Source organism: Streptomyces sp. AM6-12, assembly GCF_044327085.1.
Lineage (GTDB): Bacteria > Actinomycetota > Actinomycetes > Streptomycetales > Streptomycetaceae > Streptomyces.
Map to the genome: position 1 here is coordinate 2,884,812 of NZ_JBIQWN010000001.1, position 55,986 is coordinate 2,940,797.

At 73.1% G+C, this 55,986-nt stretch carries 50 protein-coding genes and 1 riboswitch (1 of these 51 cut by a window edge); of the genes, 22 read left to right on the plus strand and 28 right to left on the minus strand.

Annotated features, from left to right (window positions below):
• The 6 genes from sdhA to ACE4Q9_RS12905 all read left to right on the plus strand — a co-directional run.
• Positions 1–93 carry the 3' portion of a succinate dehydrogenase flavoprotein subunit gene (gene sdhA / locus ACE4Q9_RS12880; protein WP_397984386.1) on the plus strand. Its footprint begins 1,662 nt before the window's first position, so 93 of the gene's 1,755 nt are visible here — the last part of the coding sequence; its start codon lies beyond the left edge, outside the window; its stop codon occupies positions 91–93.
• Positions 93–872, plus strand: coding sequence for a succinate dehydrogenase iron-sulfur subunit (locus tag ACE4Q9_RS12885; RefSeq protein ID WP_397984387.1), 780 nt, complete (start codon positions 93–95; stop codon positions 870–872). The genes sdhA and ACE4Q9_RS12885 overlap by 1 nt, the downstream gene beginning before the upstream one ends.
• Positions 873–968: 96 nt before the next feature.
• On the plus strand, positions 969–1,487 hold the full coding sequence (locus tag ACE4Q9_RS12890) for a hypothetical protein (RefSeq protein WP_397984388.1): 519 nt from the start codon (positions 969–971) through the stop codon (positions 1,485–1,487).
• A 53-nt stretch (positions 1,488–1,540) separates the two neighbouring features.
• The gene (locus ACE4Q9_RS12895) at positions 1,541–1,951 is read left to right on the plus strand and encodes a VOC family protein (protein WP_397984389.1); all 411 of its coding nucleotides are present in this window, start codon (positions 1,541–1,543) and stop codon (positions 1,949–1,951) included.
• A gap of 37 nt (positions 1,952–1,988) precedes the next feature.
• Positions 1,989–2,729: a TetR family transcriptional regulator gene (locus ACE4Q9_RS12900; RefSeq protein ID WP_397984390.1), complete on the plus strand. Its 741-nt coding sequence runs from the start codon at positions 1,989–1,991 to the stop codon at positions 2,727–2,729.
• Between the two features lie 90 nt (positions 2,730–2,819).
• Positions 2,820–3,416 carry a Uma2 family endonuclease gene (locus ACE4Q9_RS12905; RefSeq protein WP_397984391.1) on the plus strand — a complete coding sequence of 199 codons (597 nt, stop codon included), beginning with the start codon at positions 2,820–2,822 and terminating at the stop codon, positions 3,414–3,416.
• A 9-nt stretch (positions 3,417–3,425) separates the two neighbouring features.
• On the opposite strand, the gene ACE4Q9_RS12910 is transcribed toward ACE4Q9_RS12905, so the two are convergent.
• Entirely contained in the window at positions 3,426–4,970 is a 1,545-nt protein-coding gene (locus tag ACE4Q9_RS12910; RefSeq protein WP_397984392.1) for an ABC transporter substrate-binding protein, read from the minus strand.
• Positions 4,971–5,197: 227 nt separating this feature from the next.
• Positions 5,198–5,446: an SCO4848 family membrane protein gene (locus tag ACE4Q9_RS12915; protein ID WP_159704337.1), complete on the minus strand. Its 249-nt coding sequence runs from the start codon at positions 5,444–5,446 to the stop codon at positions 5,198–5,200.
• Between the two features lie 79 nt (positions 5,447–5,525).
• On the opposite strand from ACE4Q9_RS12915, the gene ACE4Q9_RS12920 reads away from it, so the two are divergent.
• A complete protein-coding gene (locus tag ACE4Q9_RS12920) occupies positions 5,526–6,749 on the plus strand; it encodes a D-alanyl-D-alanine carboxypeptidase family protein (protein WP_397984393.1) in 1,224 nt (407 codons plus the stop codon).
• Here the strand turns inward: ACE4Q9_RS12920 and ACE4Q9_RS12925 are convergent.
• On the minus strand, positions 6,697–7,608 hold the full coding sequence (locus tag ACE4Q9_RS12925) for a YihY/virulence factor BrkB family protein (protein WP_397984394.1): 912 nt from the start codon (positions 7,606–7,608) through the stop codon (positions 6,697–6,699). The two genes, ACE4Q9_RS12920 and ACE4Q9_RS12925, sit on opposite strands and share 53 nt — an antisense overlap.
• Positions 7,609–7,770: 162 nt before the next feature.
• Between ACE4Q9_RS12925 and ACE4Q9_RS12930 the strand changes: the two genes are divergently transcribed.
• Positions 7,771–8,526, plus strand: coding sequence for an SDR family NAD(P)-dependent oxidoreductase (locus tag ACE4Q9_RS12930; RefSeq protein ID WP_397987199.1), 756 nt, complete (start codon positions 7,771–7,773; stop codon positions 8,524–8,526).
• Positions 8,527–8,533: 7 nt separating this feature from the next.
• On the opposite strand, the gene ACE4Q9_RS12935 is transcribed toward ACE4Q9_RS12930, so the two are convergent.
• From ACE4Q9_RS12935 to ACE4Q9_RS12955, 5 genes are all read right to left on the minus strand, one after another.
• Complete coding sequence (locus tag ACE4Q9_RS12935) at positions 8,534–9,118, minus strand: 2'-5' RNA ligase family protein (protein ID WP_397984395.1); 585 nt, start codon at positions 9,116–9,118, stop codon at positions 8,534–8,536.
• Positions 9,119–9,344: 226 nt separating this feature from the next.
• Positions 9,345–10,361, minus strand: coding sequence for a tryptophan--tRNA ligase (trpS, locus tag ACE4Q9_RS12940; protein ID WP_397984396.1), 1,017 nt, complete (start codon positions 10,359–10,361; stop codon positions 9,345–9,347).
• A 104-nt stretch (positions 10,362–10,465) separates the two neighbouring features.
• A complete protein-coding gene (locus ACE4Q9_RS12945) occupies positions 10,466–11,914 on the minus strand; it encodes a glycine hydroxymethyltransferase (RefSeq protein WP_397984397.1) in 1,449 nt (482 codons plus the stop codon).
• Between the two features lie 33 nt (positions 11,915–11,947).
• Positions 11,948–12,035, minus strand: a riboswitch (ZMP/ZTP riboswitch).
• A 73-nt stretch (positions 12,036–12,108) separates the two neighbouring features.
• On the minus strand, positions 12,109–13,293 hold the full coding sequence (locus tag ACE4Q9_RS12950; RefSeq protein ID WP_397984398.1) for a glutathionylspermidine synthase family protein: 1,185 nt from the start codon (positions 13,291–13,293) through the stop codon (positions 12,109–12,111).
• 13 nt (positions 13,294–13,306) lie between these two features.
• Positions 13,307–13,687, minus strand: coding sequence for a hypothetical protein (locus ACE4Q9_RS12955; protein WP_397984399.1), 381 nt, complete (start codon positions 13,685–13,687; stop codon positions 13,307–13,309).
• Between the two features lie 128 nt (positions 13,688–13,815).
• On the opposite strand from ACE4Q9_RS12955, the gene ACE4Q9_RS12960 reads away from it, so the two are divergent.
• Together ACE4Q9_RS12960 and ACE4Q9_RS12965 are read left to right on the plus strand one after the other, a co-directional pair.
• Complete coding sequence (locus ACE4Q9_RS12960; RefSeq protein ID WP_397987200.1) at positions 13,816–14,658, plus strand: DMT family transporter; 843 nt, start codon at positions 13,816–13,818, stop codon at positions 14,656–14,658.
• 582 nt (positions 14,659–15,240) lie between these two features.
• Positions 15,241–16,098: a helix-turn-helix domain-containing protein gene (locus ACE4Q9_RS12965; RefSeq protein ID WP_397984400.1), complete on the plus strand. Its 858-nt coding sequence runs from the start codon at positions 15,241–15,243 to the stop codon at positions 16,096–16,098.
• Positions 16,099–16,109: 11 nt separating this feature from the next.
• On the opposite strand, the gene ACE4Q9_RS12970 is transcribed toward ACE4Q9_RS12965, so the two are convergent.
• Positions 16,110–17,498 carry a PLP-dependent aminotransferase family protein gene (locus tag ACE4Q9_RS12970; protein ID WP_397984401.1) on the minus strand — a complete coding sequence of 463 codons (1,389 nt, stop codon included), beginning with the start codon at positions 17,496–17,498 and terminating at the stop codon, positions 16,110–16,112.
• 46 nt (positions 17,499–17,544) lie between these two features.
• Between ACE4Q9_RS12970 and ACE4Q9_RS12975 the strand changes: the two genes are divergently transcribed.
• Entirely contained in the window at positions 17,545–18,042 is a 498-nt protein-coding gene (locus ACE4Q9_RS12975) for a carboxymuconolactone decarboxylase family protein (protein WP_397984402.1), read from the plus strand.
• On the plus strand, positions 18,039–18,773 hold the full coding sequence (locus ACE4Q9_RS12980; RefSeq protein ID WP_397984403.1) for an isocitrate lyase/phosphoenolpyruvate mutase family protein: 735 nt from the start codon (positions 18,039–18,041) through the stop codon (positions 18,771–18,773). Before ACE4Q9_RS12975 ends, ACE4Q9_RS12980 begins: the two co-directional genes overlap by 4 nt.
• A gap of 7 nt (positions 18,774–18,780) precedes the next feature.
• Here the strand turns inward: ACE4Q9_RS12980 and ACE4Q9_RS12985 are convergent, their stop codons facing one another.
• From ACE4Q9_RS12985 to ACE4Q9_RS13010, 6 genes are all read right to left on the minus strand, one after another.
• A complete protein-coding gene (locus tag ACE4Q9_RS12985) occupies positions 18,781–19,740 on the minus strand; it encodes an ABC transporter substrate-binding protein (protein WP_397984404.1) in 960 nt (319 codons plus the stop codon).
• A 1-nt stretch (position 19,741) separates the two neighbouring features.
• Positions 19,742–21,667, minus strand: a complete 1,926-nt coding sequence (locus tag ACE4Q9_RS12990) for an ABC transporter permease (RefSeq protein WP_397984405.1) — start codon at positions 21,665–21,667, stop codon at positions 19,742–19,744.
• Positions 21,667–22,845, minus strand: coding sequence for a glycine betaine/L-proline ABC transporter ATP-binding protein (locus tag ACE4Q9_RS12995; RefSeq protein ID WP_397984406.1), 1,179 nt, complete (start codon positions 22,843–22,845; stop codon positions 21,667–21,669). The genes ACE4Q9_RS12990 and ACE4Q9_RS12995 overlap by 1 nt, the downstream gene beginning before the upstream one ends.
• Positions 22,842–24,380, minus strand: coding sequence for a GMC family oxidoreductase (locus ACE4Q9_RS13000; RefSeq protein WP_397984407.1), 1,539 nt, complete (start codon positions 24,378–24,380; stop codon positions 22,842–22,844). The genes ACE4Q9_RS12995 and ACE4Q9_RS13000 overlap by 4 nt, the downstream gene beginning before the upstream one ends.
• A 40-nt stretch (positions 24,381–24,420) precedes the next feature.
• Positions 24,421–25,941: an aldehyde dehydrogenase family protein gene (locus ACE4Q9_RS13005; RefSeq protein WP_397984408.1), complete on the minus strand. Its 1,521-nt coding sequence runs from the start codon at positions 25,939–25,941 to the stop codon at positions 24,421–24,423.
• 161 nt (positions 25,942–26,102) lie between these two features.
• Positions 26,103–27,071: a LysR family transcriptional regulator gene (locus ACE4Q9_RS13010; protein ID WP_397984409.1), complete on the minus strand. Its 969-nt coding sequence runs from the start codon at positions 27,069–27,071 to the stop codon at positions 26,103–26,105.
• Positions 27,072–27,167: 96 nt separating this feature from the next.
• Here ACE4Q9_RS13010 and ACE4Q9_RS13015 point away from each other — a divergent pair, with 96 nt between their 5' ends.
• Positions 27,168–28,550 carry an MFS transporter gene (locus ACE4Q9_RS13015; RefSeq protein WP_397984410.1) on the plus strand — a complete coding sequence of 461 codons (1,383 nt, stop codon included), beginning with the start codon at positions 27,168–27,170 and terminating at the stop codon, positions 28,548–28,550.
• 74 nt (positions 28,551–28,624) lie between these two features.
• On the opposite strand, the gene ACE4Q9_RS13020 is transcribed toward ACE4Q9_RS13015, so the two are convergent.
• The 4 genes from ACE4Q9_RS13020 to ACE4Q9_RS13035 form a co-directional block, all read right to left on the minus strand.
• Entirely contained in the window at positions 28,625–29,614 is a 990-nt protein-coding gene (locus ACE4Q9_RS13020) for a malate dehydrogenase (RefSeq protein ID WP_397984411.1), read from the minus strand.
• Between the two features lie 306 nt (positions 29,615–29,920).
• Positions 29,921–31,234 carry a DUF2690 domain-containing protein gene (locus ACE4Q9_RS13025; RefSeq protein ID WP_397984412.1) on the minus strand — a complete coding sequence of 438 codons (1,314 nt, stop codon included), beginning with the start codon at positions 31,232–31,234 and terminating at the stop codon, positions 29,921–29,923.
• A 175-nt stretch (positions 31,235–31,409) separates the two neighbouring features.
• On the minus strand, positions 31,410–31,880 hold the full coding sequence (locus ACE4Q9_RS13030) for a DUF3017 domain-containing protein (protein WP_397984413.1): 471 nt from the start codon (positions 31,878–31,880) through the stop codon (positions 31,410–31,412).
• Positions 31,870–32,724: a bifunctional methylenetetrahydrofolate dehydrogenase/methenyltetrahydrofolate cyclohydrolase gene (locus tag ACE4Q9_RS13035; RefSeq protein ID WP_397984414.1), complete on the minus strand. Its 855-nt coding sequence runs from the start codon at positions 32,722–32,724 to the stop codon at positions 31,870–31,872. Before ACE4Q9_RS13035 ends, ACE4Q9_RS13030 begins: the two co-directional genes overlap by 11 nt.
• 289 nt (positions 32,725–33,013) lie before the next feature.
• Between ACE4Q9_RS13035 and ACE4Q9_RS13040 the strand changes: the two genes are divergently transcribed.
• From ACE4Q9_RS13040 to ACE4Q9_RS13055, 4 genes are all read left to right on the plus strand, one after another.
• Positions 33,014–33,538, plus strand: coding sequence for a hypothetical protein (locus ACE4Q9_RS13040; protein WP_397984415.1), 525 nt, complete (start codon positions 33,014–33,016; stop codon positions 33,536–33,538).
• A gap of 166 nt (positions 33,539–33,704) precedes the next feature.
• Positions 33,705–34,502, plus strand: coding sequence for an FHA domain-containing protein (locus ACE4Q9_RS13045; protein ID WP_397984416.1), 798 nt, complete (start codon positions 33,705–33,707; stop codon positions 34,500–34,502).
• Positions 34,499–36,010, plus strand: a complete 1,512-nt coding sequence (locus ACE4Q9_RS13050) for a protein kinase (RefSeq protein WP_397984417.1) — start codon at positions 34,499–34,501, stop codon at positions 36,008–36,010. The genes ACE4Q9_RS13045 and ACE4Q9_RS13050 overlap by 4 nt, the downstream gene beginning before the upstream one ends.
• Before the next feature lie 118 nt (positions 36,011–36,128).
• On the plus strand, positions 36,129–36,602 hold the full coding sequence (locus ACE4Q9_RS13055; RefSeq protein WP_397984418.1) for a hypothetical protein: 474 nt from the start codon (positions 36,129–36,131) through the stop codon (positions 36,600–36,602).
• A gap of 72 nt (positions 36,603–36,674) precedes the next feature.
• On the opposite strand, the gene purH is transcribed toward ACE4Q9_RS13055, so the two are convergent.
• Both purH and purN read right to left on the minus strand, forming a co-directional pair.
• The gene (gene purH / locus ACE4Q9_RS13060) at positions 36,675–38,237 is read right to left on the minus strand and encodes a bifunctional phosphoribosylaminoimidazolecarboxamide formyltransferase/IMP cyclohydrolase (RefSeq protein WP_397984419.1); all 1,563 of its coding nucleotides are present in this window, start codon (positions 38,235–38,237) and stop codon (positions 36,675–36,677) included.
• Positions 38,234–38,863, minus strand: a complete 630-nt coding sequence (gene purN, locus ACE4Q9_RS13065; protein ID WP_397987201.1) for a phosphoribosylglycinamide formyltransferase — start codon at positions 38,861–38,863, stop codon at positions 38,234–38,236. Before purN ends, purH begins: the two co-directional genes overlap by 4 nt.
• 281 nt (positions 38,864–39,144) lie before the next feature.
• Here purN and ACE4Q9_RS13070 point away from each other — a divergent pair, with 281 nt between their 5' ends.
• Positions 39,145–39,996, plus strand: a complete 852-nt coding sequence (locus ACE4Q9_RS13070) for a hypothetical protein (RefSeq protein ID WP_397984420.1) — start codon at positions 39,145–39,147, stop codon at positions 39,994–39,996.
• A gap of 12 nt (positions 39,997–40,008) precedes the next feature.
• Here ACE4Q9_RS13070 and ACE4Q9_RS13075 read toward each other — a convergent pair whose 3' ends face one another.
• Positions 40,009–41,763: a DUF6350 family protein gene (locus tag ACE4Q9_RS13075; protein ID WP_397987202.1), complete on the minus strand. Its 1,755-nt coding sequence runs from the start codon at positions 41,761–41,763 to the stop codon at positions 40,009–40,011.
• 110 nt (positions 41,764–41,873) lie between these two features.
• Between ACE4Q9_RS13075 and ACE4Q9_RS13080 the strand changes: the two genes are divergently transcribed.
• Positions 41,874–42,935, plus strand: coding sequence for a sigma factor-like helix-turn-helix DNA-binding protein (locus ACE4Q9_RS13080; protein WP_397984421.1), 1,062 nt, complete (start codon positions 41,874–41,876; stop codon positions 42,933–42,935).
• A 149-nt stretch (positions 42,936–43,084) separates the two neighbouring features.
• On the opposite strand, the gene sucD is transcribed toward ACE4Q9_RS13080, so the two are convergent.
• The 5 genes from sucD to ACE4Q9_RS13105 form a co-directional block, all read right to left on the minus strand.
• Positions 43,085–43,969: a succinate--CoA ligase subunit alpha gene (sucD, locus tag ACE4Q9_RS13085; protein WP_037655968.1), complete on the minus strand. Its 885-nt coding sequence runs from the start codon at positions 43,967–43,969 to the stop codon at positions 43,085–43,087.
• A gap of 27 nt (positions 43,970–43,996) precedes the next feature.
• Positions 43,997–45,175: an ADP-forming succinate--CoA ligase subunit beta gene (gene sucC, locus ACE4Q9_RS13090; RefSeq protein ID WP_285561749.1), complete on the minus strand. Its 1,179-nt coding sequence runs from the start codon at positions 45,173–45,175 to the stop codon at positions 43,997–43,999.
• Between the two features lie 514 nt (positions 45,176–45,689).
• Positions 45,690–46,868, minus strand: coding sequence for a VWA domain-containing protein (locus ACE4Q9_RS13095; protein WP_397984422.1), 1,179 nt, complete (start codon positions 46,866–46,868; stop codon positions 45,690–45,692).
• Positions 46,865–49,330 carry a DUF5682 family protein gene (locus ACE4Q9_RS13100; RefSeq protein ID WP_397984423.1) on the minus strand — a complete coding sequence of 822 codons (2,466 nt, stop codon included), beginning with the start codon at positions 49,328–49,330 and terminating at the stop codon, positions 46,865–46,867. The genes ACE4Q9_RS13095 and ACE4Q9_RS13100 overlap by 4 nt, the downstream gene beginning before the upstream one ends.
• Positions 49,327–50,466: an AAA family ATPase gene (locus ACE4Q9_RS13105; protein ID WP_397984424.1), complete on the minus strand. Its 1,140-nt coding sequence runs from the start codon at positions 50,464–50,466 to the stop codon at positions 49,327–49,329. The genes ACE4Q9_RS13100 and ACE4Q9_RS13105 overlap by 4 nt, the downstream gene beginning before the upstream one ends.
• Before the next feature lie 132 nt (positions 50,467–50,598).
• Between ACE4Q9_RS13105 and ACE4Q9_RS13110 the strand changes: the two genes are divergently transcribed.
• Entirely contained in the window at positions 50,599–51,948 is a 1,350-nt protein-coding gene (locus tag ACE4Q9_RS13110; protein WP_397984425.1) for an SWIM zinc finger family protein, read from the plus strand.
• Between the two features lie 38 nt (positions 51,949–51,986).
• Positions 51,987–53,621, plus strand: a complete 1,635-nt coding sequence (locus tag ACE4Q9_RS13115; RefSeq protein ID WP_397984426.1) for a DUF5691 domain-containing protein — start codon at positions 51,987–51,989, stop codon at positions 53,619–53,621.
• A 639-nt stretch (positions 53,622–54,260) separates the two neighbouring features.
• Here the strand turns inward: ACE4Q9_RS13115 and ACE4Q9_RS13120 are convergent.
• Entirely contained in the window at positions 54,261–54,683 is a 423-nt protein-coding gene (locus ACE4Q9_RS13120; RefSeq protein ID WP_397984427.1) for a cobalamin B12-binding domain-containing protein, read from the minus strand.
• 249 nt (positions 54,684–54,932) lie between these two features.
• Between ACE4Q9_RS13120 and ACE4Q9_RS13125 the strand changes: the two genes are divergently transcribed.
• Entirely contained in the window at positions 54,933–55,787 is an 855-nt protein-coding gene (locus tag ACE4Q9_RS13125) for an esterase/lipase family protein (protein ID WP_397984428.1), read from the plus strand.
• Positions 55,788–55,986: the final 199 nt, after the last annotated feature.

Sequence of the window (55,986 nt, forward strand, 5' to 3'; positions counted from 1 at the left end):
CGCGAGGTGGGCGACGACGGCACCGAGTCCATCCGTCTCGACTACAAGCCGGTCGTCCAGACCCGCTACCAGCCGATGGAGCGTAAGTACTGATGGCTACCCCTGTTCTGGACAAGGCGGACGCGGCCGGCCGGCCCGAGCCCGGTTTCGCCGACTCCCCCTACATCACGGTCACCTTCCGGATCCGCCGGTTCAACCCGGAGGTCTCGGCGGAGGCCGTCTGGGAAGACTTCCAGCTGGAGATCGACCCGAAGGAGCGTGTCCTCGACGGTCTCCACAAGATCAAGTGGGACATCGACGGCACCCTCACGTTCCGCCGTTCCTGCGCGCACGGCATCTGCGGCTCGGACGCGATGCGGATCAACGGCAAGAACCGCCTCGCCTGCAAGACGCTGATCAAGGACATCAACCCCGAGAAGCCGATCACGGTCGAGCCCATAAAGGGCCTGACGGTCCTCAAGGACCTGGTCGTGGACATGGAGCCGTTCTTCCAGGCGTACCGGGACGTGATGCCGTTCCTGATCACCAAGGACACGAACGAGCCGACGCGCGAGCGTCTGCAGTCCGCGGAGGACCGGGCGCGCTTCGACGACACCACCAAGTGCATCCTGTGCGCCGCGTGCACGTCGTCCTGCCCGGTGTTCTGGAACGACGGCCAGTACTTCGGCCCGGCCGCGATCGTCAACGCCCACCGCTTCATCTTCGACTCGCGTGACGAGGCCGGGGAGCAGCGTCTCGAGGTGCTGAACGACCGGGACGGCGTGTGGCGCTGCCGTACGACCTTCAACTGCACCGACGCGTGCCCGCGTGGCATCGAGGTCACGAAGGCGATCCAGGAAGTCAAGCGGGCCCTGATCACTCGCCGCTACTGACGCGACACCTGGCACAATACGAGGGCCGTTCACCCGTTCGGGGGGACGGCCCTCGTATCTTGTCCACGCCTTTCACGACCTACCGGGGGCACCAGCGTGACCGAGCAGAACCCGTACCAGAGCGGCGTCGGCGACTGGGGCCCCGGCCATCCGCCCGCGCCCTCCGACACGCCGCCGCCGGGGTACGGCTACCCCGCCGCGGAGGCGCCCGCGCCGGGGTACGGCTTTCCGCAGCAGCCGGCCGCGGCGGGTGCCCTGCCGCCGGGCGGCGCTCCGCTGCTCGCCCTGGGCGACATCACGGTGATAGGCGATCAGATCATCACGCCGGCCGGGCAGATGCCGCTGCGCGGTGCGGTCTGGAACGCGACGGACATGTCGCGCACCGAGGAGAAGATACCGACGCACGCGATCGTCCTCGCGGTCGTGTTCGCCCTGCTCTGCCTGCTCGGGCTGCTCTTCCTGCTGATGAAGGAGAAGCGGACCACGGGCTACATCCAGGTCACCGTGACCAGCGCGGGGCGGCACCACCAGACGATGATCCCGGCGTACGGCCCGGACGCGTTCGCGGCGATCATGGGCCAGGTCAACTACGCCCGCTCGCTGAGCAGCATGTGAGCCGACGGCCCGGTCATCACGGGATCCGGGGAGCGGCGTCCTAACCTGACGACATGTCAGACGTAGAGTCGTACGAACTGCTCGGGTTCGACAACGTACTGCTCCCCGTCGGGGATCTCGCGGAGGCCGTCGGGTTCTACGAGCGGGCCGGGTTCGGGGTGGGGTTCCGGTTCGACGAGGCCGGGATCGCGCTGCTCACGGCGGGGAAGGAGACGCCCGGCGTCCTGCTGCGGGTGGAGGAGGCACTGGGCCACCGCAGTCCGCCGTGGCCCTCGCCGCGCCTGTGGCTGGAGGTGCCGGACGCGCGGGCGGCGGCGCGGCGGCTCGTCGCGGCGGGCATCGAGCCGATGGACGAGGTGTTCCAGACGGCGACCGGCTGGACGGTGGAGATCGCGGACCCCTGGGGCAACGTGCTCGGCCTGACGGACTACACCCGGCGCCCGGAGCTGGGCCGCCGAGGCTGAGCCGGGCGCCCGGACGGCACTGGTTAGGCTCTGTGGCGTGCCCGTGAAGAACGACGGTCCAGCGGCGGCCGGTACCCCCAGCAGCAAGTCCGAGCAGACCCGTGCGCTGATCCTGGAGACGGCCATGCGGCTGTTCCGGGAGCGGGGGTACGACAAGACCACCATGCGGGCGATCGCCCAGGAGGCGGGGGTCTCCGTCGGCAACGCGTACTACTACTTCGAGGGCAAGGAACACCTGATCCAGGGCTTCTACGACCGGATCGCGGCCGAGCACCGGCAGGCGGTCCGGGGGATCCTGGAGCAGGAGACGGACCTGGAGACGCGACTCGCGGGCGTGCTCACCACCTGGCTGGACATCGCGCGGCCGTATCACGAGTTCGCGGTGCAGTTCTTCAAGAACGCCGCCGACCCGGACAGCCCGCTGAGCCCCTTCTCGCAGGAGAGCGAGCACGCGCGCGAGCAGGCGATCCAGGTGCACCGGGAGGTGCTGGCCGGTTCGAAGGCCAAGGTGCCGGCCGAACTCCGGGACGTGCTGCCGGAGTTGCTGTGGCTCTCCCAGATGGGCCTCGTCATGTACTGGATCTTCGACCGCACTGAGAACCGCGAGCGCAGCTACCGCCTCGCCCGCCGCGGCGCCCGCCTCACCACCCGCGGCGTCACCCTCTCCCGCTTCCGCGTCCTGCGCCCCCTGGTCCTGGAGGTCCACGAACTGTTCACGGACTTCCTGCCGGGGATGACGCGGCTGCTGCCGGCTCCGGGGCGAAACCCGGCCGAGTGATCACTTTCGGGTGAAGGTGCGGGAAAGGGACGTCCGGCCGTCGGTCTGCCTACCATGATGTTCTCGATGCCGGTCCTTGGGAGGCACCTGATGTCCGCAGCAGCAGTCGAGCGATCTCATGACCGTCCGCTGACCGCGGAGGCCGCGCGGATCATGAAGCGCCTTCCGGGCTATCGCGTCGAGATCATCGGAGACCAGATCATCGTGTCCCCGCCCGCTGACGGCCCGCACGCCGACGTCCTGACCGACTTGATGGCTCCCTTCATGGCAGCCGGGTTGCACGGGACGGAATCCAGACTGGTCCAAGGGGTCGGTCTCTGGCTGCCGACTGGAGCCGAGGATTACGCCATCCCCGACCTCTCCCTGGTCGACGCCGACTACCGGGACCATTACATCGAGAACAACTGCTACGACCCCGTCTGCTTCCGCATGGTCCTGGAGGTCACCTCCGGCAACTTCCGGACCGACCTGCGCACCAAGGTGGCCGCCTACGCGGAGGCCAAGATTCCGGTCTACGTCATCGTCGACCGCAAGCACCAGCGTCTGCACGTGCTCACGGAGCCGGCCGGGAGCGAGTACGCGAATCATCGCGTGCACGCCCCCGGCGAGACCGTCGCGCTCCCCGACTCGCTGGGCGCCAAGGTCACCGTCGACGTCGAGCAGATCATCCAGACCGGGCAGAGCTGAGGCCGCCGGTCAGATCCAGTCCAGGCGCCACAGGCGGTACACGCCCGTGGCGTCCATCAGGTACTGGCCGCCGCCGACGTCCTCCGAGGTGACCGTGTACTCCTTGCGCTGCCACAGGGGGATCAGCGGGACGTCGTCGGCGATGGTGGACTGAATCTGCTGGAAGTCGGTGGCGGCGCGGCTGCGGTCGGCGAACTGCTGGCTGTTGCGGATGAGCTGGTCGACCGTCTTGTTGCTGTAGCCGGTGGCCATGGTGGAGCCGGTGCCGACGAGGGGCTGGCCGAAGGTGTCGGCGTCGGGGTAGTCCGCGACCCAGCCGACGGTCCACGCATCGAGCTTGCCCGCGGCCATCCGCTTCTGGAAGTCGGTCCACTCGTAACCCTTGACGTCGACCTGGAACAGGCCGCCCGCCTCCAGCTGCTTCTTCAGCGCCGCGGCCTCCTGCTCGCCGGGGCCCTGGCCCTTGCCGTAGGCGAAGGTGAAGCGGACCGGCAGGCTCACCCCGGCCTCGGTGAGCAGGGCGCGCGCCTTCTTCGAGCTCTGCGTCGGGTAGGTGTCGAAGAAGGACGTGGTGTGGCCGGTGATGCCGGTCGGGATCAGGGAGTACAGCGGGTCGACCGTGCCCTGGTAGACCGTGGCCGCCAGCTGCTCCCGGTCGACCAGCCAGGCGACCGCCCGCCGCACCCGTACGTCGTGCAGCGGGGAGCTGGCGCGGGTGTTGAGGTACAGGTTGCGGGTCTCGGAGGAGTCGGACTCGGACACCCGCTCCTTCGGGTCGCTCGTGTTCAGCCCGGCGAGCACGTCGGGCGGCAGCGTGCGCGAGGCCACGTCGATGTCCTTCGCCTTCCACGCCGCGTTCAGCTGCGCGGAGTCGCTGTAGTACCGCAGGTCGATCGGGCGGCCGGTGGAGGAGAGGTAGCCCTTGTAGGTCGGGTTCGGCGCGAGCCGGGCCTGTCGGCCCTTGGTGTACGAGGTGAGCCGGTAGGGGCCGGTGCCGTCGACCGAGGAGTCCTTGCGCAGCGAGTCCGCCGGGTAGGTCTCCCGGTCCACGATCGCGCCCGCGCCGGTGGCGACCTTCAGCGGGAAGGTGGCGTCCGGCGCCGACAGGTGGAAGGTGACGGTGCGCGCGTCGTCGGCGGTCACCGCGGACAGGGCGGCGAACAGGGAGGACGGGCCCACGTCGGAGTTGATCCGCTTGACCCGGTCGAAGGAGAACTTCACGTCCTGGGCCGTCATCGCCCGGCCGCTGGGGAACTTGATGCCGTCGCGCAGCGTGCACCGGTACGTCTTCAGATCGCTGCCGACGAAGGCACAGCTCCTGGCCGCGTCCGGCACCGGCTGCACCCCGTCCGGCTCGAAGCTCAGCAGCGTCTGGAACACATTGCTGAACAGGGCCCAGGAGCCCGCGTCGTACGCCCCGGCCGGGTCGAGCGAGGTGACCGCGTCCGTCGTCCCGACCGTGATGGTCCTGTTCTTGTTCTCCTGTGACGGCAGCAGCTTCCAGCCGCCGATGCCCACGACAGCCAGTACGAGCAACGTCACGACAATCCGCATGCGAACAGATCGCACGGTGGTGCCCTCCCCAGACCCTTGTGAGGCCCTACCCCTGGTCAGCACAAATTGCGCCACTCCCCTGAGTGACGCGGCTCACCCAATCACACGTGTTTCGGCGTGGGAAGGGCTTTCTGACCAGTTGTGGAAGAACTTGCCCAAGACGTTGTCTCCGCCGGGCGTCCGCCACACCTTCACAGCGTCTCCACAGGCGGGGGAGGAGATTCCGGTCACATGGGCGACGGCTCCCGGCGCAGGGCTCGCAGACCGCGCAACCCGATGCCCCCGATGACCGTCCCCAATACGAAGGAGACGATCGCCAGCACCAGGTGCACCCAGAAGTAGGCGGTCGGCCGGCCGTCATGGAAGGCGAGCCCACTGCCGTCCTTGACCAGGTTCTTTACGAAAGTGATCCAGATGAACCAGCTCCACACCCCGAAGGCGAGCAGGAACCAGGAGACCGGGCGGCTGAGTTTCATACCTCCAGTATCCGGGGTGCGCTCCGGGAGCAGGGGCTGGGTCCGGTCCACCCGGTGGGCCACGGGTACGTCCGGGGCCGTGCCCGCACTCCGTACGACCGCCCGGCGCTCGCTGCTGGCCGGCGCCGCGACCCTGCTGACCCTGACCGCCACCGCGCCCGCCGCACTCGCCGCCCCCGCCGCCGGCACCGCCCCGGCGGCCACGCCCCCGGCCCACATGTCGGCGCTCGGCGGTGCCCGGCTCGGACGGCCCGGCACCCAGGTGAACCTCGCGCCCGGCGTCCCGGTACTGCCCGAGGGCCTGACCGCGCGCTCCTGGATCGTCTCCGACGCCCAGACGGGCCAGGTACTGGCCGCCCACGACGCGCACTGGGCGCTGCCCCCGGCGTCCACCCTGAAGATGCTGTTCGCGGACACCCTGCTGCCCCGCTTCCCGCGCACGGCGGAGCACAAGGTGGCCGCGAAGGACCTCGCGGGCATGGGCGAGGGCTCCAGCGTGGTCGGTGTCAAGGCAGGCCGCAGCTACAGCGTCCGGGACCTGTGGCTGGGGGTGTTCCTGCGCTCGGGCAACGACGCCGTGCACGTGCTGTCCGCGATGAACGGCGGCGTCGCCCAGACCGTCCAGGACATGCAGCGCCACGCGGACGAACTCCAGGCCCTGGACACCCGTGTGGTCTCCCCCGACGGTTACGACGCGCCGGGCCAGGTGTCCTCGGCGTACGACCTCACCCTGATCGCCCGCTCCGGACTCCAGAAGAAGGACTTCCGGGACTACTGCTCCACCGTGAGCGCCGACTTCGACGGCAAGCAGATCCGCAACACCGACCGGCTGCTCAGCGGGGACACGGATGTGCCGGTCTACCAGGGCATCGCCGGGGTGAAGAACGGCAACACCACCCACGCGGGCGCCACCTTCACCGGAGTCGCCCAGCGCGGCAAGCGGGTGCTGCTGGTCACCGTGATGAATCCGCAGAAGCAGGAGCACAACGAGGTCTACAAGGAGACGGCGAAGCTGTTCGACTGGGGCTTCCAGGCGGCCGGCAAGGTCAAGCCGGTGGGCGAGCTGGTGCCGCCGCGGAGCGCCGCGCCGGCGAGTACAGCGCCGGGCGGCTCGCCGGAGGCGTCGGCGCCCGCCGGGCAGGCCGGTCCGAAGGCGGTGGCGGCCGCCGCGACCGGCTCGCGCGGGATCGGCACCGCGCTCGCCGTCGCGGGCGGGCTGCTCGTCCTGCTGGCGGGCGGCGTCTTCCTGGTCAACCGCCGGTGGCCGCTGCCGGACCTGATGCGCCGTCGGCCACGGCCGTGAGCTTCGGCGTCCCGCCCGGTGTGGCCGTCCAGGCGGCGCAGTACAGGACCAGTTTCGCGGTGAAGTTGATCCACAGCAGCAGCGCCACGGGGACCCCGAACGCGCCGTACATGCTCTTGGCGGCGACCCCCTGGATGTAGCCGCTGAGCAGCAGCTTCAGCAGTTCGAAGCCGACCGCGCCGAGCAGTGCCGCGAGCACCAGGCGGCGGCGCGGCGGCTCCACGCCGGGCAGCAGGGTCAGCACGTAGAGCAGGACGAGGAAGTCGGCGAGCACGGCGACGGCGAAGGCGGCGACCCACAGCAGCGCGGAGCCCCAGCCGTGCTGGGCGAGGCCCAGTCCGTCGGAGACCCGGCCGACGGCCGCCGTGGCGAGCGTGGACGCGGCGAGGGTGACGAGCAGGGCACCGCCGAAGCCGATCAGGATGCCGGCGTCCTTGGCCTTGGCGACCAGCGGGTTCTGGTCCTGGTCCGGCAGCTCCCAGACCGCGCGCAGGCAGTCCCGCACCTGGCCGACCCAGTTGACGCCGGTGAGCAGCAGCACGGCACCCGCGATGACGCCGACGGTGCCCGCGTTCTGGACCAGCGTGGTGATGTCCAGCTGCTGGGAGACGACCCCCGGAAACTGCTCGGCGACCTTGTGCTCGACGGTCTGCTGCCGGGCCGGGCTGAGCGTGGCCGCGGTGATCGCCGCGGCCACGGTGAGCAGCGGGAACAGCGCCACGAAGCTGACGAACGTCATCGCCGCCGCCAGCCGGGACCACTTCACCCGGTCGAGCCGCTCGTACGCCCGCCACGCGTGCGTGGCCGTCAGCCAGGTCACCAGCGGCCCGACGACGGGCAGTCTCTTCAGCCAGTCCATGATCCTTCCCTGCCCGGTGTGCGGTCTCCCATGTCCGGGTAGTCGCGACCGTTTCACGCAGCGGAAGCCCCGCCATCCCACTTTCGGGTGGTCTTCACCCCGACTAGGTGACGTTCGTGGATGAAGGGCACACATGCGGACGATACGGTCACGGGCATGCCTGTGAAGGACGCCCTCGCCCTGCCCCAGTCCCTGCTCGTCCTCGGCGGCACCTCCGAGATCGCGCTCGCCACCACCCGCCGGCTGATCGCCCGCGGGGCGCGCACCGTCTGGCTGGCCGGCCGCCCCTCCCCCGCGCTGGAGCAGGCCGCCGAGAGCCTGCGCGCGCTCGGCGCGGACACCCGTACGGTCGGCTTCGACGCCCTCGACCCCGCCTCCCACGAGACCGTGCTCGGCAAGGTGTTCGCCGAGGACGCCGTCGACCTGGTGCTGCTCGCCTTTGGCATCCTCGGCGACCAGGCCCACGACGAGCGGGTGCCGCTGCGGGCCGTGCGGGTCGCGCAGACCAACTACACCGGGGCGGTCTCCGCGGGTCTCGTCGCCGCGAGCGCCCTCCAGGCCCAGGGCCACGGCTCGCTCGTCGTCCTGTCCGCCACCGCCGCCGAACGCGCCCGCCGCGCCGACTTCATCTACGGTTCCAGCAAGGCGGGCCTCGACACCTTCGCCCAGGGCCTCGGCGACGCGCTGTACGGCACGGGGGTGCATGTGATGGTCGTACGACCCGGATTCGTGCGGACGAGGGCGACGGCGGGCCGGCCCCGCGAGCCGTTCGCCACGAGCCCTCAGGCGGTCGCCACCGCGATCGAACTGGGCCTGCGTCGGGGCGCGGAGACGGTGTGGGTGCCGGGTGTGCTGCGGCTGGTGACGGCCGCGCTGCGGCACACGCCACGGGCGCTGTTCCGCAGACTGCCGCTGTGACGGCCCGTCAGCGGCCGGCGATGGTCCCGCTGCCGATGCCGGCGGGGCCCGCCTGGGACGGTACGACCCGGCCGCCGAAGGCGTACTCGCGCAGCTTGCGCCAGGCTCCGTCGGCGCCCTGCGCGTACAGCGCGAACCCGGTGCACGGCCACTCGGCCTCGAAACCGGCCAGCTCCGCGAAGGCGCGGTCCATCGCCGCGTCCTCGATGCCGTGCGCCACGGTGACATGCGGGTGGTACGGGAACTGAAGTTCGCGGGCGCAGGGCCCGGTGGACTCGCGGACCCGCTGCTGGAGCAGGGCGCACTCCTCGGCGCCCCGCACGACGCGGACGTAGACCACCGGGGAGACGGGCCGGAAGGTGCCGGTGCCGTGCAGCCGCATCGGGAACGGGCGGCCGGCGGCGGCCACCTTGCCGAGATGGGCCTCGACGGCGGGCAGCGCGGCGCGGTCCACCTCGGTCGGCGGCAGCAGGGTGACGTGGGTGGGGATGCCGTAGGCCGCGGCGTCGCCGAAGCCCGCGCGCCGCTCCTGGAGCAGGCTGCCGTGAGGCTCCGGAACCGCGATCGACACGCCGATCGTTACGGTCCCCACGTCGTCTCCTGTCGTCGCGTCCGTCGTCTGCTCGGCCGACTCGTACGGGCCTTCGGCTCCGACTGTACGGCTATGGATGTCCTGTGGGCAGGCGCAACGGAAGTGATGTGCAGCGCTCTGCCCACGTGGACGTGCGAACGGCCGTGCGCCGTCGCGCCGGTTCCGTGCCCCCCGGCGCGAACCGTGCCGTCCGGTGCTCCGGTCAGCGCCTCGGCCGGTGCTCCGGTCAGCGCTTCGCCGGGAGGAAGCCGACCCGGTCGTACGCCTGCGCGAGGGTCTCGGCGGCGACGGCGCGGGCCTTCTCGGCGCCCTTGGCGAGGATCGAGTCGAGCGTCTCGGCGTCGTCCAGGTACTGCTGGGTGCGCTCCCGGAACGGCGTCACGAACTCGACCATGACCTCGGCGAGGTCGGTCTTGAGTGCGCCGTACATCTTGCCCTCGTACTCCCGCTCCAGCTCGGGGACCGGCTTTCCGGTGAGGACGGAGTAGATGGTGAGCAGGTTGGAGACGCCCGGCTTGGCCTCCGCGTCGTAGCGGATGACGGTGTCGGTGTCGGTGACCGCGCTCTTGACCTTCTTGGCGGTGGTCTTCGGCTCGTCCAGGAGGTTGATCAGGCCCTTCGGCGTGGACGCCGACTTGCTCATCTTGACCGCCGGGTCCTGGAGGTCGTAGATCTTCGCCGTCTCCTTGAGGATGTACGGCGACGGGATCGTGAACGTCTGCCCGAAGCGGCCGTTGAAGCGCTCGGCCAGGTCGCGGGTCAGCTCGATGTGCTGGCGCTGGTCCTCGCCGACCGGCACCTGGTGGGCCTGGTACAGCAGGATGTCCGCGACCTGGAGGACCGGGTACGTGAACAGGCCGACCGAGGCGCGCTCGGCGCCCTGCTTGGCGGACTTGTCCTTGAACTGGGTCATCCGGCTGGCCTCGCCGAAGCCGGTCAGGCAGTTCATCACCCAGGCCAGCTCGGCGTGCTCGGGCACGTGGCTCTGCACGAACAGGGTGCAGCGCTCCGGGTCCAGACCGGCGGCGAGGAGCTGGGCGGCGGCGAGGCGGGTGTTGGCCCGCAGCTCCTTGGGGTCCTGGGGGACGGTGATCGCGTGCAGGTCGACGACCATGTAGAAGGCGTCGTGGGTCTCCTGGAGGGATACCCACTGGCGGACGGCGCCGAGGTAGTTCCCGAGGTGGAACGAGCCGGCGGTGGGCTGGATACCGGAGAGCACGCGGGGCTTTTCAGCGGGGGCCATGTGGCCCATTCTCTCATCGGCTGGGGGTGGGCTCGGCCCTGGGCGGCGGGGCCGCGTATCCGATACGGCCCCGCGCCTTCAGTGCATTGCCCTGACGGCGTTGATCAGCCCAGGTCGACTTCCGGGTACAGCGGGAAGCCCGCGACCAGGTCCGTCGCGCGCTGGGCGATCTCGGCGGAGACCTTTTCGTCCAGGACGTGGGCGGCCTTGCTCGGCGCGCCGGACTTGGTGGTGCCCGGCTCGGTCGTGGTCAGGACGCGGTCGATCAGGCCGGCCACCTCGTCCATCTCCGCCGTGCCGAGGCCGCGGGTGGTCAGGGCCGGGGTGCCGATGCGGATGCCGGAGGTGTACCAGGCGCCGTTCGGGTCGGCCGGGATGGCGTTGCGGTTGGTGACGATGCCGGAGTCCAGCAGGGCGGCCTCGGCCTGGCGGCCGGTGAGGCCGTAGGAGGTCGCCACGTCGATCAGGTTGAGGTGGTTGTCCGTGCCGCCGGTCACCAGGGTCGCGCCCCGGCGCATCAGGCCCTCGGCAAGGGCGCGGGAGTTGTCCACGATGCGCTGCGCGTAGTCCTGGAACGCGGGCTGCCGGGCCTCGGCCAGGGCGACCGCCTTCGCCGCCATGACGTGCGGCAGCGGACCGCCGAGGACCATCGGGCAGCCCCGGTCCACCTGGTCCTTGAGGGAGTCGTCGCACAGCACCATGCCGCCGCGCGGGCCGCGCAGCGACTTGTGGGTGGTGGTGGTGACGATCTGGGCGTGCGGCACCGGGTCGAAGTCGCCGGTGAGGACCTTGCCCGCGACGAGGCCGGCGAAGTGGGCCATGTCGACCATGAGGGTCGCGCCGACCTCGTCCGCGATCTCGCGCATGATCCGGAAGTTCACCAGGCGGGGGTACGCCGAGTAACCGGCCACGATGATCAGCGGCTTGAACTCGCGGGCCTGGGCGCGCAGCGCGTCGTAGTCGATGAGGCCGGTCGCGGGGTCGGTGCCGTAGGAGCGCTGGTCGAACATCTTTCCTGAGATGTTCGGGCGGAAGCCGTGGGTGAGGTGGCCGCCGGCGTCCAGGGACATGCCGAGCATCCGCTGGTTGCCGAAGGCCTGGCGCAGCTCGGCCCAGTCGGCGTCGGTGAGGTCGTTGACCTGGCGGGCGCCGGTCTTCGCCAGGAAGGGGGCCTCGACGCGGTCGGCGAGTACGGCCCAGAAGGCGACGAGGTTGGCGTCGATGCCGGAGTGCGGCTGGACGTAGGCGTGCCGGGCGCCGAAGAGTTCGCGCGCGTGCTCGGCGGCCAGGGACTCCACGGTGTCCACGTTGCGGCAGCCGGCGTAGAAGCGGCGGCCGACGGTGCCCTCGGCGTACTTGTCGCTGAACCAGTTGCCCATCGCGAGGAGGGTCGCCGGGGAGGCGTAGTTCTCGGAGGCGATCAGCTTGAGCATCGCGCGCTGGTCGGTGACCTCCTGGCCGATCGCGTCGGCGACGCGCGGCTCCACCGCGCGGATCACGTCGAGGGCGGCGCGGAAGGCGGTGGACTCGGTGGACAGGTGCTGCTCTGGCATGGGGACCTCCGGACGGGGTGCGTTTCGGCGTTCACGTTCGGCCCAGGCGCACGGCACTGTTTCCCGCGGGCCGCTCCCCGATGGTCCGTCCCATCCCTGCGCGCCAGTCACGGCCCGTGGCTCAGCGTACCGGCCGGGTGGAGGCGGGGAGATCCGGCGTCCACCATGCGGGCGAGGGGCGCCGGCCGCGGTGCTCAGAGGATCACATGGGGCAGGAAGCGGGCGTACTCGTCGGTGACGGGGCTCGCCGACTCGCGGATGCCGAGGCCCGCGGGCTCGTCGTCGATGACCCAGGCGCCGAGGACGACGTGGTTGCCGTCGAAGGCGGGCAAAGTCGCGAGCTGCTGGTAGCAGCAGGGGTCGGGGCGGACGGCGGGCGGGCCGCCCGGCGGGTGCAGGGTGATGCCCGCCCCCTCGCGGCCCAGCAGCGGCTTGGCGGCGTAGCCGGTGGTGGCGGCGAGGTCGCGGGGGCCGTCGAGGTGGGCGGGCAGCAGGTTCGGGTGGCCGGGGTACAGCTCCCACAGGATCGCCAGCAGGGCCTTGTTGCTCAGGAGCATCTTCCAGGCCGGCTCGATCCACAGGGTGCTGCCGGTGCTGCCGCCGTTGTCCAGGGTGTCCAGGACATGGCCGCCGAAGGCGTCGGTGGTGAGCCATTCCCAGGGGTAGAGCTTGAACAGGGCGCGGATGAACCGGAGCCGCTTGTCCACGAAGCGGCCGGAGAGGGTGTCCCAGCCGATCTCCTCCATGGTGAGCCAGTCGGTCGCGAGGCCCGCCTGCTCCGCGGTCTCCTTCAGGTAGGCGACCGTCATCAGGTCCTCGCCCAGCTCGTCGGCGGCGGAGTGCGCGAAGTGCAGGAGACTTCCGGGCGGGAGCAGCGCGGACTGTCTGCGCCAGGAGTCCACCAGGCGTTCGTGCAGCGAGTTCCACTGGTCGGCGCCGGGGAAGCGATCCTCCATCCAGAACCACTGCGGGGAGGCGGCCTCCACCAGGGAGGTGGGGGTGTCGGCGTTGTACTCCAGCAGCTTGGGCGGGCCCGTGCCGTCGTAGCGCAGGTCGAACCGGCCGTAGAAGGAGGGGAGTTCGGCCCGGCGGTGCCAGGACTCGGTGACGGCGGCGGCGACGGCGGGGTCGGTGATGCCGAGGTCGGCGAGGCGGCCCCGCGCCACGATGTGCTCCGCCGCCGCCAGGCACATGGCGTGCAGTTCGGCGACCGTCTCCTCCAGCGCCTCGATCTCGGGCAGCGAGAAGACGTAGTAGGCGCTCTCGTCCCAGTAGGGGCGCAGGCTTCCGTCGGGGTGGCGGGTGAGCGGGTAGACGAGGCCCTGCTCCTCGACGGTGCGCTGCCAGCCGGGGCGGGGGGTGGTGGTACGGCGTTCCATGCGGCGGTCCCGGTCAGCCGCCGGAGCTGTGCGAGCCGCCGCCGAAGCCGCCGCGGTGCACGCCGCCGGAGCCGGAGCCGTAGTGCGTCGAGGAGTGGTTCGTGGAGTGGCCCGTCGAGTGCCCGGAGCCGGTGCGGGGCTTGGTGAAGGAACCGCCGTCCACCCAGGAGCCCTTCGTCTTGCCGCCGTAGTACCAGGCGCCGTCGACCGCCGACTTGACCGCCTTGCAGTTCTTGCCGGAGACGACCTTGTAGCCCTTGGTGTAGCTGTAGCTGTTCCGGTCCACGCAGCGCTTGTCCGGCTCCGAGGAGCAGGCGGTGAGCGCGGCGGCCAGCAGGCCGACGCTGCCGAGGACCACCGTGCCGGAGCGCAGCCGTCGCCTGGTTTCGGCCATGTTCGTGTCTCCCCCGTGTGCGATGTGCGGTGCGGCAAGCCTAGAGAGGGGTGAGAGAACCGGCCAAGGGGGGTGAGCATGACAGGGTGGTGGCGGGGCTCCCTTAGAGTCCCTTTGTGCTCTTTGGAATGGTGTGCGCCCTTGGCGCGGCGGTCTGTTTCGGTACCGCGACGGTGTTGCAGGCGGTGGCGGCGCGACAGGCCGGTCCCGGTGGCGGCGGTGAGGCGGCGCTGCTGCTGCGGGCGTTGCGGCAGTGGCGGTACATCGCCGGGCTCGGGCTGGACGGGCTGGGCTTCCTGTTCCAGATCGCGGCACTGCGCTCGCTGCCGATCTACGCGGTCGGCGCCGCCCTCGCGGCCAGCCTCGCGGTGACGGCGGTGGTCGCGGCGCGGCTGCTGGGGGTGCGGCTGCGCGGCATGGAGTGGGGCGCGGTGGGGGTGGTGTGCGCCGGGCTCGCGATGCTGGGCCTCGCCTCCGGGCCGGAGGGCGGCAAGGCCGGTGCGGACACGCTGCGGTGGGTGATGCTCGGGGTGGGGGTCGGGCTGCTGCTGCTCGGGCTCGCGGGCGGGCGGCTGTCCGGGCGGGCGCGGGGGCTGGTGCTCGGGCTCGGCGCCGGGTTCGGGTTCGGGGTGGTCGAGGTGTCGGTCCGGCTGATCGACAGCCTCGCGCCCGCCACGCTGTTCACCAACCCGGCGGCGTACGCCCTGGTGTTCGGGGGCGGTGCCGCCTTCATGCTGCTGACCTCGGCCCTCCAGCGCGGCTCGGTCACCACGGCGACCGCCGGGATGGTGATCGGCGAGACGCTCGGCCCCGCGGCCATCGGCGTGGTCTGGCTCGGCGACCGCACCCGCGAGGGCATGGCCTGGCTGGCCGTGCTGGGCTTCGCGGTGGCCGTGGCCGGCGCCCTGGCCCTGGCCCGCTTCGGCGAGGCCCCGGCGACGGAGCCGGCGGAACAGGCCACCGAAGGCTGACGACCGCGGCGGACCTTGCCGAGCGGGCCGGTGACGGGGACCGGCGAGCGGGGCGCGGAAGGGTGACGGGCCGGTGCCGGGGACCGGCGAACGGGTCGGCGAAAGGCGGCGGGCCGGTGACGCGGGCCAGCGAGCGGGCCGATGGCGGGGACCCGCGAGTGGGCCGGTAACAGGGCCGGCGAGCGGGCCGCGGAAGGGTGACGGACCGGTACCGGGGACCGGCAAACCGGTCGGCGAAAGACGGCAGACCGGCGACGGGACCGCCGAGTGAGCCGGTGGCAGGGCCGGCGAGCGGGCCGGTGGCGGGGTCGGCGAGCGGGCCGGTGGCAGGGCCGGCGAGTGGGGCGCGGAAGGGGGCGGGCCGGTGGCGGGGACCGGCGAACGGGTCGGCGAAAGGCAACGCGGGCCGGTGGTGCGAGGGTTCTGGAAGACGAGGGACCGGCTGCGCCCCCCGCAGCGCAACCGGTCCGGGCACCATCCTGCGGTCTGCGGCCGTCGGTGACCAGGAAGCGGATTTTCAGGAACGTAGACTTCCGGTATTTGGCGGGCCGGTGAGGCGGCCCGCGCCGAGAGGGAGTGGGGATGGACCGGGATGCCCTGCGGTCGCTGCTGCGGCACAAGCGTTCGCTGATCGATCCCGTCGAGCTGGGCTGGCCCCGCCGTACCGGCCGAGGCCGGCGGTCCGCCGGGCTCTCGCAGGCCCAGGTGGCGCACGCGCTGTACGTCTCCGAGCGCACCTACGCCCAGTTGGAGCGGGGCGACATGCCCTCCCCCGCGTCCGAGTTCCTCGACGCGGTCGCCGGGGTGCTGCGCATGGCGGAGCCGGAGCGGTCCGCGCTGTACGTCTACGCGCTGGGCCACGAGCCGCCGGTCCCCATGAACCCGGAGGCCGGCACGCGGGTGGACCCGGCCTGGTTCACGGCGGTCCAGAGCATGTCCGGCGTGCCCTGCTACGTCAACGACGTGGCGTGGAACCTGCTCGCCTGGAACGACGACTTCCTGCGCATGTTCCCCCGACGGGAGGGCGCGCCACCGGAGTTGCCCGAGCGGAACGTGATGCGCTGGCTGCTGCTGCGCGAGGAGGCGCGCGAGCACCATCTGGTGGACTGGGAGCAGCGGTGGGCGGCACCGGTGGCGGCCCAGCTGCGGGCGGCGGTGGCGGCCCACCCGGACAACCCCGATCTGCGGCAGCTGGACGCGGAGGTGAACGACGACCCGGTGGTGGGGCCCGTCTACCGCCGGCACGACATCACGTACGTGCAGCAGGACGGGGACACCCGCCCGGTACGGCACGCGGGGCTCGCAGCCGGCCGCGCCGACCGGTGCTGCGCCGAACACGCCCCGTCCACGCGGGGCCTGGTGACCCTGTGCGCGGCGCAGCCGCTGGGTTCGCCGGGCGCCCGGTTCTTCTCCCTGGTCTTCCGCCCGGCGGCCCACTGAACCGCCGCCCCTTAGGGCAGCACCCTGCACAGTGCCTCCAGCGCGCCCGCCCACGCGCTGTCCGACGGCGTCCCGTACCCCACCACCAGCGCGTCCACCTGCTCGGCGACGGCCTCGGGATGGCGGTGGAAGGAGAGGCCGTGCAGGGCGAGGCCCTGCCAGGCGGCGGCCTGGACGACGGAGGACTCGGTGCCCGGCGGCAGCCGCAGCAGCGCGTGCAGACCGGCGGCGACCCCGGTGACCCGGACGGCGGGCACGCGTTCGGCGACGGCCGCGGCGAGGGCGTCACGGCGGCGCCGGTAGCGCAGCCGGGCGGCGCGGACCTGGCGGTCGTAGGCGCCGGAGGTGAGGAACTCGGCGAGGGTGAGCTGTTCGAGCACCCCCACGGTGTCGGCGTGCCCCTTGGCGGCGAGCACCTCCGAGACGAGGGCCGGCGGCAGCACCATCCAGCCCAGCCGGATACCGGGGGCGAGGGACTTGCTGGCGGTGCCGAGGTAGACGACCCGGTCGGGGTCGAGGCCCTGGAGGGCGCCGACGGGCTGGCGGTCGTAGCGGAACTCGCCGTCGTAGTCGTCCTCCAGGACCAGGGAGTCGGTGCGGCGGGCCCAGTCCACCACCGCGGTGCGCCGGTCGGGGTGCAGGGGCATGCCCATGGGGAACTGGTGGGCGGGGGTGAGGAGTACGGCGCCCTCGGTGGTCAACGGGCCCGGATCGGTGCCGAGTTCGTCCCAGGGCAGGGCGGGGGTGGCGAGCCCGGCGGCCTGGAGGAGGCCCCAGTAGGCGTCGAGGCCGTACGACTCGACGGCCACCGAGCGGGCCCCGCGGGCGCGCAGCACCGGGCCGAGGACGCGCAGGGCGTGCGAGAAGCCGGCGGTGACGACCAGGTTGCCGGGGTCGGCGCGGACGCCCCGGACGCGGGCGAGGTAGCCGGCGAGGGCGGTGCGCAGTTCGACGCGGCCGCGCGGATCGCCGTAGCCGAGCGCGTCGTTGGGGGCGGCGGCGAGGGCGCGGCGGGCGGCCCTGGCCCACTCGGCGCGCGGGAACGCGGCGAGGTCGGGGGTGCCGGGGACGAGGTTGTGGGTGGGCCGGGCCGGGGCGCGGGGCCGGCGGGCGGGGCCGCTCGGCGGGACCACGGTGCGTGCGGCGACGCGGGTGCCGGAGCCCTGCCGGGCGGTGAGCCAGCCCTCGGCGACCAGGTCGGCGTACGCCTCGGCGACGGTGTTGCGGGCGATGCCGAGATCGGCGGCGAGGGCCCGCGAGGAGGGCAGCCGGGTGCCGGGGGCGAGCCGGCCGGTGCGGACCGCGTCGCGCAGGGCGTCGGTCAGCCCCCGGCGCAGCCCGCCGGGGCCGGCCGGTTCCAGATGCAGGTCGACGCCCGAAGTGGCCCAGGATTCCGCCATGGAAATGGACCATACTCCTGGGCTGCCCCGCTTCTAGGTTGGAGGCATGACCACGGATGAGAAGACCGAGTACGCCCCCGAGCACGCCCCCCGTCTGAGCTGGAGCGAGCACGCTCCGGACGTGTACAAGGCGATGGTGCGGCTGGACATCGCCGCACGTCAGGGGCTGGACGCGAAGCTGCTGGAACTGGTGAAGATCCGCGCCTCGCAGCTGAACCACTGCGCGTTCTGCCTGGACATGCACACCAAGGACGCGCTCGCGGCCGGGGAGAGCGTGGAGCGGATCGTCCAGCTCGGCGCGTGGGAGGAGTCGCGGCACTTCTACACCGAGAAGGAGCTGGCGGCGATCGAGCTGACCGAGGCGATCACCGTGCTGACCGACGGCTTCGTGCCGGACGAGGTGTACGAGCGGGCCGCCAAGCAGTTCGAGGAGGCCGAGCTGACCCGGCTGATCGCCGCGATCACGGTGATCAACGCCTGGAACCGGTTCGGCGTCACCGCCCGGATGACGCCGGGCCACTACCAGCCGGGGCAGCACCAGTGAGCGATGGCGTCGAGGCGCTGCGCGCGCTGCACCTGGGGCGCCCGCCGGGTGACCCGCTGATCCTGCCCGGCCCGTGGGACGCGGCCAGCGCGCGGGCCTTCGCACAGGCGGGGTTCGAGGCGCTGGCCACGCCGAGCGCGGGGGTCGCCGCCGCGCTCGGGTACGCGGACGGCGAGACCCCGGCGGACGAGATGTTCGCGGCGATCGCGCGGATCACCCGCGCGGTGGACGTGCCGGTCACGGCGGACGTCGAGGACGGGTACGGGCTCGCGCCGGCGGAGCTGGTGGAGCGGCTGCTGGAGGCGGGCGCCGTCGGCTGCAACATCGAGGACTCCACCCGGGGCGCGCTGAAGGACCCGCGGGAGCACGCCGACTACCTGGCCCGGTTCTGCGCGGCCGCGGCGGGCCGGATCTTCCTCAACGCCCGCGTCGACACCTTCGCGCACGGCGACGGGGACCCCGATCGGGCCGTCGAGCAGGCCATCGACCGGGCCGCGTCGTACATCGCGGCGGGCGCCGAGTGCGCGTACCCGATTCTGGCCCCGGCGGCCGTACTGCCCGTGCTGCGGTCCGGGATCGAGGGCCCGCTGAACGCGCTGGCCCTCCTGGACGGGGACGGCCCCGCACCCGCCGCGCTCGGCGGGCTCGGGGCCACCCGGATCACCTTCGGACCACAGCTCCAGCGCCGGGCCACGGCCGCGGCGGCCGAACTCGCCACCGGGCTGCGCTAGCGGGCGCTCAGGACAGCCACTTCTTCCAGACGGCGGGGTGGCTGTCCACCCACTTCTCGGCCGCCGCGTCGGGGGACATCTTGTCCTGGGCGATCAGCAGCGAGACCTCGTTCTGGTCGTCGGTGGTCCAGCGGAACTTCTTCAGGAACTCCGCCGCCTTGCCGCCCGACTTCGCGAAGTCCGCGTTCAGGTACTTCTGGAGCGGGGTGCGCGGGTAGGCGCAGGCGATCTTCGCCGCGTCCGCGTCGCAGCCGTCCTTGTACGGCGGCAGCTTCACCTCCGTCATCGGGACCTTCTTGAACAGCCACTGCGGCGAGTACCAGTACGTCAGGAAGGGCTTCTTCTCCTTGGCGAACTGTTTCATCTGCGTGATCTGCGCGGCCTCGGAGCCGGCGAAGACGACCTGGTAGTCCAGCTTCAGGTTCCTCACCAGGGCCTTGTCGTTGGTGACGTAGGACGGGGAGCCGTCCATCAGCTGGCCCTTGCCGCCGCTCTCCGCGGTGCGGAAGAGGGAGGCGTACTTGTTGAGGTTGTGCCAGTCGGTGATGTCGGGGTGCTGTTTGGCGAGGTACGTGGGCACGAACCAGCCGATGTGCCCGGTCACCCCGAGATCACCGGCGCGGGCGATCGTCTTCTTGTCGTCGACGTAGCGCTTCTCCTGGTCGGGGTGGCCCCAGTCCTCCAGGATGGCGTCGACCCGGCCCTGGCTCAGCGCGTCCCACGCCGGCACCTCGTCCACCTGCACGGTGTCGACGCGGTAGCCCAGCTTGTGCTCCAGCAGGTACTGGGCGACGGCCACATTGGACTCGGCACCCACCCAGGACTGCACGGACAGCGTGACGCTCTTGCCGCCGCCGGTGTGCGCGAACGGGCTGGCCTGCTTGGTCATGTCGGCGGCGCCGCAGCCGGTGGTCAGGCCCAGCACGGCGAGCGCGACCGGAATGGTCGTGCGCAATCGGATCCGCATGTCAGGCTCCCTTCTTCGCGCGGCGCTCGGTCGGCTGCGTCACCCGGTCCAGCATCAGGCCCAGGCAGACGATGGCGGCACCGGCCACCAGACCGGTCGCCAGGTCGCCCTGGGCGAGGCCGAAGGCGACGTTGTAGCCGAGGGCGCCGCCGCCGACCAGACCGCCGATGATGACGACCGCGAGGACCAGGACCACGCCCTGGTTGACGGCCAGCAGCAACGAGCGGCGGGCGAGCGGCAGTTGGACCTGCCACAGCTGCTGCCGTCCGGTCGCGCCGAGCGAGCGCGCCGACTCCAGCGCCGCCGGGTCCACCTGGCGCAGGCCCTGCGTGGTGATGCGGACGACGGCGGGCAGCGCGTAGACGACGGCCGCGGCGACCGCGGGGGCGCGGCCGACGCCGAACAGGGCGACGACCGGGATCAGGTAGACGAACTGCGGCATCGTCTGGAAGACGTCCAGGACGGGGCGCAGGGCGCGCTCGACCCGGTCGCTGCGGGCGGCGGCGATGCCGGTGGCGAAGCCGAGCACCAGGGTGACGGCGACGGCGGCCAGCACCTGGGAGAGGGTGTCGAGGGAGGGCTCCCACACGCCGAGCACGCCGATCGCGGCCATGGCGAGCACGGCGGTCAGCGCGGTGCGCCAGGTGCCGATCAGCCAGGCGAGGGCGGCGACGATCAGCAGCACCGACCACCAGGGCAGCCACTGGAGTCCGTCGCGGATCGGGTCCAGCACCCAGGTGGTGAAGTGGCCCGCCCAGTCGGCGGTGCCGCCGATGACCGGGACGCCGGTGTAGAGGTGGCTGGTCATCCAGTCGACGGCGCGGTTGACCGGGGCGGCGATCTGCACGCTCCAGCCGTCCGGCCAGTCGAGGGCGCCGAGCAGGCGGGCGGCGAGGGCGGCGGCCGCGGTGACGGCGAGCGCGTACGGCCAGCCGATCGTCCGGGCCCCGTTCGTGCCGGCGCCGGCCGCGCCGGTCACCCGGTCCAGGACCACGGCGAGCAGCACGATCGGGATGCCGGCGGCGAGGGCCTGGCCGACGTCGACGGTGGACAGGGCCTGGTAGACGCGGTCACCGAGGCCGCCGGCGCCGATGACGGAGGCGATGACGGCCATGGAGAGCGCCATCATGATCGTCTGGTTGAGGCCCAGCAGGAGTTCCTTGCGGGCCAGCGGGATGCGGGCGGTCAGCAGCCGCTGGCGGCGGGTGGCACCGAGCGACTCCACGGCCTCCAGGACCTCGGGGTCGGCGCCGCGCAGGCCCAGCGCGGTGAGGCGGGCCATCGGCGGGGCGGCGTAGACGACGGTGGCGAGGACGGCCGCGGGGACGCCGATGCCGAAGACCAGGACGACGGGGAGGAGGTAGGCGAAGGCCGGGAGGACCTGCATCGTGTCCAGGACCGGGCGCAGGGCGCGGTCGAGGCGCGCGGAGAGACCGCCGGCCAGGCCGAGGGCGGTGCCGACGAGCACCGAGGCGAGGACGGCGGCGACCATCAGCGCGAGGGTCTGCATCGTCGGTTCCCACATGCCGAGGGCGCCGCAGGCGAGGAACGCGACGGCGGTGCCGGCGGCGAGGCGGGGGCCCGCGACGCGCCAGGCGACGAGGGCGCCCAGCGCGGTGACGCCCGGCCAGCCGAGGGCGAGGAGGGCGACGTAGACCGCGCGCACGGAGATGACGACGGCGTTGCTGATGTAGCCGAAGAAGTAGAGGAACAGGGGATGGGTGTCGCGGTTGTCGATGATCCAGTCGCTGGCGCTGGTCAGCGGCTTGGTGAGGCTGACCGTGAGGTGCTGGGGCCAGGCGTGGCCGTGCAGCACCGGCAGCAGGACGGCGGTGATCAGGGCGAGCAGCAGGAGCTTGCCGACGGCTCTGTTGCGCAGCACGGCGGGGGTCCTGGTGCGCAGGGCGGGGACGGTGAGGGCGGCCATCAGACGGCCTCCGGGGTGATCCGGGGGCCGGGCCTGGTCGCTTGCCCGCGCTTGCGGAGCGCCCCGGCCACCCGTGCCGCCCCCGCGGCACGACCGCCCGCGGCCGGGGCGGTGGGTACGCCGGCCACCACGCCGAGGAGGTGTTCGTGGTCGACCACGCCCAGGCACTTGCCGTCCGACATCACCCGCGCCGGTTCGCCGGCCCGGGCCACCGCCTCGATGGCTTCGGCGACCGTGGCGTCCGGGCGTACGGCGGGGCCGGCGCCGGTCTCGGCGGAGGAGGCGGGGCGCATGGCCGTACGGGCGGTCAGCACCTGCTCGCGCGGCACGTCCCGGACGAACTCGCGGACGTAGTCGTCCGCCGGGGAGCCGACGATCTCCTCGGGGGTGCCGAGCTGGACGACCCGGCCGTCGCGCATCAGGGCGATGCGGTCACCGAGCTTGAGGGCCTCGCTGAGGTCGTGGGTGATGAAGACCATCGTGCGGCCCTCCTCCTCGTGGAGGCGGGCGACCTCGTCCTGCATGTCCCGGCGGATGAGCGGGTCCAGGGCGCTGAACGGCTCGTCGAACAGCAGCACTTCGGGGTCGACGGCGAGCGCGCGGGCGAGACCGACGCGCTGGCGCTGGCCACCGGAGAGCTGGCCGGGGCGGCGGTGCTCCATGCCTTCGAGGCCGACCTTGGCGACGATCCGGGCGGCGCGCTCGCGGCGCTCGGCCTTGGCGACGCCCTGGATCTCCAGGCCGTAGGCCACGTTGTCGAGCACGCTGCGGTGCGGGAGCAGACCGAAGTGCTGGAAGACCATCGCGGCGCGGTGGCGGCGCAGTTCGCGCAGCCGGGACTTGTCCATGGCGCGTACGTCCTCGCCGTCGATGGCGATGGTGCCCGCGGTCGGCTCGATCAGCCGGGTCAGGCAGCGCACGAGGGTGGACTTGCCGGAGCCGGACAGGCCCATCACCACGAAGACCTCGCCCTTGCGGACGTCGAAGGAGACGTCGCGGACGGCGGCGGTGCAGCCGGTGCGGGCGCGCAGCTCGGCCGCGTCGAGGGTGCCCAGCTCGGGGTCGGCGGGGACGCGCTCCGGCTTGGGGCCGAAGACCTTCCACAGGCCGGAGACCGAGAAGACGGGGGCGTCGTCGGTGGTGGGGGGCTTGCGGGTCGGGACGGTGGTGGTACTCATCGGCGATCGCCTCCGATCAGATCGACGGCCTTCTCCCCGACCATCAGCACCCCGATCATCGGGTTGACGGCGGGAAGAGTCGGGAAGACGGACGCGTCCGCGATACGAATGCCGTCGAGACCGCGGATGCGCAACTCCTCGTCGACCACGGCGAGTTCGTCGTCGGCCGCGCCCATCCGGCAGGTGCCGGCGGGGTGGTAGACGGTGTGGTGGGCCTTGCGCAGCAGTTCGCTGAGCTGTTCGTCGTCGGTGACCTCGGGGCCGGGGAAGACCTCGCGCTTCAGCCAGCCGGCGAACGGCTGGGTCCGCGCGATCTCGCGGGCCATCTTCACGCCGTCGACGAGGGTCTGCGCGTCGTAGCCGTCCTCGTCGGTGAAGTACCGGAAGTCGAGGGCGGGCTTGACCTCGGGGTCGGCGCTGGTGAGGTAAAGGCGCCCGCGGGCGCGGGACTTGGGGATGTTCGGGGTCATCGACACGCCGTGCTCGGGGCGTTCGTAGCCGAGGCGCTCGGGGTTGTCGGTGAAGGGGATCTGGTAGAAGTGGAACATCAGGTCGGGGATGTCCAGCGACGGGTCCCGGCGCACGAACAGCGCGGCGTCGGAGTCCATCGCCGAGTTCTCGGGCAGCGGCCGTTCGGTCTCCCAGACGATCACCGACTCGGGGTGGTCCTGGAGGTTCTCGCCGACGCCCGGCAGGTCGTGCACGACCGGGATGCCCAGCTCCTCCAGGTCACGCTTCGGGCCGATGCCGGACAGCAGCAGCAGCCGCGGCGAGTCGACGGCGCCGGCGCAGACGACGACCTCCCGGCGGGCGCTGATCAGTTCGTCCGCGCCGTCCTTGGTGCGCACGCGGACACCGGTGGCGCGCTTGCCGTCCAGCTCCAGCTTGTACGCCCAGGTCTCCAGCAGCAGCGTGAGGTTGGGGCGGTCGCCGGCCTCGATGTGCGGGTGGAGGTAGGCGACGGAGGCGGAGGAGCGCTTGTTGTCCTCCGGGTGGTAGGCGAGGTCGAGGAAGCCGACCCCCTCGTAGAACGGCTTGTCGTTGAAGCCGATCACCTCGGGGACGCCGAGCGCGGTCTTCGTCGCGTCGATCCAGTCCTTGGCGATGGCGTTCTGGTCCTGGTCGGCGACGCGCACGATGTTGTTGCGCAGCCGGGCGTAGTACGCCTCCATCGGCACCGCGCCCCAGCCCTTGGCGCCGGCCTGCTCCCACTCGTCCCAGTCGGTGGGCAGCGGCTTGAAGGAGATCAGGGTGTTGTGCGAGGAGCAGCCGCCGAGGACCCTGGCGCGGCTGTGCAGGATGTGCGAATTGCCGTGCGGCTGCTCGACGGTGGTGTACTCGTAGTCCAGGTCGCCGCCGAGCAGGCCCAGCCAGCGGCGCAGGGTGAGGACGTCCTCGCGGTCGATGTCGCTCGGGCCGCCCTCGATGACGGCGACGGTGACGTCGGGGTCCTCGGTGAGGCGGGAGGCGATGACCGAGCCCGCGGTGCCGCCGCCGATGACGACGTAGTCGTAGACGTGGGGGGTGTGGGACATGGGGGGGCGCACTCCAGGTGGGGAAGGGGTGGGGACGGTCTCAGCCGGCGAACCAGCGCACCGGCTTCGGCGCGAGGTTCTGGTAGACGTGCTTGGTCTCCCGGTACTCGGCGAGCCCGGCGGGGCCCAGCTCGCGGCCGGTGCCGCTCTTGCCGAAGCCGCCCCACTCCGCCTGCGGCAGGTAGGGGTGGAAGTCGTTGATCCAGACGGTGCCGTGGCGCAGCCGGGCCGCGACGCGCCGGGCCCTGCCGGGGTCGGCGGTCCACACCGCGCCGGCGAGGCCGTACTCGGTGTCGTTGGCCAGGCGGACGGCCTCGTCCTCGGTGGTGAAGGTCTCGACGGTGAGGACGGGTCCGAAGACCTCCTCGCGGACGACCTTCATCTCGCGGTGGCAGCCGTCGAGGACGGTCGGCTCGTAGAAGTAGCCGGACTCGGGCCGCTCGGGCGCGGGTTCGGGGCGCTTGCCGCCGCAGCGCAGGATCGCGCCCTCGGCGAGCGCGGAGGCGACGTACGCCTCGGTCTTGGCCCGCTGCTGCTCGGAGACGAGCGGGCCGACCTCGACGCCGTCCTCGGTGCCCCGGCCGATCCTGATCTTCTGGGCGCGGCGGGCGAGTTCGGCGACGAAGCGCTCGCGCACCGACTCCTCGACGATGAGCCGGCCGCCGGCCGAGCAGACCTGGCCGCTGTGGATGAAGGCCGCGTTCAGGGCCTGGTCGACGGCGGTGTCGAAGCCCTCGTCGGTGGCGCAGGCGTCGGCGAAGACCACGTTGGGGTTCTTGCCGCCGAGTTCGAGAGCGACCTTCTTCACGCTCGGGGCGGCGGCCTGGGCGACCTTGGTGCCGCTGGCCAGTCCGCCGGTGAAGGAGACCAGGTCGACGTCGGGGTGCTCGGCGAACCGGGCGCCGACGGTGTGGCCGGGGCCGGTGACGATGTTGGCGACGCCCGCGGGCAGTCCGGCCTCCACCAGCAGTCCGATCAGCGCGACGGTGGTCATCGGGGTGATCTCGCTGGGCTTGATCACGAAGGTGTTGCCGGCCGCGAGCGCCGGGGCGATCTTCCAACTGGCCTGGAGCAGCGGGTAGTTCCAGGGGGTGATCAGCGCACAGACGCCGACCGGCTCGTGTACGACGACGCTGTGGATGTCGGGCGAGCCCGCGTCCACGACGCGGCCGGGGGCCTCGGCGGCCACCAGGTCGGCGAAGTAGCGGAAGGCGTCGGCGACGCAGTCGATGTCGATCCGGCCCTCTTCCACGGTCTTGCCCGCGTCCTGGGCCTCGAGCCGGCCGAGCGCTTCGCGATCGCGCACGAGCAGGTCGGCGACGCGGCGCAGCAGCGCGGCGCGCTCGGCGACGGGGGTGGCCGGCCAGGGGCCGTGGTCGAACGCCTGCCGGGCCGCGGCCACGGCGCGCTCGGCGTCCTTCTCGTCACCCTCCGCGACCACGGCGAACGGCCGGGCGTCCGCGGGGTCGAGGATCTCGCGGGTCGCCCCGGAGATCGCCGTGAGCCACTCTCCTCCCGCGTGGATGGTCGCCTGGGTCTGTCGTGCCGTGCTGTCCGCCATGATCGGTGTTGCCTTCCGTTACTGTTCGACGCCCCCGTGTCACGCGAAGGGCGGGCTCAGGGACCGTGGCCCCCTGCCCAAGAGCCCCGTTTGCATGCGGAATCGGCGGCCGAAAGTGCGCGGCGTCACTGAAAAGACGGTGGAAAACGGGTGGAAACGCCCTATCCGGGGCGCTGCGTTCGGTCCATGGGACCGCCACAGCGCGTGGCGGCGGGCCCGGCACCCTCCCCGATCAGCTCGCGGACGCGCTCGCGCAGCCAGGCGTGGGCCGGATCGGCGTCGTGGCGGGGGTGCCAGGCGAGGCCGACCGGGAGGGCCGGGAGCCGGAGCGGGATCTCGAAGACGGTCAGGCCGAGGGGCTCGGCGAGCGGGCGGGTCCAGGGGCTGATCAGGCCGATGAGATCGGTCTCGCGGAGCACGAACAGCGACGCCGGGTAGGTGCCGACGCTGGCCACCACCCGCCGGCTCAGCCCCAGCTCGGCCAGCGCCTCGTCGACCGGCCCGCGCAGCCGGCCGCGCCGGGAGACGATGAGGTGACCGGCCGCGGTGGCGAACCGCTCGGGGGTCAACTCCCCCTCCAGCAAGGGGTGTCCGGAGCGTACGACGCCGAGCATGCGGTCCTCGTAGACCGTCTCCTGGTGCACCTCGGGCGCGGTGGTGTCGATCATGCCGATCTCCAGGTCGGCGGTGCCCTGGCGCAGGAAGGGGGCGTCGATGTGGCTCTCGGACAGGAAGCGCAGCCGGATGCCGGGGGCCTCGCGCGCGGCGCGGGCGAGCAGGGCGGCGCCGTGGGTGGCGACGATGGCGTCGTGGCCGAGGATCGTGAAGGTACGGCTCACCGTGCGCAGGTCGGTGTCCCGGCCGGGCGCGAACAGGGCGCGGGCCCGCTCCACCACGGCGCTCACCTCGGCGCGTACGGCCAGCGCGTGCGGGGTCGGTACCAGTTGCCGGCCGGCCCGCACCAGGACGGGGTCGCCGAGCGCCTTGCGGATGCGGCCGAGGGTGCGGCTCATGGCCGGCTCGGACAGGTGCAGCCGGCGCGCGGCCCCCCGCACGCTCTGCTCGTCGAGCAGTACGTCGAGCGCGACCAGCAGATTCAGGTCGAGGCCGGTGGATTGCGTCATACGCATTCATTCCTTGCATACGTTGCACTGGAGTGCAGGTCAAGGGCGAGCCTACGGTGAGCGGGCATCCCTTTCACCCGTTCGAGCTCCTTGGGAGGAGCCGTGCCCTCGCACGCCCTGAAACGCCCCGCCCTGCTCGCCCTGTGTGCCTGTGTCCTGGTCGCGCAGAGCATGGTGGCGGCGATCAACCTGCTGATACCGCAGCTGAGTTCGTCGGCGCTGCGGCCCTCGGGCGCCGAGGTCCTGTGGACGGTCGACGCCTACGTCATCGTCTTCGCCGGTCTGCTGATCCCCGCCGGGGCGCTCGGCGACCGGTACGGGCGCAAGGGCGCGCTGCTCGCCGGGCTCGCGCTGTTCGCGGCGGGCGCGGCGACCAGCGCGCTGGCGGGGGCGCCGCTGGTGCTGATCGCGGGCCGGGGGCTGTCCGGCGCGGGCGCCGCGCTGATCACCCCGGCCACGCTGTCCCTGCTGATGCGGCTCGCGGCACCCGCGCAGCGGCTCGGCGCAATGGCCGCGTGGACCCTGTCGATCGGCCTCGGCGGGGCGGCGGGCAACCTCGGCGGCGGGCTCGTGGGTCAATTCCTCGGCTGGCGGGCGCTGTTCTGGGCCATGGTGCCGCTCGCGGCGCTGCTGGTCGCGGTGGTGGCGCGCGTCGTCCCCCGCACGGAACGCCCGACGTCGGGCCACACCGACCCGCTCGGCGCGGTCCTGCTGATCGCGGGGCTGGTGGCCGTGCTGTTCGGGATCATCGAGGGGCCGTCGTACGGCTGGCTGTCGGCGCGGATCACCGGCGCGTTCGGCGCGGGGGCGGTGCTGGTGGCGGCGTTCACGGTGCACGCGCTGCGGGCGCGGGGCCCGCTGTTCGACCCTCGGGTGTTCGCCTCGCCCCGGCTGCGGGCGGCGTCCCTCGGCACGGCGACGGGGTTCTTCGGCCTCTTCTCCCTCTTCTTCGTCAACTCGCAGTACTTGCAGGAGGTCAAGGGGTACGGTCCCGCGGTCACCGGGGTGGCGATCATGCCGCTGGTGATCGGGATGGCCGGCGCGCAGAAGCTGGCCGCGCGCTGGTCCCACCGGCCGCGCGCCCTCGTCGGTACAGGGCTCGCGCTCATCGGCGCCGGGCTGCTCGGCGCGTCCACGGCGACCGCGGCCACGCCGTACGCCCTCTTCGTCTGCTGGCTCCTGGTCATCTCCACCGGCGCGGGCCTGTCCATGCCGCCGCTGACGATGGGCGTCGTCACCTCCCTGCCCACCCACCAGGCGGGCCTGGGCTCGGGCCTGGGCACCACGGCCCGTGAGACCGGCGCGGCCCTGGGCGTCGCGGTGACCGGCACGGTGCTGTCCGGCCACACCGACCTGACCCAGGGGATGGGCCCGGCGCTGCGGGTGGTGGGAGCGGTGGTGCTGGTGGCCACGGCGGTGGTGGTGAGGGGGTACGGCGCACGCGAGACGTCGGCTTCACGGCCGACGCCGGCGGCGACCCCCTAGGGCCGGGGGACGGACATGCACGCGGGCCCCGCTCCGGAGGAGAACCGGAGCGGGGCCCGCGTGCGGAACTACCGTCAGATGAGGCCGAGCGCGCGGACCGCCTCGCGCTCCTCGGACAGCTCCTTGACCGACGCGTCGATGCGGGCGCGGGAGAACTCGTTGATCTCCAGGCCCTGCACGATCTCGTACGTGCCGTTCTTCGTGGTGACGGGGAAGGAGGAGATCAGGCCCTCCGGCACCCCGTACGAACCGTCGGACGGGATGCCCATGGACGTCCAGTCGCCCTCGGCCGTGCCGTTCACCCAGGTGTACACGTGGTCGATCGCGGCGTTCGCGGCGGACGCAGCCGACGACGCGCCACGAGCCTCGATGATCGCCGCACCGCGCTTGGCGACGGTCGGGATGAAGTCCTCGGCCAGCCACTTCTCGTCGCTGACGACCTCGGCCGCGTTCTTGCCGCCGACCGTCGCGTGGAAGATGTCCGGGTACTGCGTGGCGGAGTGGTTGCCCCAGATCGTCAGCCGCTTGATGTCGGCGACGGTGGAGCCCGTCTTCTTCGCCAGCTGCGTCAGCGCGCGGTTGTGGTCCAGCCGGGTCATCGCGGTGAACCGCTCGGCCGGTACGTCCGGCGCCGCCGCCTGCGCGATCAGCGCGTTCGTGTTGGCCGGGTTGCCGACGACCAGGACCTTGATGTCGTCCGCGGCGTGGTCGTTGATGGCCTTGCCCTGCGGCTTGAAGATGCCGCCGTTGGCCTCCAGCAGGTCACCGCGCTCCATGCCCTTGGTGCGCGGGCGGGCGCCCACCAGCAGGGCCACGTTGGCGCCGTCGAAGGCGACGTTCGGGTCGTCGGTGATGTCGATGCCCTGGAGCAGCGGGAAGGCGCAGTCGTCCAGCTCCATGGCCGTGCCCTCGGCGGCCTTGAGCGCCGGGGTGATCTCCAGGAGGCGCAGGCGGACCGGCACATCCGCGCCGAGCAGCTGGCCGGAGGCGATGCGGAAGAGCAGGGCGTAACCGATCTGGCCGGCCGCGCCGGTGACGGTGACGTTCACGGGAGTGCGGGTCATGGCGTTCTCCGTATGACAGCTGGCGGTGGGGCGTCCCTGCCCCGGTTGGATGATCGATCTCTTGGCATCAAGAGAGATCCACCGGTCAGGCTATCGCGCATCCGGCATGCGAGACGTGCGGGGCCCTGTGGCTCAGCCCACAGCGGATCGCGCGGGACGGAGAAAAGCGGCCGTCCGTCCGGAGAGGGTGGACGGATCGGCCGCCGGTGGGGGTACCGGCGGACCGGTCTCCCGTGGGGGGTATCAGCTCGCGTGCCCAGGATCCGGCCGGGCATGCCTGCCGATCCGGAATTCATCCGTTCGGCTTCACCGCGTGCACCCGGTGCGGCCCGACGCGAGCGTGGCGCACGCCGTCGCACGCGCCGGATCCGTTACGGCGATCATCGGGGTGTAGGCGATGGTGTCGCCCGCCTCGGTGGCCTCCCCGGTCTCCCGGACCTTGCCCCGCGCCCCGGTGACCTGGACCTTGTCGCCGGGCACCGCACCGGTGATCCGGCCCCACGCCGTGCCGCAGACCTTGCTGTAGCGCACTTCCAGGGTGGTGGTGCCGAGGGAGACGGTCTGTGCGGTGGCCACCTGGTCGCCGCTGCACCCCATCGACTCGGCGTCCTTGCCCACGCAGTCCGCACCGGAACAGCGGACGCCCGGCGGAAGGCTCGCCCTGGGACCGGCGCTCCGGGCGGCCCGCTCGGGCGCGGCCTCGTGCCTGCCGCCGCCGTGCCCGCCGGTGAGGAAGAAGACGCCGAGGATGAGCACCAGCACGGTGACGAACCCGCCGAGGAACATCAGCACCGGCTGCCGGTACCCGGACGCGCCGTCGGGTCCGGAGGGCCGTACCGCGTCGAGACCCTGAGTGGCCTGCGGGCCGGGAGAGTCATGGGGGATCTGAGGAATCTGAGGGCCTACAGGGGGCCGTGAGGCGACAGAGGTCTGGGAGCCCACGGAGGTCTGGTGGCCGGCGGAGGCCTGGGGGCCCTGGGCACTCCCGATGCGCTGGGCGCTCCGGATGCCCTGAATACCTTGGATGCCCTGGGTGCCCTGGGTTTCCTGCGGGCTCCGCAGGCTCCGGGGGGACTGCGGTTCCGGCGCGCCGGGGACTCGTGCCGGCTCCGGCCACGCCCCGGGCCGCCCGCTCGCCCGTGACGGCCCCCGGTACCCGGCCAGCCCCCACGAGCCGCCACCGGACGCGCCCTTCGCCGCACTCCCGGCGTTCCCGCACTCCGCCGCCTCCACCGACTCCGCGGCCTCCGCGGCTTTCGGCTGGGCGGGGATCTTCGGGACGGTGAGCGTGCCGCCCTCGGTCCCGTTCGCGGCCCGGCGCCCGGCCATCGCGTGCTCGTGCCCCAACTCCGCCCGACTCCACGCCCGTTCCGCCAGCTCCCACATCGTGATGATCGGCACCGGGCTGGTGCCCGCCGCCTCGGCGAGCGCGACCGCCGCGCCCTTGGGGGCGAGGAGCCGGCCGGCGAGGTAGTCCTCCCAGGACGCCCTGCCGTAACCCGTGCGGTCGGCCAGGGCCGCGGCGCCGAGCCCGCCGAGGTCCACGAGCCACCGCAGTTGGCTGACGAACTCCTTGATCTCCGGGTCGAGTTCGTTCGGCAAGGTCTTCCAACGAGGCATCGTCTCCCCCCTCATCCCCACTTTCGTACCGGACGGTCACCGTTCAGCGGAACGGTCACTTCCGTGCCACAGCGCGAAGACAGCCGTTGTTCAGGCCGTTCACCAGAAGCCAGGGTGTGTCCCGCGGCGGTTCGCCCCGCGACGGGGGTGGGGGCGAACCGCCGTACCGCCGGCCCTATTTGGTCATCGTGAAGTGCAGTGTGTTGCTCAGGAACGGGATCTCCAGCAGGGGATGCGGCTGGGCCATCAGGGCCAGCAGGACGATCGCCAGGCCGAGGACGCCGTAGGTGCTGATGTCGGTGAAGCGGGACCGGACCGCGAGCATGCCGACGCCGGGCAGCATCCAGCGCAGCACCGCGCCGGCCAGCAGCGCGGCGCCGATCAGCACGGTGCCCACGCGGAACGCGTCGAACGCGGTCAGCAGCAGGCCGAGCGCGACCGTGCCCAGCACCACCAGCAGGGGCCACTGCCGGGCGGGCGCGGGGGCGTCGCCGGACGCGGCCCGGCCGCCGCCCTCGGGCCGTGCGGTGTCCCTGGTGAACAGCGGGAAGCGGCGGGTGACCCGCCGCGGGCGCCCCTCGGCGTCGGGGGCGCTGATCGCGTCGCGGACGGTCTCCTCGCCGTCCCGCGTGTCCTCAGCCGGCACTGCGCTCCGCCGCCTCGACCACGTTGACCAGCAGCTGGGCCCGCGTCATCGGGCCGACACCGCCGGGGTTGGGGGAGATGAAACCGGCCACGCCTGCCACGTCCGGGTGGACATCGCCGACGATCCGGCCCTCGGCGTTGCGCGAGACGCCCACGTCCAGGACGGCCGCGCCCGGCTTGATGTCCTCGGCGCGGATCAGGTGCGGGGAGCCGGCCGCCGCGATCACGATGTCGGCGCGCTTGAGGTGGGCGGACAGATCGCGGGTGCCGGTGTGGCACTGGGTGACGGTGGCGTTCTCGCTGCGGCGGGTGAGCAGCAGCGGCATCGGGCGCCCGATGGTGACGCCCCGGCCGACGACCACGACCTCGGCGCCCTTGATCTCCACGCCGTAGCGGCGCAGCAGGGTGAGGATGCCGTTGGGGGTGCAGGGCAGCGGGGCCGGCTCGTTGAGGACCAGGCGGCCCAGGTTCATCGGGTGCAGGCCGTCCGCGTCCTTGGCCGGGTCCATCAGCTCCAGGATGCGGTTCTCGTCGATGCCCTTGGGCAGCGGCAGCTGGACGATGTAGCCGGTGCAGGCCGGGTCCTCGTTCAGCTCGCGGACGACCGCCTCGATCTCCTCCTGAGTGGCCGTGGCCGGCAGCTCCCGCTGGATGGAGGCGAGGCCCACCTCGGCGCAGTCGCGGTGCTTGCCCGCGACGTACTTGCGGCTGCCGGGGTCCTCCCCGACCAGGATCGTGCCGAGGCCGGGCGTGACGCCCTTCTCCTTCAGCGCCGCCACGCGGGCGGTCAGATCGGACTTGATCGCGGCTGCGGTGGCCTTGCCATCGAGAATCTGGGCGGTCATACCCCCATCCTCCAGGATGACCGCCCCGAGGTTCCAATCCGGGGCCGCACCGGGGCCGCACCGGGCCCCCGCCAGGGTCCGCGGGAGGGCCCGGGTGATCACCGATGTTGCACTTGCACAACGTCGGAGGATTCCGGCTGGACAAGTCACTATCCGGTCAAGAACGATGAACAGCACAGTGCAGCGGGCAGCTCATCGGGGGGACGGACCGCATCTGTAGAAACTCTCCTCCGTGCAGTGCCGCGCCTCGTCCCCGCACTCGCTCGACACGACGGAGGAAACACCAGCCATGAGCTACGGCGACCCGAACAACCCCTACGGCACCCCGCAGGGGCAGCCGCAGCAGCCCGGCTACGGCTACCCGGCCGCGCCGCCGGTCCAGCAGTCGTACGCCGCCGCCCCGATGACCACCATGCCCGGCAAGGTCAACGCGGCCCGCGTGATGCTGTGGGTGATCGTCGGCCTCCAGGTCATCGGCGTGGCCCTCTTCGCCTTCTTCGCCGTGGCCGTCAACAAGGCCAAGCACGACAACTCGATACCGGGACTCTCCGACTACCCGGTGGGCGCGCTGTGGGCGTTCACGGTGCTCGCGCTCGCCTGGCTGGTGTGGGCGGCCGTCCTGGCCGCGAAGTTCGGCTCCGGCGGCAACAACCTGCGGGTCACCACGCTGGTCTTCGGCATCCTGACCGCGGTGCTCGGCGTCTACCCGTTCCTCGTCATCGTGGGCATCTTCCACATCGTGCTCGGCATCCTGATCGCCTGCTTCGTCGGCAGCGCCGACGGCAAGGCCTGGTTCGGCCGGCCGCGCTACTGAGTCCGCGGGCGCCCGGACACCGCGGGCGCCGCGGAGCGATTCGCGCCATTCATCATCCGGGGCCGTGTCTCACCCTTCCGGGGGGAGGCACGGCCCCGGTGCGTCGCCCTACTCTGAGAGAAGCCGTCGGGTCTGGGAGAAGCCGTCGGGCACGGGGAGACGCACCTTGTACAGCATCATCGTCGTACCTCCGCCGGCCACGGAGGACCGGCAGCGACGCGGCCAGATCCGCCTCGCCCCCGGCGAGCGCCTCCGCTTCGGACGGGCGCCCGGCAACGATCTGCCGATCCCGCACGAAGGGGTCTCGCGCCGCGCCGGGGAACTCGCCGCCCAGGGCGCGTTCTGGACGCTGAGCAACCTGTCCGCGCACCAGACGTACGTCGTGGAGAACCCGGAGGGCACGGGCGAGCACATCAAGGTGGGGCCGGGCCGGCTGGAGGCGCCGGTGCCCTTCGAGTTCTCCCGGATCGTGCTGCCCGCGGGCGGCGACCTGCTCGCCGTCGAGGTGTGGGCGCCGCGCCACGACTATCTGCGCGACGGCTGCGGGGCGGACGGCGACACCACCGCCCCGGCCTTCTCCGTGGACCGCACCAAGCGCTACTTCGCCGTACTGGCCGCCCTGTGCGAGCCCCGGCTGCGCGGTGATCCGCACGCCCCGCTGCCCACCGTCGACAAGGTCGTGGCCCGGCTCGCACCCGCCTGGCCGGCCGCCTCGCGCGCCTCGGTGCAGTGGAACATCGACTACCTCGCGGTGAAGCTGCGGCTCAAACCCGGCCCGGACACGGCGGATCCGGGCCCGCGTCTGAACGGCAAGAAGGAGTCCCTGGTCTCGCTGGCGCTCCGCTTCGACCTGGTGCGCGAGGACGACCTGGTGGTGCTCTCCGGCACCGGCTCCGGGACCGCCACCGGGACCGCCACGGGGTCCGGGACCGCCGCCGGACCCGTGCGCCGGTCCGCGCGGTGACCGAGCCGTACGCCGTACCGGTCCCCAGGGGCTACCGGGTGGGCGGCTGGGAGGTCCGCGAACCGCTCGCGACGGGCGCCTTCGGCAGCGTGTACGCGGCGCGCCGGCTCGGCGGGCCGGACGAACGGCACCCCGCCACCGCCGCCCTGAAGTTCCTGCCTACCGGCACCGGCACCCCCCGCCACCTCGCCCACCTGCGCGAACTCGTGGAAAGGGAGGTGGAGTTGTTACGCCGGCTGCGGCGACCGCGTCTGATCCGGATGTACGAGACACTCGTCGTCGACGACCCCGGACGCCCCGCCCTCGACGGCGCCACCGTCCTCGTCCTGGAACGCGCGGAGGGCTCCCTGTCCGCGCTGCTCGCCGCCGCGCCCCGGCCGCGAGCCGGGCCCGTACTGCTGGCCCAGATCGCCGAAGGACTCGCCCAGTTGCACCGGGCGGGCTGGGTGCACGGAGACCTCAAACCGGCCAACGTGCTGCTGATGGCGGACGGTTCGGCGCGGCTCGCCGACTTCAACATGGCCGCCGAGCTGGAGGGCACCCACGGCTACACGCCCGCCTTCTCCACCCCCGACTACACCCCGCCCGAACTGCTGTGGGCGGAGATCGGCGAACGCGGCCGGCCGATCCGCCCGTCGGCCGACATCTGGGCCTTCGGCGTCCTCGCCCACCTCCTGCTCACCGGCTCCTTCCCGCTGCCCGGCGGCACCCCGTCGGCCCGCCGGGACGCCGCCGTCGCCTATGCGCGCGGCACCGAGGAACTGCGCCTCGCGACCGAACTCCCGGACGCCTGGCGGGAGATCGTGCGGGACTGCCTGGCCCGTACGCACGCCGGGCGGATCGGCACCGAGGCGCTGCTGCGCCGGGTCACGGCCGCCGCGGGCACCGGAAGCGCACCCCGGCTGGCCCGCCTCTCGCGCGCAGGCCGCCGTCGCCGTACGGCCGTCCTGGCCCTCGCGGCCACCGTCCTCGCCGCCCTCCTCGGGTACGGCCTCGACCAGCGGCAGGCCGGTGACGACAAGGCCCTGGCCCGCTACGGCGCCGCCGAACTGCGCACCGACCGGGGCGTTCCGGTGCGCTACCGGCGGCTGATCGTGGACGCCGCCCACGGCTGCCCCCGCCCTGACGTCAGCCCCGCGCTGATCGCGGCCATGCTGAAGGCCGAGAGCGGCTTCGACGCGGACCTCGCCGATCCGGGCACCCAGGAGTACGGCATCGCCCGCTGGACCCCGTCCGTGCTGCGCTGGTGGATGCGGGACGACGGCATCCCCGCCGCCGCGACCCCCACACCTCCGCTGACCCCGGCCGTGTCCATCCCGGCCATGGGGCGCTATCTCTGCTACATCGACGCCCATCTGGAGGCGGGGCTGCCCGGCGACCGGCGGGTCCTGGACGCGGCCGGGTACCGGACGTCGTACAAGACGGTCAACTCCACGGGCGGTATCCCGGCGCGTTACCGCGCCTACTGCGCCGAGGTCGCCCGCTACCTCGCGCAGTACACACCCTGAGACCTCCGAGGTACCGGCTCGGCGGCCCGGCTGGGACGGTGGAACCACTCCGCCACGGCGGAGCGACCACCCCCCTCGTTCACACGAGGGAACAGTGCATCGTTCACATGGGGGAACAGTGAAGATCGCCAAGCCCGCCGCGCTGCTCGTCGCGGCCACCGCCCTGCTCGCCGGCTCCACGGCCGCGGCCACCGCCTCCGCCGCCCCGGACGGCACCCGCGTCACCGCCGTCGAGCGCACCGCCGACCAGCTGCTGCCGGGCCACCCGGCCGCGCTGGAGGTGACGAAGGACCGGGTCCGCTACGACGGCCTCACCCTCACGAAGGCCCCCGCGGGCAGGCTCGCCGCCAAGGACCTGGCCTGCGCGTACGGCCACCTCTGCATGGTCGTCAGGGGCACCACGTTCGACTTCTACAAGTGCCAGACGTGGACGGTGAGCAACTGGACCGGTGACGGCCCGTTCACCAACAACCAGACGCCCGGCACGGTCGCCCGGTTCTTCAACCAGGACGGCAGCGTCCGCTGGACCTCGACCGCCTACCAGGCCGGCACCGCCACCTGGGACCCGATCTACTCCCTGCGTCCCTGCTGACCGGAGAGGGACGCGGCGGCCTCCGGCCCCCTCGGGGGAGGGCCGGAGGCCGCCGTACGCCCGCTGACGGGTTCAGTGGAAGAAGTGCCGCGTGCCCGTGAAGTACATGGTCACGCCCGCCTTCTGGGCCGCCTCGACGGCCAGCTCGTCGCGGACCGAGCCGCCGGGCTGGACGATCGCGCGGACACCGGCGTCGATCAGGATCTGCGGGCCGTCGGGGAAGGGGAAGAAGGCGTCGGAGGCCGCGTAGGAACCGCGGGCCCGCTCCTGCCCGGCCCGCTCGACCGCGAGCTTGCAGGAGTCGACGCGGTTGACCTGGCCCATGCCGACGCCGACCGAGGCGCCGTCCTTGGCGAGCAGGATCGCGTTGGACTTGACCGCGCGGCACGCCTTCCAGGCGAAGGCGAGGTCCTTCAGCTCCTCGGCGGACAGTGCCTCGCCGCTGGCCAGCGTCCAGTTGGCAGGGTCGTCGCCCTCGGCCTGGAGCCGGTCGGTGACCTGGAGCAGCAGACCGCCGTCCACCGGCTTGGCCTCGACCTGGTTGCCCGGCGCGCCCGCCGCCTTCAGCACCCGGATGTTCTTCTTCTTGGTGAGGGCTTCGAGCGCCCCCTCCTCGTAGTCCGGGGCGACGATGACCTCGGTGAAGATCTCCGCGACCTGCTCGGCCATCTCCCTGCTGACCGGCCGGTTCACGGCGATGACGCCGCCGAACGCGGACAGCGGGTCGCAGGCGTGCGCCTTGCGGTGCGCCTCGGCGACGTCCGCGCCGACCGCGATGCCGCAGGGGTTGGCGTGCTTGATGATCGCGACGCAGGGCTCGTCGTGGTCGTACGCGGCACGGCGCGCGGCGTCCGTGTCCGTGTAGTTGTTGTACGACATCTCCTTGCCGTGCAGCTGCTCCGCCTCGGCCAGACCGCCCGTGCCGTCCACGTACAGCGCCGCGCCCTGGTGCGGGTTCTCGCCGTAGCGCAGGGTGTTCTTGCGCTCCCAGGTGGCACCGGCGAAGTCCGGGAAGGACGAGTCGTCCGCGGGGGCGTAGTCGGCGGCGAACCAGGAGGCGACGGCCACGTCGTAGGCGGCGGTGTGCTTGAACGCCTCGGCGGCCAGCCGCTTGCGGGCGGCCAGGTCGAAGCCGCCGTCCCGGACGGCCGCGAGGACGTCGGCGTACCGGTCGGGGCTGGTCACGACGGCGACCGAGGGGTGGTTCTTGGCAGCGGCGCGGACCATCGAGGGGCCGCCGATGTCGATCTGCTCCACGCACTCGTCGGCCGAGGCGCCGGAGGCGACGGTCTCGCGGAACGGGTAGAGGTTCACCACGACCAGGTCGAACGGGGCCACGCCCAGCTCGGCGAGCTGCTCGCGGTGGCTCTCCAGGCGCAGGTCGGCGAGGATGCCGGCGTGCACCTTCGGGTGCAGGGTCTTGACCCGGCCGTCCAGGCACTCGGGGAAGCCGGTCAGCTCCTCGACCTTGGTGACCGGGACGCCGGCGGCGGCGATGCGGGAGGCTGTGGAACCGGTCGACACCAGCTCGACACCGGCCTCGTGCAGCCCGCGCGCCAGCTCTTCCAGGCCGGTCTTGTCGTAGACGCTGACGAGCGCCCTGCGAAGGGGCCGCTTGTTGCTCTCGGCGGTCACTGGATAACTACCTTTCGTCCCTCGATGCGATAGCCGTGCCGGGCGAGCCGGCCCACGACCTCGACGAGCAGCCTTCGCTCGACTTCCTTGATGCGCTCGTGCAGCGCGCTCTCGTCGTCCTCGTCCCGGACCTCCACCACGCCCTGCGCGATGATCGGACCGGTGTCGACGCCGTCGTCGACGAAGTGGACGGTGCAGCCGGTGACCCGGACGCCGTACGCGAGCGCGTCGCGGACGCCGTGGGCGCCGGGAAAACTGGGCAGCAGGGCCGGGTGGGTGTTGACGAGCCGCCCGCCGTAGCGCGCGAGGAACTCCTTGCCCACGACCTTCATGAACCCGGCGGAGATTACGAGATCGGGCTCGTACGCCGCGACCGCCGCGGCCAGGGCGGCATCCCACTCCGCGCGGCTCGCGTGGTCCTTCACCTTGCACACGAACGTCGGCAGCCCGGCCCGCTCGGCGCGGGCGAGCCCCTCGATGCCGTCACGGTCGGCCCCGACGGCGACGATCCGCGCGCCGTACGCCTCGGCTCCGGTGCGCTCGATCTCGTCCAGGAGCGCCTGGAGGTTGGTGCCTGATCCGGAGACCAGCACGACGAGGCGCTTGGCCACGGGGTTGGCGGCCACGGTGGGGCCCTTTCTCACGAAGCGGTCTGTACCGTCGGCGGTTTGTATGGTCATACGAATGCTTCGCGCCCCGTGATACGGGGAAGTCTACGAAGCGGCCGACCGCCAGCAACGATACCGGCACCCCGGACGGCCCCCACGGGACGGGTGCGTGGCCGGGAGGTAGCGTTCGGGGGGAATCGACAGGAGCAGCCCCGGGAACGCGGTCGTCGTACGACGCGTTGACAAGGTGGAAGCTCACGACGACCAGCCGTGTTGATCTAGGGGAAGACGCTCTTTTGATGCCCGTCCGCAGCCTGCGACTCCGCGCGTTCCCGCCAGTTCCGGCCCAGGGAGGGGAGCGCGCCGGAGTGCTGCTGCGCGAGCGGCCCTCGACGCCGCCCGACGCTCCGCGGGGCGGGGCTCAGGGCTCCGGTGCGGGGCAGGGCGGCGAGTCCGGGAGCGGTGGCCGCGGCGGTGAGGGCGAGCAGGACAATCCGTTCGCGCCGCCGCCGGAGGGCGCACCGGACCGCCCGTGGCAACCGCGGCATCCGGGCGGCGCCTCCGGTCCGCAGGGTCCCGGTGGCGGCCAGGGCGGTCACGGCGGCGGCCCCTGGGGCAGCCAGTGGAGCGACCGGCAGCCCGGTCGGTCCTCCGGCGGCTTCGGCGAGCGTCCCGGCGCGGGCCCCCAGGGCGGTCCCGGCGGGCAGGGTGGTCGCAGCGGTCAGGGCGGACCCGGCGCGGGCATGCGCTGGGACCCCACGGACCCGGTCCAGCGCCGGGCGCGGTACGCGCTGCTGTCCGGGATGTGGGCCATCTTCTTCGCCCTGTTCAGCTGGCCGTACGTCTCGCTGCTGCTGGGCGCGCTGGCGCTGTACTGGGGCATCAGCTCCCTGCGCGCCAAGCCCCGCACCCCCGACCCGGCCAAGCCGGCGGCCCCGGCCCCGGGCCGGCCCCAGACGACGGCGGCCGTCGGCGGTCTGGTCACGGCGTCCCTGGCCCTGGTGCTGGTCGCCTCCACGTTCACGGTCCAGTTCGTCTACCGCGACTACTTCACGTGTGTGAACGACGCGCTCACGCACGAGGCGAAGCAGTCGTGCCAGACGCTGCTGCCGGAGCAGCTGCGGAGCGTGCTGGGGGCGGGGAACGAGTAGAGCGGGGCGGGGTCAGGGGGTTTCGGGGGGCGTTTCGGGGGTTGTCCCCGGGGTTCCGGGAGTCTCGGGGGTTCCGGGGGGTTCCTCGGTCTCGGCGGTGGGCTGGGGCTCGGCGGTGGGCTGGGTTTCGGGGGGTTCTGTGGTTCCGGCGGCCTTCGGGGTTGTCGGGGTTTCCGGGATCTCCGTGGCGGGCGGCGCGGCCGCGGGCCGCTCGGGGCGGAAGCCGGCGGGCAGTTCGACGCGGAGTTCCGCCGGAGGGTCGGCGGGGAGGATGTCGTAGGCGTCCTCGTCCCGGCGGTCGTCCTCGCGCTCGGCTCTGCCGCCGGCCTTCCCGGAGTCCTTCGCCTTTCCGGAGTCCTTCGCCTTCCCTGAATCCTTCGCTCTTTCCGGGGACTTGGGGTCCTGCAAGCCCGTTGGCCTCCGCGAACCCGTCGGCTTCTGTGCGCCCGGCGCCGTCTTCGGGGTCTCCGCGCCCCGCAGCCGCCACGCCCGTACGACGAGAGCCGTCGGCATACCGAGCAGCGCGGTCCAGGCGCCCGCCGCCGGGCCCGTCTGCCACCACAGGGGCCCGAAGCGGGAGAGCGCGTCGACGCCCAGGGCGCCACCGGAGAGGCCGGCGAGGAGGGCCAGCAGAAGGGCGCAGACCGCGGCCGTCAGCAGGGTCACACCGGCGGTACGGGCCGCCGACCAGCGCATCCGGGGCGGCTCCCCCCGCCCTGGGCGTCGTACCGCGCCGCGGGCCACGAAACACCCGGCCACCACCCCCGCCGCCACCGGCACCAGCGCGGCCGCCCAGTTCAGCCGGGTGCCGGGGCCCGCGTCCGGGACCGCCGCGAGCAGCGGGAACGGCGGCAGCAGCGGCGCCGGGTCGGAGGCGAGCGGATGCACCGGGTGCCCGGCGCCGAGCACGAAGCCGGGGCCGAGGGCGTAGGAGGCCGCCCACACCGCGGCGTTGGGGACCAGCGCCATGCCGAGCAGCAGCACCGCGAACCGGCCCGTCCACCCGTCCGTCAGCTGGACGAACGACGCCCGCGCCGCGTCCCCGTGCCACACCGTCGAGGCGGCGACGAGCAGCGCCCCGCCGCCGGCCAGCACCGCGGTCGAGGCACCGGCGGCCCGTACCGCCGTGGCCGCCCGCGCCCGCGCGTCCGTACCGAACACCACCCGCCGTACCGGGTGCGGCACCGCCTTCAGCACGACCAGCAGCGGCGCGGGCGGGCAGCCGTGTGCCGACCACACCCCGGCGCCCGCCCCGGCCGCCGCGACGAGCGGGAAGGAGACCGTCAACCAGGCCCAGGAGGGCCGGAGTTCGCCACCGGAGCAGTACAGGGCGACGGCGGTGCCGACGGCGAGGTAGCCGAGGACCACACCGAGCCAGGCCGTGCGCACGGGCACGGGTGGCGGCCCGTCGGGCTCGGCGGAGGCGTCCGTGGCGTACCGGCCCGCCCGGTACAGCAGCCACGCGGGCAGCGCGAGCAGCAGCAACGGGGTGACGCCCACCGGGAGGGGCGCGCCCGAGAGGGTGCCGGTGCGGACCAGTTCGACGCCGTGGCCGAGCAGCCACAGCGCGGCGGCGATGTGCAGCGCGCCGCCCGGCCCGCTGTCGGGGTACGGCGAGCTGATCCACAGGCCCAGGACCAGCACGGTGAGCGCGCCGAGGCCGAGTCCGGCCGCGACCACGCCGTTCAGCAGGCTCGCGGACAGTCCGGGCGAACGGTCGCGCAGTCGGCTGGACAGGGGGGTGAGCGACGGTCGGCGCGCGGTCATCTGGGTCACCCGGCCATGGTCCCAACGACACGCGCTTTCCCGGCGTAACAGGGGAAGCACCGTAGTGTCGCTCAATATATGTTTATGTCACTTATCGTACGAAAGGGCGCATGGTGAGCACGAGCACGCAGATCCCCGCCGGGCCGCTGCCACCGCCGCAGGAACGCCGACGCCTGCGCCAGGCCCGCTCCCTGACCCAGGCTCAGCTGGCCAGACGCCTCGGCGTGGCCCGCGCCACGGTGCGCGCGTGGGAGTCAGGGCGCCGGGCGCCGACCGGTGCCGAGGGGCGGGCGTACACCGAGTTCCTCGGCGCGATCGCCGGGCCGGCGGCCCCTGACGGACCGTCCGGGAAGCCGGACCCCGGCGGACCCGAGCCGCTGACGCCCGCTCAGGCCTTCGACGCGCTCTACGCCTTCTGCGCCCCGGCCCTCGTCCGCCAGACCTATCTGCTGTGCGGGCGCCGCGAACTGGCCCGCGAGGCGGTGGAGCGCGCCTTCCAGCTGGCCTGGCAGCGCTGGCCCGAGGTCGCCAGGGACCGGGACCCGGCCGGGTGGGTGCGGGCGGTGGCGTACGACTGCGCGCTCTCCCCCTGGCACCGGTTCCGCCCCTGCTACCGGCAGCCGGAGCCGCCGCCCGCGGATCCGGCCGACCGGGATCTGCTGAACGCGCTGCTCACGCTGCCGCCGTCGTACCGGCGCACGCTCGTGCTGTACGACGGCGTCGGGCTCGACCTCCCGGAGACGGCGGCGGAGACGGAGGCCAGCACACCGGCGGCGGCGAACCGGCTGACGCACGCGCGGGAGGCGATGGCGGCGCGGGTCCCGGAGCTGGCGGACACGGCGCTGCTGCACCGCCGGCTGGCGGAGCTGTCCTCGCGCGAGCGCCTGCGCGCGTCCCGCCCGCCGACGGTGCGCACCCTCGGCGAACGCCGCAACGTCTTCTGGACCCGCGCGGCCATCGCCTTCACGGTGACGATCATCGGCGCGACGGCGCTCACGCTGCGGACGGCGCCGACCCACTACGAGCCGCCGATCGCCCCCGCCCAGGCCGTCGACGGCGTCCCCCGCGCGGTCCCGATGGGCCCACTGTCCCCCGAGGAACTGGCCCTGCGGACGAAGCTGCGCCGGGAGGCGTCGTCGGGCGCCGAACGCATCGAACCGACACCGCGGTGACCTCCGGTCGCCCGCCCTAAGCCCTCTCGGCGCAGCCACCAGGGTGGCCAACGCAAACGCCGGTAGGCCCGCCCCGAGGAACGGGACAGGCCTACCGGCGTTCAGGTCAGAGGCGCACGCTCATCGGAGGGCGCGGCTCTGCCGGGGGTTCACGCGCCCAGGATCTCGCGGGCGAGCTTCGCCGTCTCGGTCGGGGTCTTGCCGACCTTGACGCCCGCCGCCTCCAGGGCCTCCTTCTTCGCCTGCGCGGTACCGGAGGAACCGGAGACGATCGCACCGGCGTGACCCATGGTCTTGCCCTCCGGCGCGGTGAAGCCCGCGACGTAACCGACGACCGGCTTCGTCACGTTCTCCTTGATGAACGCGGCGGCACGCTCCTCCGCGTCACCACCGATCTCACCGATCATCACGATGAGCTCGGTCTCGGGGTCCTCCTGGAAGGCCGCGAGCGCGTCGATGTGCGTGGTGCCGATGATCGGGTCGCCACCGATGCCGACGGCGGTCGAGAAGCCGATGTCCCGCAGTTCGTACATCATCTGGTACGTCAGCGTGCCGGACTTCGAGACCAGACCGATGCGGCCCGGCTTGGTGATGTCGCCCGGGATGATGCCGACGTTCGACTGGCCCGGCGTGATGATGCCGGGGCAGTTCGGGCCGATGATCCGGGTCTTGTTGCCCTTCTTGCCGGCGTACGCCCAGAACGACGCCGAGTCGTGCACGGCGATGCCCTCGGTGATCACGACGGCCAGCTCGATCTCGGCGTCGATGGCCTCGACGACCGCGTCCTTCGTGAACTTCTCCGGCACGAAGATGACGGAGACGTTGGCGCCGGTCTTCTCGATGGCCTCCTTGACGGTGCCGAAGACGGGTACCTCGGTGCCGTCGAAGTCCACGGTCTGACCCGCCTTGCGCGGGTTCACGCCGCCCACGACGTTCGTGCCGTCACCGAGCATGAGCTTGGTGTGCTTCATGCCGGTGGCGCCGGTCATGCCCTGGACGATGACCTTGCTGTCCTTGTTGAGCCAGATAGCCATGGTGTGTCGGTGTCCTCGTCCTCGTGCTTACTTGGCGGCGGCCAGCTCGGCGGCCTTCGCGGCCGCGCCGTCCATGGTGTCGACGCGCTGCACCAGCGGGTGGTTGGCGTCCGTGAGGATCTTCCGGCCCAGCTCGGCGTTGTTGCCGTCGAGGCGGACGACGAGCGGCTTCTCGACCTTCTCGCCGCGGTCCTCCAGGAGCTTCAGGGCCTGCACGATGCCGTTGGCGACCTCGTCGCAGGCGGTGATGCCACCGAAGACGTTCACGAAGACGGACTTGACGTCCGGGTCGCCCAGGATGATCTCCAGGCCGTTCGCCATCACCTGGGCGGAGGCGCCGCCACCGATGTCCAGGAAGTTGGCGGGCTTCACGCCACCGTGGTTCTCACCGGCGTACGCGACGACGTCCAGGGTGCTCATGACGAGACCCGCGCCGTTGCCGATGATGCCGACCTCACCGTCGAGCTTGACGTAGTTGAGGTTCTTCTCCTTGGCGGCGGCCTCCAGCGGGTTGGCCGCGGCCTTGTCGTGCAGCGCCTCGAAGTCCGGGTGACGGAACTCGGCGTTGTCGTCCAGGGAGACCTTGCCGTCCAGGGCGATGACGTCGCCGGAGGCGACCTTGGCCAGCGGGTTGACCTCGACCAGGAGGGCGTCCTCCTTGATGAAGGTGTCCCACAGCTTGACCAGGACGTCGGCGACCTTGTCGGCGACCTCGGCCGGGAACTTGGCGGCCGCGACGATCTCGCGGGCCTTCTCGGGGGTCACACCGTCGATCGCGTCGATCGGCGTCTTGGCGACGGCCTCGGGGCGGGTGGCCGCCACCTCCTCGATCTCCATGCCGCCCTCGACGGACGCGATGGAGAGGAAGGTGCGGTTCGCACGGTCGAGGAGGAAGGAGACGTAGTACTCCTCCACGATCTCCGGAGCGGTCTCGGCGATCATCACCTTGTGGACCGTGTGGCCCTTGATGTCCATGCCGAGGATGTCCGTCGCGCGGGCGACGGCCTCGTCCGGGGTGGCGGCCAGCTTGACGCCGCCGGCCTTGCCACGACCACCGACCTTCACCTGCGCCTTGACGACGGACTTGCCGCCCAGACGCTCGGTGATCTCGCGCGCCGCCTCAGGCGTGTCGATGACTTCACCGGCCAGCACCGGTACATCGTGCTTGGCGAAGAGGTCCCTCGCCTGGTACTCGAACAGGTCCACGCGCTTCCGTCCCTATCAGTGATCTCGCGGTTCGTTGGATGCGTGGGCGTGCCGCGAAGGGCAACGTGACGTCCGCTTGTCACTAGGGGGGCGCACACGGTGTCCGAGCGCGCGGCATGTCCGTCTCGCAGGTTATCGCCGCTTGCGGGGGCTCCCTAAATCGAGGGTCACACGCGAGCGGTGATACCTGTCACATGATGCCGGATTCTCTGGCACGCCGTGCCGCGCCCTCCTCGTCCTACCGGCGGGTACGAGGCCTCACCGGGCTGGGGTTGACCCGGTGAGGCCTCCGGACGGCCCCGATGGCGCCGGGGCCGGAACGGTTGATCCCCACCCCAATGGGGACCACCCGCCCCACCCGCGGGGCTCCGCCCCGCCGGACCGATGGCGTTCGGCCGACCGGGTGCGGCCGCCCCGCGGAGCGAGGTGTCCGGGCGGCGGGCGGAGGTGCCGGCTACCCGGTGCCCCCTCCGACGCCGCCCACGCCCCCCGGGTTCCCGGTTCCGCCCCTTCCTTACGCCGTCTCCGGTATCGGCAGCGGCCGCTTCTCCAGCGCCGCCGCCATCACCTCGGGGAACAGGTCGGGGGTGCAGGCGAAGGCCGGGGCGCCGAGCGCGCCGAGCGCGGCCGCGTGCTCACGGTCGTAGGCCGGCGCGCCCTCGTCCGACAGCGCGAGCAGGGTCACGAACTGCACCCCGGACGCCTTCATGGCCGCCACCCGCTTGAGCATCTCGTCCCGTATGCCGCCCTCGTACAGGTCGCTGATCAGCACGACGACGGTCTCGGCGGGCCGGGTGATGTGGCCCTGGCAGTAGGCGAGCGCCCGGTTGATGTCCGTGCCGCCGCCGAGCTGGGTGCCGAAGAGGACGTCCACCGGGTCGTCCAGCTGGTCGGTGAGGTCGACCACCGCCGTGTCGAAGACGACCAGGCGGGTGCTGATCGACCGCATGGAGGCGAGGACCGCGCCGAAGACGGACGCGTAGACGACGGACGCCGCCATCGAGCCGGACTGGTCGATGCAGAGGATCACCTCCTTCTTCACGGACTGCGCGGCCCGCCCGTAGCCGATGAGCCGCTCCGGGACGACCGTGCGGTACTCGGGCAGGTAGTGCTTGAGGTTGGCCGCGATGGTGCGGTTCCAGTCGATGTCGTGATGGCGCGGCCGGCTGACGCGCGCGCTGCGGTCCAGGGCGCCGGTCAGGGTGGCGCGGGTGCGGGTGGCGAGCCGCCTCTCCAGATCGTCCACCACCTTGCGCACCACCGCCCGCGCCGTCTCCTTCGTCGTCTCCGGCATCGCCTTGTTGAGCGAGAGCAGCGTGCCGACCAAGTGCACGTCGGCCTCCACCGCCTCCAGCATCTCCGGTTCGAGGAGCAGGGCGAACAGTCCGAGCCGGTCGATGGCGTCGCGCTGCATGACCTGGACGACGGAGGAGGGGAAGTAGGTGCGGATGTCCCCGAGCCAGCGCGCCACGGACGGCGCCGAGGCCCCGAGCCCGGCGGCGCGCTCCCGGCCCGACCGCGGCTTGTCCCCCTTGCCGTAGAGCGCGGCCAGCGCCCCGTCCATCCTCGCGTCCCGCCCGGACAGCGCGCATCCGGTGCCGTCGGCCTGCTCCCCGCCGAGCACGAGCCGCCAGCGCCGCAGCCGCTCGCGCCCCGGGTCCTGGAATGGCGTCGGTGCCGTCCCGGTCGTCATGCGCCCACCCCCGTGAGGCTCTTGTCGTCGGTCGTCGTCCCGAGCAGCAGCCGCAGCACGGGCAGCACGGCGTCGGCGCGCCCGGTGTCCGGCTCGGCGGCGAAACCGGGTGCGCCGGGCCCGCGGGCCGCCGGATTGGTCCGCTTTCCGGGTCCGCGCCGCACCAGTTCACCGAGGGTTCTGCGCACCCCCGGCTCGTACGCCGCGAAGGTGCGCCGCAGCAGCGGCAGTACGTCCGTGAACGCCTCCGCCGGCACCCCGGTCAGCCAGCTGTCGACCAGGCCGAGCAGCCGCTCGTCGTGCACCAGCAGCATGCCGCCCCCGCCGCCGACGAAGCCCTCGATCCACGCGGCCGCGTCACCGGGCGGCGTCCCCGGCGACAGCGCGAGCCCCATCAGCCGCGCCGCCTCGCCGGCCCTCAGCTCCCCCTCGTCCAGCAGCAGCCGCGCCGCCCGCCCCCGGACCACTCCGGCAACGGTGTCCCGCCCGGCGAGGCCACCCAGCACCCCCCGCCACCGGCCTCGCAGCCCATCGAGCCCCCGGACACCGGCACCGGCACCGGCACCGGCACCGGGCGCCGAGGATCCCGCCGCGCCGCCACCGGCGCGGGTTCCGCCGCCGTCCCGTCCGCCCGCCCCGTCTCCGCCGGCGCCGCTCACCGCCCCGGCACGCGCATCGGCCGCGACCGCCGCACCGCCCAGAGCCTCCCCCAGCAGCCCCACCGCCGTATGCACCGCGTCCACATGGCCGCGCATCCGCTCCGCCGCGTCGGTGTCGAGGGAGGTGCAGGCCGGGGGGAGGCCGACGAAGATCCGTTCGGCGAGACCGGCGGCGACGCCGGCCAGGGCGCGGGTGTCGGTGCCGCGTACGTCGCCGTAGCGCAGGGAGCGGACCAGGGCGGGCAGCGCCTGGGCGAGGTGGCCGACGTCCGTGTCCAGGGCCGCGCGGTCGGCGAGCGCCCGCATGACCGCGGGCAGGGCGTCGGACAGACCGGCGAGCAGGCACCGTTCGGCGAGTGCCGTGACGTCCGCGAGGGTGCCCGCGGCGGCCGCGTCCGCCTCCGCCCTGGCCCGCGCCGCCGCGGCCACGGTCGTCCCCCACACCCCCGCCTCCGCGATCCGCACCGACAGCTCCGGCTCCCAGCGCAGCCGCCAGGTCTCCCGGAACGTGCCCGTGCTCCCCCGCGAGGGCCCCGGCTGCCCCCAGTCGACGCCGAGCAGCCGCAGCCGGTGCAGCAGTCTGCTGCGGCCCGCGTCCGTGGCCCCCCGCAGATCCAGCTCCAGCTCGCGCTCCAGTGCCTCCGGCTTGAGCCGCAGCGCGCGCTGCCGCCGCACCAGGTCCCGCTGCAACGGCACGGCGGGCGCCGACTCCGGCACGTCCCCCAGGACGTCCCCGACCACCAGCCGGTCGTGCACCAGGGCCAGCGGCACGTCCGAGCCGTCGCACATCACCGCGCGCACCGCGTCGGTGGTCTCGCCCAGGCCGGGCAGCGGGCGTCCCCGCATGGCCGCGAGGGTGGAGGCGAGCCGTACGGCCTCGATGACATGCGCGGAGGACACGATCCGGTCCTCCGCCCGCAGCAGCCCCGCCACCTTGGTCAGCCACCGTTCCACCGGCCGGTCGGGGGCGTGGAAGAGATGGCCGTACCAGCCGGGCGAGTCGATGCCCGCGCCGTAGCCGCTCGACCGGGCCAGCCTGCGGTGCGTCCAGGGCACCCAGGTCAGGTCGGCCTTGACCTTGGGCAGCCCCTTCAGCAGCGCCCGGTCGGCGGTGACGGTCGTCTTCTCGCGCAGCGCGGGCACATGCCAGGCCCCGCACACCACGGCCACCGCGTCCCCGAACTCCTTGCGCGCGTCGCGCAGCCGGAGCCGCATCTGCGCCTCGCGCACCAGGTCGCGGGGGTGCCCGCCCACGCCGTACCGCTCGCGCAGCGCGCCCATGGCCTCGGCCAGCGCCTCGAACGGGGCGAAGGGGTCCCGCTCCCCCGGCCCCCGGTGCTCCACGACGTCCTCCCACCAGCGCTCCGGATCGTCGTACCCGGCGGCCCCGGCGAGCGCGGCGAGCGGATCGATCCGGACCTGCTCGCCCTCGGCGGGCTCGCCCTCCTCCCCTTCTCCGGGCGAAAGTCCGGTGTCCCAGGCGAGGGTGTGGGCGGCGGGCAGGTCGATGAAGCGGGCCGGGACGCCGTGCTCCAGGGCCCAGCGCACGGCCACCCACTCCGGGCTGAACGCGGCGAACGGCCAGAACGCCGAGCGGCCGGGCTCGTCCACGGCATGGGCGAGCAGGGCGACCGGCGGCCGCAGGTCCGGGTCGGCGGCCAGCGGGATCAGCGCGTCGGCCTCGGGCGGCCCCTCGATCAGGACGGTGGCGGGCCGGGCGGCGTCCAGCGCGGCCCGCACCGCGCGGGCGGAACCGGGCCCGTGGTGCCGCACCCCCAGCAGCAGCGGACCGGCGCCGGTCATGCGCTCACCTCCCGGCACGCGCGGTAGAAGTCCGTCCAGCCCTCGCGCTCGCGCACGACCGTCTCCAGGTACTCCTGCCAGACCACCCGGTCGGCCGCCGGATCGCGGACGACCGCGCCGAGGATGCCGGCGGCCACGTCCGCCGGGCGCAGCACGCCGTCGCCGAAGTGGGCGGCGAGCGCCAGGCCGTTGGTCACGACGGAGATCGCCTCGGCCGTGGAGAGGGTGCCGCTGGGCGTCTTCACCTTCGTACGGCCGTCGTCGGTCAGGCCGTCGCGCAGTTCGCGGAAGACGGTCACGACGCGGCGGATCTCCGCCGTCCCGTCGGGCGCGGCCGGCAGGTCGAGGGAGCGGCCGATCTGTTCGACGCGGCGCGTGACGATGTCCACCTCGGCCTCGGCGCTCTCCGGCAGCGGCAGCACGACGGTGTTGAAGCGGCGGCGCAGCGCGCTGGAGAGGTCGTTGACCCCCCGGTCGCGGTCGTTGGCGGTGGCGATGAGGTTGAAGCCGCGCACCGCCTGGACCTCCTCGCCCAGCTCCGGGACGGGCAGGGTCTTCTCGGACAGGATGGTGATGAGGGTGTCCTGCACATCGGCCGGGATGCGGGTCAGCTCCTCGACGCGGGCGGTCATGCCCTCCGCCATGGCGCGCATGACCGGGCTGGGCACGAGGGCGTCGCGGCTGGGGCCGTGGGCGAGCAGGCGCGCGTAGTTCCAGCCGTAGCGGATGGCCTCCTCGGGGGTGCCGGCGGTGCCCTGGACCAGCAGGGTCGAGTCGCCGCTGACGGCGGCCGCCAGATGCTCCGACACCCAGGTCTTGGCGGTGCCGGGCACGCCGAGCAGCAGCAGGGCGCGGTCGGTGGCGAGCGTGGTGACGGCGACCTCGACGATCCGGCGCGGCCCGACGTACTTCGGCGAGATCACCGTGCCGTCCGGCAGGGTGCCGCCGAGCAGGTACGTGGCCACCGCCCACGGCGACAGTTTCCAGCGGGCCGGGCGCGGCCGGTCGTCCTGCGCGGCCAGCGCGGCGAGTTCGTCCGCGAACGCCTGCTCGGCGTGCGGCCGCAGGGCCGCCGTGTTCCCGCCCGCGTGCGGTGCGGCGGACGTCGAAGGCGTGGACGCAAGGTTGGCTGACATGGCTGAGGCCCCCTCCAGCTCGGCCGGTTCGGATCTGCCACCAACGATGAACCACACCACTGACAATCGCTCTGACCAGCGCAAATGCCCGCGCAGGGCGGATTGTCAGTGGTGGGATCTACCGTCGGAGACATGACTGAGCAGGGGGTGCGCTGGACCGCGGACCAGGTGCTGGCTCTGGCGCCTGACGCCGCGTCACGCAAGGCGGGAAGCAGGCTCGGCACGGCCGGTCCGTGGTCCGGGGCGGGGAGCGGGAAGGGGGCGGTGTGGGGGCTGTGCAAGGGCAGTGGCAGCAGGCCGTACCAGACGGTGGTCGACCTCGACGGGCCCGCGTACAAGTGCAGTTGTCCGAGCCGTAAGTTCCCGTGCAAGCACGCGCTCGGGCTGCTTCTGCTGTGGGCGGGCGGCGACGGCTCGGTGCCGGTGCGCCCCGAGCCGCCGGACTGGGCCGGGCAGTGGCTCGCGGGCCGGCGCGAGCGCGCGCAGGACAAGCGGCCGGAGGGCAGTGGTGGCGGTGGTGGTGGTGCGGCCGCCGATCCGGAGGCGGCCCGGCGCCGCGCCGAGCGCCGGGCCGAGCGGGTCACCGCGGGCGCGTCCGAGTTGGAGCAGCGCCTCGCCGACCTGCTGCGCGGCGGCCTCGCCACGGCCGAGCATGCGGGGTACGGACTGTGGGAGGAGACCGCGGCCCGCATGGTCGACGCCCAGGCGCCCGGACTGGCCGCGCGGGTGCGGGAGTTGGGGGCGATACCGGGGTCCGGCGCGGGCTGGCCGGCCCGGTTGCTGGAGGAGTGCGCGCTGGTGCACCTGCTCGACCAGGGCTGGCTGCGCCGCGACCGGCTGCCGGAGCCCCTCGCGGCCACGGTCCGCTCCCGGCTCGGCCTGCCCGCCCCGGCGGACGGCCCGCCCGAGCGCGACCGCTGGCTGGTCCTCGCCCAGTACGACACGGCGGACGCGAAACTGACGACCCGGCGGATATGGCTGTACGGCACCGCGTCGCACCGCATCCGGCTGCTGCTGTCCTACGGCGCGGGCGGCCGGGCCCCGGAGCTGTCCCTGCCGGTGGGCCTCGCCCTGGACGCCGAGCTGTCCGCGTATCCGGGTGCCGGTCAGCCCCGGGCCGCGCTGGGCGAGCGGTTCGCCGCGCCCGCTCCGGCCGGCCTGCGCCTGCGGGGTGTCGGCACCGCCGAGGCGGTGGCCCGGTACGGCACCGCCCTGTGCGAGGACCCCTGGCTGGAGTCGGTCCCGGCGGTCCTGGAGCGGGTCGTGCCGGTCCCGGACGGCGAACAGTGGCAACTGGCCGACGCCGACGCGGACTCGGCCCTGCCCCTGTCCCGCTCCGCCCGTTCCCGTCCGGGCCTGTGGCGCCTGCTCGCCCTGTCCGGCGGCGCCCCGGTGACGGTCTTCGGCGAGTGCGGCCACCGGGGCTTCACCCCGCTCACGGCCTGGCCGGAGGGTGGCGGGGAGGCGGTGCCGCTGTGCTGACCGCCCCGCCCCACTCCACCCGAAGGGATGACAACGCGATGAACGGCACCACAGCCCGACCGGACGCCGTGGACGACTGGGAGGACCTGGTCACCACCGCCCTCCTCGGCACCGACCGGCGCCCGCCCGCGCGGCTCGCACCCGGCCGGCCCGCCCCCGTCGCCCTGCTGGACGCGGCCGCCGAGGCGACCGTACGACGGCGGGCCGGGCTGCGGACCGCACCGGCCGGGCGGCGGCCGGAGCGGGCGCCCGAGGATCCCCGCCCGGCGCTGCCCCCGGCCGCGGCCGGCCGGCTGGCGTCGCTGCTGGCCGACCGTTCCGGCGGCTCCGGCGGCGGGCGGCGGGGCAGTTCCCCGGACCTGATGGAGCTGCTCCCGCAGTGGCTCGCGGCGGCCAACGCGCACGGGTACGCGGCCCCCGCGCAGGCGCTCCCCGCACTGCTGGACGCGGCTCGGGGCCGTACCGACCTGCGTCCGGCGGCGCTGGCCTTCGCGGGGCCGCGGGCGCTGTGGCTGGCCCGGTTCAATCCGGACTGGCGGTTCGCCCTGCGCTCGGCCCCCGGCGGCGGCGCGGCGCTCCCGGATCCCGGGGACGCGGAGGCGGTACGACGGCTCTGGGAGGAGGGCCTGTTCGCCGAGCGGGTGGCCCTGCTGGGCGCGCTGCGGGCCCGTATGCCCGAGCGGGCCCGCGAGTTGCTGGCCGGGACCTGGGCGACGGAGCGGGCGGAGGACCGGCTGATGTTCCTGGACTCGCTGCGCTCGGGCCTGTCCACGGCGGACGAGCCGTTCCTGGAGCAGGCGCTGGGCGACCGCAGCCGCAACGTCCGGGCCACGGCGGCGGAGCTGCTGTCCGCGCTGCCGGGTTCGGCCCTGGCCGGACGGATGGCCGTACGGGCCATGGCGTGTGTGGCCCTGGACCGTTCGGGAGACGGACCGGTGATCCTGGTGGAGGCGCCGCACGAGTGCGACTCCGGCATGGAGCGTGACGGCGTGGTGCCCGTCCCGCCCGCCGGGCGTGGCGAACGGTCCTGGTGGCTGGGGCAGTTGGTGGAGGCCGCGCCGCTCGGCATATGGACGGACCGGCTCGGCGGGCGGGACGCGCGGGAGATCGTGGCGCTGCCGGTGGCGGACGGCTGGCAGGGCGAGCTGCACGCGGCCTGGTGCCGGGCGGCGGTGCGGCAGCGTGACGCGCGGTGGTCACGGGCGCTGCTCGGCGCCCCGTCGGCACCGGAGGCGGGCGGACCGGGCGCGGTGTCCCTGGCGGAGCGGGCCAAGCTGCTGGCCACGCTGGAGCCGGCGGAACGCGCCGAGTGGGTCGCCGGGTTCATCGCGACGCACGGCCTGTCGGAGGCGTTCCAGCTGCTCGGGGTGTGCGCGGTGCCCTGGTCCGCGCCGCTGGGCCGGGCCGTCGTGGACGCCCTCAACATCGCGCGGGACGCCGGGAGCTACCCCTGGAGCTTCAGCGGCGTGATGGGCCTCGCGGAGCGCTGCCTGGACCCGGCCGAGGCCGCCCGCTTGCAGTCCCTGCTGGCGATACCCGACGAACCCGAGGACGCCGCGCCGGGCGCCGGCGGCTACTGGTCGGAGGCGTTCCAGCGACTGGTCACCACGCTACGGCTGCGGGCGGCGATGGCCGACGAACTGAGACCGGCGGAGACGGCCGAGGCGAGGTGACGTCGGCAGCGGCGGGCGGGACGGGGGTGAGGCGGGACAAGGGGTGGTGGGGCAGGACGGGGCAGGCGGGGGCCGGCCTGGGGTTGGGGCGGGCCTGGATGCCGGGCAGCGCGGTTACGCGGCAGGACTGGATGCCGGAGACCACAGGCAGGCGCCGGCATCGGGGGCCGGAGAGCGCGGGCACGCTTCGGGACCGAGGGCCGGTCCGCAGGGGGGTATCCGGCGAGATGGGGTGCCAGGCGGCGCGGACACGCGGCAGGACAGGGTGCCCGACAGCACGGGGACGCAGCGGGACCGGATGCCGCGCATGGCCGGTACGCGGCAGGACCGGATACCGGGGCACCACCGCCGCGCCCCGCCGCCCCGGCGGGACCTAATACCAAGCCGCCACCGGCACCCGACAAAACCGGACGCCACGGCACCACCAGCACCCCCCAGAACCGGACGCGGGCAGCACGGGCACACGGCGGTACCGGACAGCGCGCACCACCGGCACTCCGAGGTCGCACCCGGCCCAGTGCCCCGGCCCAGCCCCCCAACTCAGCGCCCCAGCGGCCCGGCGCGTCACGCCTCCTCACGCCGCCCACCTCGCCCCACGGCCACAGGCCCCCAGCCCCGCTCACATCACTCCACCTCGCCTCATCCCCCCGACGCCGCCGGCTGGCGCGCGTTCTGCCTGACCCACTCCACGATCGACGCGGTCGTCGCCCCCGGAGTGAAGATCTCCGCGACGCCCTTCTCCTTCAGCGGCGGGATGTCCTCCTCCGGGATGATGCCGCCGCCGAAGACGAGGATGTCCTCGGCGTCGCGCTCCCTGAGCAGGTCGATGACCGCGGCGAACAGGGTGTTGTGCGCGCCGGAGAGGATGGACAGGCCGATCGCGTCGGCGTCCTCCTGGATCGCGGTGCCGACGATCTGCTCGGGCGTCTGGTGCAGCCCGGTGTAGATGACCTCCATCCCGGCGTCCCGCAGGGCGCGCGCGATGACCTTGGCCCCCCGGTCGTGGCCGTCGAGGCCCGGCTTGGCGACCACCACCCGGATCGGACCGGCTGCCACACCCATCACTGCCTCCCTCGCACGACCCACGTCCCGCGCCACCTCACGCGGCCGGCGGAGACGCTCGCCGCCGCCCTCCGACAAGTACCGCACCTACGGGGCGCCCCGCCACCCGTCGCTGGGTGAACGGACGTTGTCTCCAGCATCCCGCGCCCGGCGGTTTTACGGTGCGCGACGACGGGGAACTCATTGAGTGGGACATACAGGCACACGGGGGATGGAGCCGTCCTCCGGTGTGCCGACGGGAGGTCGGCCATGAAGGTCACCGGAGTAGTGCCACTCTTCTCCCCGTACTCGTACTGCCGTCGCCTGTGGCCCGGCAGGCTGGCCGGGATGTCGGTGACGCTGCTGAAGGCGACCGCCCTGGACGCCGCGATCCTGGCCGGACACGTCCTGCTGTACCCGACCGGCCTGTTCCAGGAGCGCTGCGCCCCCGCGCCCGTGGCCGGCGGCACCGCCCGGCTGCCCGTCCGCCCCAGCCCCCCGGTCGTGCTGCTGCACGGCTTCATCGACAACCGCTCGGTCTTCGTACTGCTGCGCCGCAGCCTGGCCCAGCACGGCGGACAGCGCGTGGAATCGCTCAACTACTCCCCGCTGACCTGCGACATCCGCACCGCCGCCGAGCTGTTCGGGCGGCATGTGGAGGAGATCTGCGCGCGCACCGGCAGCGACCGGGTGGACATCGTGGGACACAGCCTGGGCGGTCTGATCGCCCGCTACTACGTGCAGTGCCTGGGCGGTGACCTGCGGGTCCGCACACTGGTCACGCTCGGCACCCCGCACTCGGGCACCCGCGTCGCACCCTTGGCCGACGCTCATCCCATCGTGCGCCAGATGCGGCCGGGTTCGGTGGTGATCGAGGAGCTGAGCCGTCCCGCGCCCGGCTGCCGCACCCGGTTCGTCAGCTTTTGGAGCGACCTGGACCCGCTGATGGACCCGCTGGAGACGGCCTGCCTCGACCACCCCGACCTCGACGCGCGCAACATCCGGGTGACCGGCATCGGTCATCTCGCGCTGCCGGTGCACCCCGCCGTGGCGACCGGGATACGCGAGGCGCTGGACTTCGCCGACGCCGGGGAGCGGCCCGCGAACGGCCTGACCGTGGCGTGAGGGTCGTACAGGGGCGTCGCACAGCCGACTGACATCGAACACACATCGAACAGAAAGCCAAACTCAGGTCGGGTACCCCCGAAACAAGGCCGAATGCCCGTTTCCGGCCCGCGCGGCACCGGTCGAAGATTGTCGCGCCCGCAGACCGCCGGGTACAGTCGCCGCACTGCTCTGGCAGCCCCTGTTGTCGAGGCGAAAG

Coding starts and splice junctions, on each gene's coding strand:
- ACE4Q9_RS12965 (WP_397984400.1), top strand. CDS start 15,241: ATGGACCGGGATGCCCTGCGGTCGCTGCTGCGGCACAAGCGTTCGCTG.
- ACE4Q9_RS13040 (WP_397984415.1), top strand. CDS start 33,014: ATGAGCTACGGCGACCCGAACAACCCCTACGGCACCCCGCAGGGGCAG.
- ACE4Q9_RS12950 (WP_397984398.1), bottom strand. CDS start 13,293: ATGGAACGCCGTACCACCACCCCCCGCCCCGGCTGGCAGCGCACCGTC.
- ACE4Q9_RS12990 (WP_397984405.1), bottom strand. CDS start 21,667: ATGGCCGCCCTCACCGTCCCCGCCCTGCGCACCAGGACCCCCGCCGTG.
- ACE4Q9_RS12970 (WP_397984401.1), bottom strand. CDS start 17,498: ATGGCGGAATCCTGGGCCACTTCGGGCGTCGACCTGCATCTGGAACCG.
- ACE4Q9_RS13070 (WP_397984420.1), top strand. CDS start 39,145: ATGCCCGTCCGCAGCCTGCGACTCCGCGCGTTCCCGCCAGTTCCGGCC.
- ACE4Q9_RS13110 (WP_397984425.1), top strand. CDS start 50,599: ATGACTGAGCAGGGGGTGCGCTGGACCGCGGACCAGGTGCTGGCTCTG.
- ACE4Q9_RS12915 (WP_159704337.1), bottom strand. CDS start 5,446: ATGAAACTCAGCCGCCCGGTCTCCTGGTTCCTGCTCGCCTTCGGGGTG.
- ACE4Q9_RS13020 (WP_397984411.1), bottom strand. CDS start 29,614: ATGACCCGCACTCCCGTGAACGTCACCGTCACCGGCGCGGCCGGCCAG.
- ACE4Q9_RS13105 (WP_397984424.1), bottom strand. CDS start 50,466: ATGTCAGCCAACCTTGCGTCCACGCCTTCGACGTCCGCCGCACCGCAC.
- ACE4Q9_RS12925 (WP_397984394.1), bottom strand. CDS start 7,608: ATGGACTGGCTGAAGAGACTGCCCGTCGTCGGGCCGCTGGTGACCTGG.
- ACE4Q9_RS13095 (WP_397984422.1), bottom strand. CDS start 46,868: ATGACGACCGGGACGGCACCGACGCCATTCCAGGACCCGGGGCGCGAG.
- ACE4Q9_RS13025 (WP_397984412.1), bottom strand. CDS start 31,234: ATGCCTCGTTGGAAGACCTTGCCGAACGAACTCGACCCGGAGATCAAG.
- ACE4Q9_RS13035 (WP_397984414.1), bottom strand. CDS start 32,724: ATGACCGCCCAGATTCTCGATGGCAAGGCCACCGCAGCCGCGATCAAG.
- ACE4Q9_RS12945 (WP_397984397.1), bottom strand. CDS start 11,914: ATGCCAGAGCAGCACCTGTCCACCGAGTCCACCGCCTTCCGCGCCGCC.
- ACE4Q9_RS13125 (WP_397984428.1), top strand. CDS start 54,933: ATGAAGGTCACCGGAGTAGTGCCACTCTTCTCCCCGTACTCGTACTGC.
- ACE4Q9_RS12885 (WP_397984387.1), top strand. CDS start 93: ATGGCTACCCCTGTTCTGGACAAGGCGGACGCGGCCGGCCGGCCCGAG.
- ACE4Q9_RS13100 (WP_397984423.1), bottom strand. CDS start 49,330: ATGACCGGCGCCGGTCCGCTGCTGCTGGGGGTGCGGCACCACGGGCCC.
- sucD (WP_037655968.1), bottom strand. CDS start 43,969: ATGGCTATCTGGCTCAACAAGGACAGCAAGGTCATCGTCCAGGGCATG.
- ACE4Q9_RS13120 (WP_397984427.1), bottom strand. CDS start 54,683: ATGGGTGTGGCAGCCGGTCCGATCCGGGTGGTGGTCGCCAAGCCGGGC.
- ACE4Q9_RS12975 (WP_397984402.1), top strand. CDS start 17,545: ATGACCACGGATGAGAAGACCGAGTACGCCCCCGAGCACGCCCCCCGT.
- ACE4Q9_RS12985 (WP_397984404.1), bottom strand. CDS start 19,740: ATGCGGATCCGATTGCGCACGACCATTCCGGTCGCGCTCGCCGTGCTG.
- ACE4Q9_RS12905 (WP_397984391.1), top strand. CDS start 2,820: ATGTCCGCAGCAGCAGTCGAGCGATCTCATGACCGTCCGCTGACCGCG.
- trpS (WP_397984396.1), bottom strand. CDS start 10,361: ATGGCCCCCGCTGAAAAGCCCCGCGTGCTCTCCGGTATCCAGCCCACC.
- ACE4Q9_RS12955 (WP_397984399.1), bottom strand. CDS start 13,687: ATGGCCGAAACCAGGCGACGGCTGCGCTCCGGCACGGTGGTCCTCGGC.
- ACE4Q9_RS13010 (WP_397984409.1), bottom strand. CDS start 27,071: ATGCGTATGACGCAATCCACCGGCCTCGACCTGAATCTGCTGGTCGCG.
- ACE4Q9_RS13080 (WP_397984421.1), top strand. CDS start 41,874: ATGGTGAGCACGAGCACGCAGATCCCCGCCGGGCCGCTGCCACCGCCG.
- ACE4Q9_RS12895 (WP_397984389.1), top strand. CDS start 1,541: ATGTCAGACGTAGAGTCGTACGAACTGCTCGGGTTCGACAACGTACTG.
- ACE4Q9_RS13000 (WP_397984407.1), bottom strand. CDS start 24,380: ATGTCCCACACCCCCCACGTCTACGACTACGTCGTCATCGGCGGCGGC.
- ACE4Q9_RS12910 (WP_397984392.1), bottom strand. CDS start 4,970: ATGCGGATTGTCGTGACGTTGCTCGTACTGGCTGTCGTGGGCATCGGC.
- ACE4Q9_RS13115 (WP_397984426.1), top strand. CDS start 51,987: ATGAACGGCACCACAGCCCGACCGGACGCCGTGGACGACTGGGAGGAC.
- ACE4Q9_RS13005 (WP_397984408.1), bottom strand. CDS start 25,941: ATGGCGGACAGCACGGCACGACAGACCCAGGCGACCATCCACGCGGGA.
- ACE4Q9_RS12995 (WP_397984406.1), bottom strand. CDS start 22,845: ATGAGTACCACCACCGTCCCGACCCGCAAGCCCCCCACCACCGACGAC.
- ACE4Q9_RS12960 (WP_397987200.1), top strand. CDS start 13,816: ATGGTGTGCGCCCTTGGCGCGGCGGTCTGTTTCGGTACCGCGACGGTG.
- ACE4Q9_RS13075 (WP_397987202.1), bottom strand. CDS start 41,763: ATGACCGCGCGCCGACCGTCGCTCACCCCCCTGTCCAGCCGACTGCGC.